A 57671-nucleotide genomic window follows, 5' to 3' on the forward strand; every position below is an offset into this window, starting at 1 on the left:
TCTTTTCCAAAGCATCGTGCCCGCACGGGTAGAGAAAGGGATTCAGCAGAAGGCTGCTGATCTCGCAGTTAAGCTTGCAGATGAGCTTAACCTTGTCGGACCGCTTGCTGTTGAGATGTTCCTGACAGAGGACGGAGAGCTTTTGGTCAATGAACTGGCGCCAAGACCGCACAATTCTGGGCATTATACGCTGGACCTTTGCGAGTCGAACCAGTTTGAGCAGCATATCAGAGCAGTATGCGGGCTTCCGCTTGGGAAGACAGATTTGCTGAAGCCGGGCATGATGGTGAATCTTCTCGGCGATGAAGTGAAGCTTGTTGAGGAAGATCCGGAGCTTTTAAAAGAGGCAAAGCTATATATATACGGAAAACATGAAATCAAAAAAGGCCGCAAAATGGGGCATATTACATTTATGAAGCAGCCTGAAGACGAATGGATTCAGGAGATCACAAATAAATGGATGAATAGAGACGGAGGACAAGCAGAATGATCGAACGTTATTCAAGACCTGAAATGTCCGCGATTTGGACGGATGAAAACAGATTTCAAGCATGGCTGGAGGTAGAGATTCTTGCCTGTGAAGCGTGGGCGGAGCTTGGCGTCATTCCGAAAGAAGATGTAAAAGTTATGCGTGAGAACGCATCATTTGACATCAACCGCATTTTAGAAATCGAACAGGACACGCGCCATGACGTTGTCGCTTTTACGCGCGCTGTATCCGAATCACTGGGCGAAGAAAGAAAATGGGTGCATTACGGCTTAACGTCAACTGACGTTGTTGATACGGCTCTTTCCTACTTATTAAAACAGGCAAACGATATTTTGCTCAAGGATCTTGAGAGATTTGTTGACATTATTAAAGAAAAAGCGAAAGAACATAAATACACAGTCATGATGGGGCGCACGCACGGCGTACACGCTGAGCCTACAACTTTCGGCTTAAAACTTGCGCTTTGGCATGAAGAAATGAAACGTAATCTTGAGCGCTTCAAACAAGCGAAAGCAGGCATCGAGGTTGGAAAGATTTCTGGCGCTGTCGGCACATATGCGAACATTGATCCATTTGTTGAACAATATGTCTGTGAGAAGCTCGGATTGAAAGCAGCACCGATTTCAACTCAAACCCTTCAGCGTGACCGCCATGCTGACTATATGGCAACACTTGCTTTGATTGCGACAAGCATCGAGAAATTCGCTGTGGAAATCCGCGGACTGCAAAAGAGTGAAACACGTGAAGTAGAGGAATTTTTTGCGAAAGGGCAAAAGGGTTCATCTGCAATGCCGCATAAACGAAATCCGATTGGCTCTGAAAACATGACAGGCATGGCGCGCGTGATCCGCGGCTACATGATGACAGCTTACGAAAATGTTCCATTATGGCATGAGCGCGATATTTCTCATTCTTCAGCAGAACGAATTATTCTTCCGGATGCGACAATTGCGCTGAACTACATGCTGAACCGCTTCTCCAACATCGTGAAGAACTTAACGGTCTTCCCGGAAAACATGAAGCGCAACATGGACCGCACTCTCGGTCTTATCTATTCTCAGCGTGTGCTGCTTGCTTTGATTGACACAGGCCTGACTCGTGAAGAAGCCTATGATACAGTTCAGCCGAAAGCAATGGAAGCGTGGGAAAAACAAGTGCCGTTCCGCGAGCTTGTTGAAGCGGAAGAGAAAATCACGTCACGTCTTTCTCCAGAAAAAATTGCTGACTGCTTTGATTACAATTACCATCTGAAAAATGTTGATCTGATCTTTGAACGTTTAGGTTTAGCATAGAAGAAGCTTTTAGCGGCTTCTTCTAAGCCGCCGCAGTTTGAAAATTCCCAACATTCGGGTTAGGAGGCCTTCCGTGAATATTGTGAAGAATGAACTTTTATACGAAGGAAAAGCAAAAAAGATCTACAAAACCGATGACGAAAACACGCTGTATGTCGTGTATAAAGACTCCGCCACTGCCTTTAACGGCGAGAAAAAAGCAGAAATCAGCGGGAAAGGGCGCTTAAATAACGAGATTTCAAGCTTAATTTTCAAACACCTTCATGCAAAGGGCATTAACAATCATTTTATCGAGCGCATTTCGGAAACGGAACAGCTCATTAAAAAGGTAACGATTGTGCCGCTTGAAGTCGTGGTCAGAAATGTTGTGGCAGGAAGCATGTCCAAACGTCTCGGCATTCCAGAAGGCACGGAGCTTGAGCAGCCGATTATCGAGTTTTACTACAAGGATGACGCGCTGGGTGATCCGCTCATCACAGAAGATCATATTTGGCTTTTGAAAGCGGCGACTCCTGAGCAGGTAGAAACCATTAAGTCCATTACAAAAACAGTAAATGAAGAGCTTCAAAGCATTTTCGGCGATTGTCATGTCAGATTAATAGATTTCAAGCTTGAATTCGGTTTAGATGCAGAAGGGCAAGTGCTTTTGGCGGATGAAATTTCTCCTGACACATGCCGCTTGTGGGATAAAGACACGAACGAAAAGCTGGATAAAGATTTATTCAGACGCAATCTGGGAAGCTTAACCGACGCATACGAAGAGATTTTCAAAAGACTGGGAGGCATTCATCATGTATAAAGTAAAAGTTTATGTCAGCTTAAAAGAAAGTGTACTAGATCCACAAGGGAGCGCTGTCCAGCATGCCTTGCACAGTATGACTTACAACGAAGTTCAAGATGTGCGCATCGGGAAATACATGGAGCTTACCATTGAAAAATCTGACCGTGATCTTGACGTGCTAGTGAAAGAAATGTGCGAAAAACTTCTTGCGAACACAGTGATTGAAGATTACAGATATGAGGTTGAGGAGGTAGTCGCACAGTGAAATTTGCGGTGATTGTGTTACCCGGCTCCAACTGTGATATCGATATGTATCATGCTGTAAAGGATGAGCTCGGCCATGAAGTGGAATACGTCTGGCATGAGGAAACAAGTCTTGACGGCTTCGACGGCGTGTTAATTCCGGGAGGGTTTTCTTACGGCGATTACTTAAGATGCGGCGCCATCGCCCGATTTGCGAATATTATGCCAGCTGTCAAACAAGCAGCGGCTGAAGGAAAACCTGTTCTTGGCGTCTGCAACGGATTCCAGATTTTACAGGAGCTTGGGCTGCTGCCAGGCGCAATGAGACGCAACAAAGATCTGAAGTTCATTTGCCGTCCGGTTGAATTAATTGTTCAGAACGACGAAACATTATTCACAGCTTCCTACGAAAAGGGACAATCGATTACAATCCCGGTTGCCCACGGTGAAGGAAATTTCTATTGTGATGACGAGACGCTTGCTTCATTAAAGGAAAACAATCAAATTGCTTTCACATACGGATCTAATATCAATGGAAGTGTCAGCGACATTGCCGGTGTCGTCAATGAGAAAGGCAACGTATTAGGCATGATGCCTCATCCTGAGCGCGCGGTCGATGAACTGCTTGGAAGCGCCGACGGTCTTAAATTGTTCCAGTCTATCGTGAAAAATTGGAGGGAAACTCATGTCACTACTGCTTGAACCAAGTAAAGAACAAATAAAAGAAGAGAAACTATATCAGCAAATGGGTGTCAGTGATGATGAGTTTGCATTGATAGAATCCATTCTTGGAAGATTGCCGAACTACACAGAAATCGGAATTTTTTCTGTCATGTGGTCTGAGCATTGCAGCTACAAAAACTCAAAGCCGATTCTGCGTAAGTTCCCGACAAGCGGCGAGCGTGTGCTGCAGGGGCCTGGGGAAGGCGCCGGAATCGTTGATATCGGTGATAACCAAGCGGTTGTGTTCAAAATTGAATCACATAACCACCCATCAGCTCTCGAGCCTTACCAAGGCGCTGCGACTGGCGTAGGCGGAATTATCCGTGATGTATTCTCAATGGGTGCACGTCCAATCGCTGTATTGAACTCTCTTCGATTTGGTGAACTGACTTCACCCCGCGTGAAGTACTTGTTTGAAGAAGTAGTAGCGGGTATCGCCGGATACGGCAACTGTATCGGCATCCCGACAGTCGGCGGAGAAGTGCAGTTTGACAGCAGCTATGAAGGAAATCCGCTCGTCAACGCAATGTGCGTCGGTTTAATCAACCATGAAGACATCAAAAAAGGCCAGGCAAAGGGTGTCGGCAACACAGTAATGTACGTAGGAGCGAAAACAGGGCGTGACGGAATCCACGGCGCTACGTTTGCTTCTGAAGAAATGTCAGACTCGTCTGAAGAAAAGCGTTCTGCTGTCCAAGTCGGCGATCCGTTTATGGAGAAGCTTTTGCTTGAAGCATGTCTGGAAGTCATCCAATGCGACGCCTTAGTCGGCATTCAGGATATGGGAGCTGCCGGTTTAACAAGCTCAAGTGCAGAAATGGCAAGTAAAGCCGGTTCTGGTATTGAAATGAACCTTGACCTGATTCCTCAGCGCGAAACAGGCATGACCGCGTATGAAATGATGCTTTCTGAATCACAAGAACGGATGCTTTTGGTTATTGAGCGCGGACGTGAGCAGGAAATCATCGATATTTTTGACAAGTATGATCTTGAAGCGGTTTCTGTCGGACATGTGACAGATGATAAAATGCTTCGCCTGACACACAAAGGAGAGGTTGTGTGCGAGCTGCCTGTTGATGCCTTGGCAGAAGAAGCACCGGTTTACCATAAGCCTTCTCAAGAGCCTGCTTACTATCGCGAGTTTTTGGAAACGGACGTTCCGGCTCCGCAAATTGAAGATGCGAATGAAACGCTGAAGGCCCTTCTTCAGCAGCCGACGATTGCGAGTAAAGAGTGGGTTTATGATCAGTATGACTACATGGTGCGCACGAATACAGTTGTCGCTCCTGGGTCTGATGCTGGTGTTCTCAGAATCCGCGGAACGAAAAAGGCGCTGGCGATGACGACAGACTGTAACGCGCGTTATCTCTATCTCGATCCTGAAGTCGGCGGGAAAATTGCTGTCGCTGAAGCAGCGCGCAACATCATTTGCTCAGGCGCAGAACCGCTTGCGGTCACAGATAACCTTAACTTCGGAAACCCGGAGAAGCCGGAAATCTTCTGGCAGATCGAAAAAGCGGCAGACGGCATAAGCGAAGCGTGCAATGTTCTCAGCACACCGGTTATCGGCGGTAACGTATCGCTTTATAACGAATCAAACGGCACGGCGATCTATCCGACACCAGTTATCGGAATGGTCGGCTTAATTGAAGATACAGCACACATTACAACACAGCATTTCAAACAAGCGGGAGATCTCGTATATGTGATCGGTGAAACAAAACCAGAGTTTGCCGGAAGCGAGCTGCAAAAAATGACAGAAGGCCGTATTTACGGCAAAGCCCCGCAAATCGATCTTGATGTAGAGCTGTCTCGTCAAAAAGCACTGCTTGACGCGATTAAAAAAGGCTTCGTTCAATCTGCGCATGATGTGTCTGAAGGCGGCTTAGGCGTAGCGATTGCGGAAAGTGTCATGACGACGGAAAACCTTGGCGCTAATGTGACTGTAGAAGGGGAAGCGGCATTATTATTCTCTGAATCTCAATCCCGCTTCGTCGTTTCAGTGAAAAAAGAACATCAAGAAGCGTTTGAAGCAACTGTCAAAGATGCGGTTCATATTGGTGAGGTAACAGCTGACGGAATTCTGGCGATTCAAAACCAAGATGGACAACAAATGATTCATGCGCAAACGAAAGAGCTTGAACGCGTATGGAAAGGAGCTATCCCATGCTTGCTGAAATCAAAGGCTTAAATGAAGAATGCGGCGTTTTTGGGATTTGGGGACATGAAGAAGCCCCGCAGATCACGTATTACGGTCTCCACAGCCTTCAGCACCGAGGACAGGAGGGTGCGGGCATCGTAGCGACTGACGGTGAAAAGCTGACGGCTCACAAAGGCCAAGGTCTGATCACTGAAGTATTTCAAAATGGCGAACTCAGCAAAGTAAAGGGAAAAGGCGCTATCGGGCACGTTCGGTACGCAACGGCTGGAGGCGGCGGATACGAAAATGTACAGCCGCTCCTCTTCCGTTCCCAAAACAACGGCAGCCTGGCGCTTGCTCATAACGGAAACCTTGTCAACGCCACTCAGCTGAAGCAGCAGCTCGAAAATCAAGGGAGCATTTTTCAAACCTCTTCGGATACAGAGGTTTTGGCCCATCTGATCAAAAGAAGCGGCCACTTCACACTGAAGGATCAAATTAAAAACTCGCTTTCCATGCTGAAAGGCGCCTACGCGTTCCTGATCATGACCGAAACCGAAATGATTGTCGCGCTTGACCCGAACGGGCTTAGACCGCTGTCGATCGGCATGATGGGCGACGCTTATGTGGTCGCATCAGAAACATGCGCATTTGACGTCGTCGGCGCAACGTACCTTCGCGAGGTAGAGCCGGGGGAAATGCTGATCATTAATGATGAAGGCATGAAATCAGAGCGTTTTTCCATGAATATCAATCGTTCCATTTGCAGCATGGAGTACATTTATTTCTCCAGACCAGACAGCAATATTGACGGTATTAATGTGCACAGTGCCCGTAAAAACCTTGGGAAAATGCTGGCTCAGGAATCCGCAGTTGAAGCTGACGTCGTAACTGGGGTTCCGGATTCCAGTATTTCTGCGGCGATCGGCTATGCAGAGGCAACAGGCATTCCGTATGAGCTGGGCTTAATCAAAAACCGCTATGTCGGCAGAACATTTATTCAGCCCTCCCAGGCTCTGCGTGAGCAAGGCGTTAGAATGAAGCTGTCTGCGGTGCGCGGGGTTGTAGAAGGCAAACGCGTCGTGATGGTGGATGACTCTATCGTACGCGGAACAACTAGCCGCCGGATTGTCACGATGCTTAGAGAAGCGGGTGCGACAGAGGTGCATGTGAAAATCAGTTCACCGCCGATCGCTCATCCGTGCTTTTACGGCATTGATACTTCCACACATGAAGAATTAATCGCGTCTTCGCATTCTGTTGAAGAAATCCGTCAGGAAATCGGAGCCGATACCCTCTCATTTTTGAGTGTGGAAGGGCTGCTGAAAGGCATCGGCAGAAAATACGATGACTCGAATTGCGGACAGTGTCTCGCTTGCTTTACAGGAAAATATCCGACTGAAATTTACCAGGATACAGTGCTTCCTCACGTAAAAGAAGCAGTATTAACCAAATAAAACTTGAAAAATGACATAAAGGCAGCGCAGTTAGGCTGCCTTTCTCTTTCTGCCCTCTTTCGGGGAGATATTTTGAAAAGCGCCTTAAAGGAGTGAATAGGATGTCTGAAGCATATAAAAACGCAGGAGTTGACATCGAAGCCGGATATGAAGCTGTAAAACGAATGAAAAAACACGTGGAGCGCACGAAACGGCTTGGCGTTATGGGCAGCCTTGGCGGTTTTGGCGGCATGTTTGACCTGTCTGAGCTTTCTTATCAAAAACCAGTTCTCATTTCGGGAACGGACGGTGTCGGCACAAAATTAAAGCTCGCTTTTTCCATGGATAAGCATGACACGATTGGCGTGGACGCTGTTGCAATGTGTGTCAATGACGTGCTGGCACAAGGTGCAGAGCCGCTGTTTTTCCTCGATTATTTAGCGGTCGGCAAAGCGGACCCAGTGAAAATTGAACAGATTGTACAAGGTGTGGCGGAAGGCTGTGAGCAGTCAGGTTCAGCCTTAGTCGGCGGTGAAACGGCTGAAATGCCGGGACTCTATACAGTTGATGAATACGATATTGCCGGTTTCTCAGTCGGAGTGGCAGAAAAGGACGAAATCGTGACTGGAGAAAACATCGAAGAGGGCCATCTTTTGATCGGCCTCAGCTCCAGCGGCCTTCACAGCAACGGATTTTCCCTTGTCAGAAAAGTGCTTCTGGATGATGCGGAGCTGGACCTTGATACAACATATGAGCCGTTTGAACGCCCGCTTGGCGAGGAATTGCTTGAACCGACAAGGATTTACGTGAAGCCTGTGCTTGCCGCGGTCAAAAGCGGAAAAATCGACGGCATGGCGCACGTGACAGGCGGAGGATTTATAGAAAATATTCCGCGTATGCTTCCGGAAGGCTTAAGTGCGGAAATTGATCATGGCTCATGGCCGATCCCGCCAATTTTTTCTTTCTTGCAAGAGTACGGCAAGCTAAAGGAAGAAGACATGTTCAACGTCTTTAATATGGGTATCGGTTTTGTTTTGGCAGTCAAAGAAGAGCATCTGACAGATGTGATCGGAACGCTTGAAAGCCATGGCGAAAAAGCCTATTTAATTGGGCGTGTGAAAAAAGGTGAAGGCGTCACATTCGGCGGTGCGGCACTTTCATGAAAAAGTTTGCGGTATTTGCATCAGGAAACGGTTCAAACTTCGAAGCCATCGTCACGCGTTTGAAGGAGGAGAACTGGGATGCGTCAGCAGCGCTCCTCGTTTGCGACAAACCGCAGGCGAAAGTCATCGAACGGGCGGAAGCATTCCACATTCCATCCTTCGCATTTGAGCCGAAGTCTTATGAAAACAAGGCTGCATTTGAAAAAGCCATCATTGAACAGCTTCGCCTTCACGAGGTTGAATTGATTGTTCTTGCCGGCTATATGAGGCTGATCGGTGATACGCTCCTTCAAGCATATGGAGGAAAAATCATTAACATTCACCCGTCGCTTCTTCCGGCGTTTCCTGGAATCGACGCAGTCGGACAGGCATACCGGGCGGGTGTGAAGGTGGCCGGAATCACCGTGCATTATGTCGATGAAGGAATGGATACAGGTCCGATCATCGCTCAAAAGGCAATCGAAATTGATGAACATGATACATTGGAAACAATCGAACAGCGAATTCACAAGCTTGAGCATAAATGGTATCCGAGTGTGATTAAACAGCTATTAGGATTAAATAACAGAGGTGAAAAGGCATGACCATTAAACGTGCATTAATCAGTGTTTCAGATAAAACAAATCTCGTTCCTTTCGTAAAAGAACTGACAGAGCTTGGCGTTGAAGTCATCTCCACAGGCGGAACGAAAAAGCTGCTTCAAGAAAACGGTGTAGATGTGATCGGAATTTCTGAAGTGACAGGCTTTCCTGAAATTATGGACGGCCGGTTAAAAACCCTTCACCCGAATATTCACGGCGGTCTTCTGGCGGTTCGCGGCAATGAAGAGCATATGGCGCAGATCAATAAACACGGGATTCAGCCGATTGACCTCGTTGTCGTCAACCTCTATCCATTTAAAGAAACGATTTCTAAAGAAGACGTCACGTATGAAGAAGCGATCGAAAATATCGACATCGGCGGACCTGGCATGCTGCGTGCGGCATCAAAGAACCATCAGGATGTCACGGTTATCGTCGATCCGGCCGATTACAGCCCAGTGCTAAATCAAATCAAAGAAGAAGGCAGCGTATCTCTTCAGAAAAAACGCGAGCTCGCGGCAAAAGTATTCCGTCATACTGCGGCATATGATGCACTGATCGCTGACTACCTGACAAATGTTGTCGGTGAAAAAGAACCAGAGCAATTCACTGTGACATTTGAGAAAAAACAATCGCTTCGCTATGGAGAAAACCCGCATCAGGAAGCAACTTTCTATCAAACAGCTCTTCCTGTCAAAGGCTCTATTGCGCAAGCAGAACAGCTTCACGGAAAAGAGCTTTCTTACAACAATATTAAAGACGCGGATGCGGCAGTTCAAATCGTTCGTGAATTCACTGAGCCGGCTGCTGTTGCTGTAAAGCATATGAATCCGTGCGGTGTAGGAACAGGAAAAACGATCGCCGAAGCGTTTGACAGAGCGTTTGAAGCGGATAAAACATCTATCTTCGGCGGCATTATCGCGCTGAACCGTGAAGTGGACAAGGCAACTGCCGAAGCGCTTCACAACATTTTCTTAGAAATCATCATTGCACCTTCATTCAGCCAAGAAGCGCTCGACGTCCTGACTGCGAAGAAAAATCTCCGTCTGCTGACGCTTGACGTATCCGCCGCTGTTCAAAAGGAAAAACAGCTGACATCTGTTCAAGGCGGGCTGCTGATTCAAGATTTAGATATGCACGGCTTCGTTGATGCTGAGATTAGCATTCCGACAAAAAGAGAACCGAACGAGCAAGAGTGGGAAGACTTGAAGCTTGCTTGGAAAGTCGTGAAACATGTGAAATCAAATGCGATAGTTCTCGCGAAGGACAACATGACAGTCGGCGTGGGAGCAGGCCAAATGAACCGCGTCGGATCGGCAAAAATCGCAATCGAGCAAGCAGGGGAAAAAGCGAAGGGCAGCGCGCTCGGTTCGGATGCATATTTCCCAATGCCAGATACTGTTGAAGAAGCGGCAAAAGCGGGCGTTACAGCCATCATTCAGCCAGGCGGATCGATCCGTGATGAGGATTCTATCAAAAAAGCGGATGAATACGGCATTGCCATGGTATTCACCGGCATCAGACACTTCAAACATTAAGGGGATGAAAACGACGTGAATGTATTAATTATCGGTAAAGGCGGAAGAGAGCATACGCTGGCGTGGAAGGCGGCGCAAAGCAGCCTCGTCGAGAATGTATTTGCCGCTCCCGGAAATGACGGCATGGCAGCTTCTGCACAGCTTGTAAACATTGAGGAGAGCGACCACGCAGGGCTTGTCTCATTTGCAAAAGAAAACCAGGTCGGCCTGACCATTGTCGGCCCTGAGGTTCCTTTAATTGAAGGTCTGGTGGATGAATTCGAAAAAGCGGGCTTACGTGTGTTCGGCCCGTCAAAAGCCGCGGCGATCATCGAAGGAAGCAAACAGTTCGCTAAGGATTTAATGAAGAAATACGACATTCCGACCGCAGAATACGACACGTTTACATCCTTTGAAGAGGCGAAGGCATATGTGCAGGAAAAAGGTGCTCCGATTGTGATAAAAGCAGATGGACTTGCAGCTGGAAAAGGCGTTACTGTGGCTATGACAGAGGAAGAAGCAATTGCGTGTCTGCATGACTTTCTTGAAGATGAAAAGTTCGGTGATGCGAGCGCGTCCGTTGTCATTGAAGAATATCTTTCTGGTGAAGAATTTTCTCTGATGGCCTTTGTCAAAGGGGAAAAGGTGTATCCGATGGTGATTGCCCAGGATCACAAGCGTGCGTTTGACGGAGACAAAGGCCCGAATACGGGCGGAATGGGCGCTTACTCTCCAGTTCCGCAAATTTCGGAAGAAACGGTTCGCCATGCTGTAGAAACGATCGTTAAGCCGGCCGCAAAAGCAATGGTACAAGAAGGCCGTTCCTTCACTGGCGTTTTGTACGCTGGATTGATGCTTACTGAAAACGGCTCGAAGGTCATTGAATTTAATGCCCGTTTCGGCGATCCGGAAACACAGGTCGTGCTTCCGCGCATGGAATCTGATCTGGTACAGGTGCTTCTTGATCTTTTAGATGATAAGGAAGTTGACTTAAGATGGAAGGATACCGCGGCAGTGAGTGTTGTGCTTGCATCAGAAGGGTATCCGGAAAGCTACGCAAAAGGCACGCCGATCGGCAGCCTTGCAGCAGAAACTGAGCAGGTCGTGGTCTTCCATGCCGGAACGAAAGCAGAAGGCGGAGAGTTTGTTACAAACGGGGGGCGCGTCGCCAATGTGACAGCTTTTGATGAATCGTTTGAAGCGGCTAGAGACCGAGTGTACAAAGCGGTTGATGAAATATTCAAACCGGGACTCTTTTTCAGAAAAGATATTGGGGCACGCGCTTTAAAGGCTGCCCAAAAATAAGTGAGGAAAACCCGCAGATTAGCTGCGGGTTTTTTGTTATCAAAAAGCGGGATGGCAGCTAGAAGAAGAAAGCACAACGAGCGTGGTTGGTTTTCCATGGGCCATCGAGGCGTCAATAAAATCCTCAAGCGTATGTACCGATTCAGTCACGACCTTTGTCACATAGCTGTACATCCCCGTGATGCGGTGGTTTTCTGCTACATCAGGATGCGATGTTGCAAAGGCGGCGTAGTGCTTGCAGCTTTTCGGCTCCATGAGAATAAAAGCGGTGACATGCTTGTTTAGTTTTTCGTAACAGATATTCGCGCTGTAGCCGGTAATCACTCCTTTGTCTTCCAGCTTCCTGACACGCTCCGCCGCGCTTGGCGAGCTGAGTCCGACAAGCTTTCCCAGCTCAACCATCGTTAATCTGCCGTTTCGCTGCAAATGCGAGAGAATCTGAAGGTCTGTATCGTCCATTTGTCTGGCTCCTTTACATATTTAGGCGAATGAATGAAAATTCCTTTGATCGTAAGGTAATGCTGTTGATTTAACTTCATTGTAGCATATGGATGTCGTCTTATTTTTTCTATAATAAAGCCATCAATCAGAGAGGGGGCATCATGTTGCCAGAATTACAGCGCTCTATTACTTGGATACAAGGGACGGCGTTAACGATTGGGGCGGTTTTAGGATGCGGGATATTAATCCTGCCGTCTGTCACCGCGGACACGGCCGGTCCGGCTTCTTTATTTGTCTGGGTATTCATGTCTTTTTTATCTTTTCTTCTTGTCGGCACGCTGGCCCGGCTTGTGAAAATAGCGCCCATCGCGGGAGGAATCACGGCTTATGTGCAGCTGGCCTTTCAGAAAAAAGCCGGGGCTATTTTGGGCTGGATCATGTTAGGGTCCGTTCCGATCGGCGTTCCCATCATCGCTTTGACTGGCGCGCATTACGTCAGTTACATCACAGAGGCGGCCGATTGGCAGATTACATTGATTGCTGGTTGCATGCTGGCTATATCTATTTTGCTTCATATGAGAGGGATTCAACTATCAGCAAACATTAGTACACTTGTTATATGTGTCATCGTATTTCTGCTTGTCACTTCTATTGCTGTGTCATTGCCACACGTCACGATAGCAGAATTCAAGCCGTTTCTTCCGCATGGCTGGTCTGCTGCTGGATCTGTTTCTGTTATGATTTTTTTCTCTTTTGTAGGCTGGGAAATGATTACCCCATTGGCTGAGGAATTTCATCGTCCTGAAAAAGATGTCCCGCTCAGCTTGTTTTTGGCAGCGTCTTGTGTGGCGGGACTGTATATCATGCTGTCATTTGTGACCGTGGGTACTCATTCATATGGAGAGAATGGAGAAATTGCATCGCTTGCCATGCTCATCTCAAAAGGAGCAGGGGAAAGCGGTGTATACGTCACGGTATGTTTAGCGCTGTTTATTACATTCGCTACCATCCATGCCAATATTGCTGGTTTTTCAAGAATGGTGTACGCATTGGCGAGAGAGGGGCACATACCCGTATTTTTTGGAAAACTCAGTGCGACAAAACGTACGCCTATTCGCGTTTTGACAGCGATGGCCGCGGTGTTTGGCTTAGTGCTTGCAGCGCATGGCGTCTTTCAAATCGATTTGACGACTCTGTTGAAAGGGCCGAGCGCGGCTTTTATCGCATCTTACATATGTACATTGGCGGCAGCACTGAAACTCCTGAGCTGGAGAGATTCAGGCTGGTGGATGGCGCTCGGGGCGTTTGTGGCGTGCGCGGTGATTTACTCATTCAGCGGCTGGGCGCTTCTTTATCCGGCAGTGCTGGCAGCTGCAGGATATTTCTATATAAAAACAAAGGGTGGGCATAAAAAAAAGCTTGATCACGTTTTGTGATCAAGCTTTTCCATTTATCCGTTTTGAGGCTCGTTATTTCCAGAATCACTGTGTTGAAACATGTAGGTCACAGGACAGAAGCGCAAGATTCCCGAACCCGCTTTCATGGCCCCCATAAAGATGTAAAAGAGATGCATTCTGCACCAAGGTTTTTTCGTAAACTTTGCACTGGCGGCTGACATAATCGTCAATCCGCAGGCGATTCTGAACACGGCATTGATGAGACTGATGTTTGGCTTCAAGGAAATCCGCTCCTTTTACTTAAAAAAGTTTTTTAATCGAACCTTCAAAAATTTGTAACGTTTTTATCGTGCGTGATGAGGAAGGATGTGATACCATGAGTCTAATACATGTAAAGGAGAGTATGTGAATGTCCGAACGCACCTTTAACTGGAAAAACAAAGACATCAGGGCACAGGTTGATGTTGTAGACTCAAAGCTGCTTCCAACGCTCCTTTTACGGAATGCTCTCGTCTTAAATCCATATGTAAAACAATGGCTGAAAAAAAACATTTGGATTTATCAGGACCGCATTGTTTATGTGGGTCATGAACTTCCGGATAGAGCCGAAGAAATTCATACGATTGATTGTGAAGGAAAATACATTGTGCCAGGTTATATTGAACCGCACGCACATCCTTTTCAAATATATAATCCCCAAACACTGGCGGAATATGTGTCTCAATATGGAACAACGACATTCGTGAATGATAACTTATTTTTGCTTTTGCAAAGCGGAAAAAAGAAAGCGCTTACGATTTTGAATGAACTCAAAAAGCAGCCTGTCCAGTATTTTTGGTGGTCACGCTATGACCTCCAGACCGAGGTTCTGAACGAGGACCACGTCCTTCCATTTGACGTCAGAAAACAGTGGATTGAACATCCGGATGTGATTCAAGGCGGAGAAATGACCGGATGGCCTCGCCTGGTAGATGGTGATGATTTAATGCTCCACTGCATGCAAGCTACAAAGAAACAGAGAAAACGCATTGAAGGGCATTTTCCCGGCGCTTCTGATAAAACGCTTACAAAAATGAAGCTGTTCGGTGCGGATTGTGATCATGAAGCGATGACAGGTGATGAAGTGATGAGAAGGCTGGAACTGGGCTATTATGTTTCCCTTCGGAACTCTTCCATTCGCCCTGATGTAAGAAAAATCTTGCAAGAACTGCATGAGAAGGGCTTCCGCTATTATGACCACTTCTTTTACACGACAGATGGCGCAACCCCGAATTTCTATAAAGGCGGCATGACAAACGAGCTGATTCGCATCGCGTTAGAAGAAGGCGTACCTGCAATCGACGCCTACAATATGGCATCATTTAATATCGCAAAGTATTACCAAATGGATGATTATTTAGGAGTTGTCGGACCGGGTAGACTGGCATCGCTCAACATACTGGAAGATCTGTTAAATCCGAATCCCGTGACTGTTCTGTCAAAAGGGACTATTCTGCGTGAAGACGGCTGTGATTTGAAGGCGTTTACAAAGACGGACTGGCACAAAGGCGGTCTTGTCCCGCTTGAGCTTTCATATGATATGACGATGGATGACTTGCAGTTTTCTATGCCGATGGGCGTGAAAATGCGGAATGCGGTTATTATGGAGCCATATATGATTGAGATCGACAATTCGATGGAACAGCTCTCGTTTGACCATGATGAAAGTTATTTGTTGATGCTCGACAGACACGGGAAATGGCGCGTCAATACGATGATAAAAGGGTTTGCCTCAAGCGTGCAGGGATTTGTAAGCTCCTTTACGACGACGGGCGACATTGTCGCGATTGGAAAAAATAAAGCAGATATGCTGCTCGCTTTCGCCCGCATGAAAGAAATCGGAGGAGGAATTGTTTTAGCGGAGAACGGAAACATTCTGCATGAAATCCCGCTTGCGCTGTGCGGCTGCGCCTCTTCGGAAGCGTATGAAGACGTGCTTGAGAAGGAACAAAAGCTGAGAGATCTTTTGACTGAAAGAGGCTATGAGTTTTGCGATCCTATCTATACGCTGCTCTTTTTGCAAAGTACGCACCTTCCGTATATACGTATTACGCCAAGAGGAATCTTCGACGTCATGAAAAAAACTGTACTCTTTCCATCGATAATGCGTTAAAATATAAAAGAGCAGGGAGCCGACATATGAAAAAATGGATGACAGTTTGCGCGCTGTGTTTCGTGTTTTTTCTGCTGGTATCCTGCCAGCAGAAGGATGCTGTCCCGGATACTGCAAAGAAGCTGAAAGCTCCTTTAACGGGGCTAAAGACTGAACAGAAGGTGACTGAACGCCGGCCTGTTGCTGTTGTGGTGAACAATCACCCGAAGGCGAGGCCGCAGTCGGGTCTGTCTAAAGCCGACATTGTCATAGAAGCGCTAGCCGAAGGGCAAATCACAAGATTTCTGGCCATTTTCCAAAGCCAGATGCCTGAAACTGTCGGACCTGTGCGGAGCGCGCGGGAATATTTCGTCACTCTCAGCAATGGCTTTGACAGCATATTTGTCCATCACGGCTGGAGTCCCGGCGCCAAAGAGCAGCTGGAATCCGGAGCTGCCGATTATATGAACGGATTGGATTTTGACGGAAGCTTATTTTGGAGAGCTGATTTCAGCAAACCGCCCCACAATTCCTATACGTCTTATGATTACATAAAAAAGGCGGCGGAACAAAAAGGTTATAAGCTGAAGCAGGAAACAAATCCGCTGCTGTTTCAAACATCAGATGCAAAACCTGCAAATGAATCTTACAATGTTCGGGTAGATTATGGAACAAAAAACGTTACAAATCTTGTCGAATACAACTATGATAAAAAAGCTGAATCTTATACAAGAAGCTCTGATGGTGTCATAACGACAGACCGGGAAACCGGAAAGCCGGTTGCAATGCAAAATATTTTCATTGTTGAAGCCAGCCATCATATTATTGATCAAGATGGAAGGCGGGACATCGACTTGGAATCAGGGGGAAAAGGTCTGTTGTTTCAGCACGGAAACGTCATTGAAACAGACTGGAAACAAGTGAATGGCAGAATTGTGCCGGTAAAAGACGGCAAGTGGCTTCCGTTTGTGCCAGGAAAGACTTGGATCAATATCGTACCTGATCTTGATGCGGCTTCCATTAGTAAAGGAGAAGGTGTGTAACGATGCAAATCGATAAATTACGCGGCAAAGAGCTGGACCAGTTATTTAACTCGATCTTATCGCTGAAAGACCTGGAGGAATGTTACCGATTCTTCGATGATCTATGCACAATTAACGAAATTCAATCGCTGGCTCAGCGCCTTGAAGTGGCGCGCATGCTTCGCGAAGGAAACACGTATCATAAGATTGAAACAGAAACAGGCGCTTCCACGGCTACGATTTCCCGTGTGAAACGCTGCTTAAATTACGGAAATGACGCTTATGAAATGGCGCTTGACCGTGTGAAGGAAACGGAAACTGAGTCTTCTTCAAAATAACATAGAACCGCCCTGCCGTTCGGCAAGGGCGGTTTCTTTATGAAACAAATTGATGGATCAGGTTGTCGATATCGATGAGACTGCCATCCTCTTTCCGATAGACAACATGCTCCTTGGAAAAATGAATCGGCGAATTGATCCCTGCTGCGGCTGCAAGGTTAAACAGCCCCTCGCGCAGGGAAATAACGTAGTTGCAGACACGATGCTGTTTTTCCTCAACGCTCAACGCTTTTTGCAATTTCGGATCTGTCGTCGCCACACCTGCCGGACAGGTGTTGGTGTGGCAGACGAGAGCGCGGATGCAGCCAACGGAAAACATCATGCCGCGTGCGATGTTGACAAAGTCAGCGCCGAGGGCTAAGGCGACCGCGATTTTATCAGGAGTCAGGAGCTTTCCGGAAGCAAAGATTTTCAGCTGGCTGCGCAAGCCGTACTGTTTAAGAAGCGTGTCAACAATAGGCAGCGCTGTCATAATTGGAAGGCCGACTGTATCCGCGAGCTCGTAAAAGGAAGCTCCGGTACCGCCTTCACTTCCGTCGATCGTGATAAAATCCGGATGCTTTCCGCTTTTCTGCATATAAGAGAAAAGCTCATGCAATTCTTCAGGATGCCCTGCGACCAGTTTGATGCCGACTGGCTTTTGTCCGACATCTCTAAGTTTTTCAATAAAGTCGAGCATTTCAGGAGGGTTCGAGAATTCATAAAAGCGGTTCGGGCTGTCAATCGACTTTCCAGGTTCGACATTCCGAATGTCTGCCACTTCCTCTGATACTTTGGCGCCGTCCACATGGCCGCCGCGGGTTTTCGCTCCTTGTGCCAGCTTTAGCTCAAACGCTTTAATCTGGTCAATCCAGCTTTTTCTTTTAAATTCCTCCCACGAAAATTCCCCGTTTCTTTTGCGTACGCCGAATAGGCCCGGTCCGATTTGGCAAATGATATCGGCGCCGCCCTTTAAGTGATACTCAGACAATCCTCCTTCACCTGTATTCATCCAGGTTCCGCCTGCCTGATGAAGCCCTTTTGAGAGCGCCGTAACAGCCCGTTCTCCAAGAGAACCGTAGCTCATGGCTGACTGGCCGACTAAGCCCTTCACATAAAATGGCTTCTCGCATGTATGCTCGCCAATCACCTGCACATCATCAGGATGGAGAAAGTACGGGTCTGCCTTGATATGTTCGGCATGCTCCTTGCGTTTGAACAGATTGTCAGCATCCATTTTATAGATTTGGGTTTCAATTTTTGGCGTTTGATTTACATGCATTTCTTCCCTTTGTTTTGGAAACATAGCGTTACGGATATAATAGCCAGGTTTATCAAAATCTCTTACAGATCCAAAGCCCATCATTCTGCTTTTGTATTTGCCGGAGATGACGGTTTGCTCATATTCCTTTCGAGAAAAAGGCTGCTCCTCATTGTCATTGCTGTATAAATACTGCCTCAGCTCCGGCCCGATTTTTTCAAGGATATACCGAAACCTTCCGATGACGGGATAGTTGCGAAGAATTGAGTGCTCCTGCTGTTTTTCATCCTTTATGTAGATCCAGGCAAACAAGACGATCGGGATAGCGATGATCCCAATGATAAATGCGATGAGTGCTATTATGATGGTTTCCATCTCTCAGCCTCCCTTTTTATGTAACCATTTCCACAGTAGAACACTTTCCAAACAATAGCAGAAGGAATCTGGTGAAAATGTGTGCTTCTGCCGGTACAGGACTCACCATGCAGGTCTGCCTCCTGCTCTCTTTTTTTATGAAAAAAGAATCAAAACACCTTTTTCAGTGAATAACGAGATTAACGGCTTTTTCCGTTTTTCCGCGCTATGTGAATTTGTTATAATGTTTAAATGGTAACAAACGAATGGAGGAACGTATGACGTGTACGATGTAACTGAGTGGAAGCATGTCTTTAAACTCGATCCAAATAAAGATTTGCCTGACGAACAGCTGGAGATTCTTTGCGAATCAGGAACGGATGCGGTCATTATCGGAGGCAGTGATGGTGTGACAGAGGATAATGTCCTGCGGATGATGTCTAAGGTAAGACGGTTTCTGGTGCCGTGTGTCCTTGAGGTATCAGCGATTGAAGCGATCGTTCCCGGCTTTGACTTATATTTTATTCCGAGTGTATTAAACAGCAAAAACGCGGATTGGATTGTCGGAATGCACCAGAAAGCCATGAAGGAATACGGAGAACTGATGTCTATGGAAGAAATCGTGGCGGAGGGCTACTGCATCGCAAATCCAGATTGCAAAGCCGCGGCACTGACTGAAGCGGACGCCGATCTGAATATGGATGATATTGTAGCCTATGCGCGTGTGTCGGAGCTGCTGCAACTGCCGATTTTTTATTTAGAATACAGCGGCGTGCTTGGAGACATAGAAGCTGTCAAGAAAACGAAGGCTGTATTGGAAACGTCAACCTTGTTTTATGGCGGCGGCATCAAGGATGCGGAAACGGCCAAGCAGTACGCAGAGCATGCGGACGTGATCGTTGTAGGCAATGCGGTGTATGAAGATTTTGACAGGGCTTTGAAAACAGTAGCGGCTGTGAAAGGCGAGTAGTAAATTGTACGGATTTGGTTTATGATAGAACATATGTTTTGTATAGGCGGGTGAACAAATTTTGAATTATATTAGCAATCAATTACTAAGCGGTTTAAACCCCGTTCAGCAGGAAGCAGTCAAAACAACGGACGGGCCTCTTTTGCTGATGGCGGGAGCGGGAAGCGGAAAGACGCGTGTCCTGACCCATAGAATTGCTTATTTAATGGCAGAAAAGCATGTGGCGCCGTGGAACATTCTGGCGATCACATTTACAAATAAAGCGGCACGCGAAATGAAAGAACGTGTGGAAAGCATCCTTGGACCCGGCGCGGACGATATCTGGATTTCCACATTCCACAGCATGTGCGTGCGGATCTTGCGCAGAGATATCGACCGGATCGGGATCAACCGAAATTTCTCCATTCTTGATACGGCGGACCAGCTTTCAGTGATCAAGGGGATTTTGAAGGAGCGCAATCTTGATCCGAAGAAGTTTGACCCGAGAAGCATCCTCGGCACGATCAGCAGTGCAAAAAACGAATTGACCGAACCGGAGGAATTCTCTAAAGTTGCTGGCGGCTACTACGATCAGGTGGTCAGCGATGTATATGCTGATTATCAGAAGAAGCTATTGAAAAACCAGTCGCTCGATTTTGACGATTTGATTATGACGACGATTAAACTGTTTGACCGAGTGCCGGAAGTGCTTGAATTTTATCAGCGCAAATTCCAGTACATTCACGTTGATGAGTATCAGGATACGAACAGGGCGCAATACATGCTCGTTAAGCAGCTTGCCGAGCGTTTCCAGAACCTTTGCGTTGTGGGGGATTCTGATCAGTCAATCTACAGATGGCGCGGCGCGGATATCACCAACATCCTTTCATTTGAAAAAGATTATCCGAATGCAAGCGTGATTTTGCTAGAACAAAACTATCGTTCAACGAAACGGATTTTGCGCGCGGCAAACGAGGTCATTAAAAACAACTCTAACCGCAAACCGAAAAATTTGTGGACGGAAAACGATGAAGGCATCAAAATTTCCTATTATCGCGGTGATAATGAGTTCGGTGAAGGACAGTTTGTGGCCGGCAAAATTCATCAGCTTCACAGCTCAGGCAAGCGGAAGCTGTCTGATATCGCCATTTTATACCGGACAAACGCGCAGTCCCGTGTGATTGAGGAAACGCTTCTCAAAGCGGGTTTGAACTATAACATTGTCGGCGGCACAAAGTTCTATGACAGAAAAGAAATTAAAGACATTCTTGCGTACCTGCGCCTCGTATCCAATCCGGATGACGATATCAGTTTCACGCGCATTGTCAATGTGCCGAAGCGCGGAGTCGGCGCGACATCACTTGAAAAAATCGCTTCGTATGCGGCCATAAACGGTTTGTCATTTTTCCAAGCGATTCAGCAGGTTGATTTTATCGGCGTCAGTGCCAAAGCGGCAAACGCGCTTGACAGCTTTAGACAGATGATTGAAAACCTGACCAATATGCAGGATTACTTATCCATTACAGAGCTGACAGAAGAAATTCTTGATAAGACGGAATACAGAGAAATGCTGAAGGCTGAGAAATCGATCGAAGCCCAAAGCCGTTTAGAAAATATCGACGAGTTCCTGTCTGTTACGAAAAACTTTGAACAGAAAAGTGAAGACAAGACACTCGTTGCGTTCCTGACAGACTTGGCGTTAATCGCAGATATTGATCAGCTCGATCAGAAGGAGGAAGAGTCAGGCGGCAAGGATGCGATCACGCTGATGACACTGCACGCCGCGAAAGGACTGGAGTTCCCGGTTGTTTTCTTGATGGGGCTTGAAGAAGGGGTCTTCCCGCACAGCCGTTCACTCATGGAGGAAGCGGAAATGGAAGAAGAACGCCGCCTTGCGTACGTTGGGATTACAAGGGCGGAACAGGAGCTTTATCTGACCAATGCTAAAATGCGCACCTTGTTTGGCCGGACAAATATGAACCCGGAATCTCGCTTCATTGCTGAAATACCGGATGATTTATTGGAAAACCTAAATGAGAAAAAAGAAACAAGAGCGACGTCTGCGAGAAAAATGCAGCCGAGACGCGGCCCTGTTTCACGCCCGGTATCCTACGCCAGCAAAACAGGCGGCGACACCTTGAACTGGGCAGTCGGAGATAAGGCGGGCCATAAAAAATGGGGAACAGGAACTGTCGTCAGCGTAAAAGGCGAAGGAGAAGGGACGGAGCTCGATATTGCCTTCCCGAGCCCTGTCGGCGTGAAACGCCTGTTAGCAGCATTTGCTCCTATTGAAAAGCAGTAATTGAAGAGGAAAGGAAGAAGCAGATGGACAAAGAAACAGCGAAGCAGCGGGCAGAAGAACTGCGCCGCACCATCAACAAGTATAGCTATGAATATTACACCTTAGATGAACCGAGCGTCCCAGATGCCGAATACGACAGATTGATGCAGGAGCTGATTGCGATCGAGGATGAGCACCCAGACCTCAGAACGCCTGACTCTCCTACGCAGCGCGTCGGCGGAGCCGTGCTTGAAGCGTTTCAAAAAGTCACCCACGGCACACCGATGCTCAGTCTGGGCAACGCCTTTAATGCTGATGATCTTCGTGATTTCGACCGCCGTGTGCGCCAAGCCGTCGGTGACGATGTGGCGTATAATGTGGAGCTGAAAATAGACGGTCTTGCTGTTTCTCTCCGTTATGAAGACGGCTATTTTGTCAGAGGAGCCACCCGGGGTGACGGAACGACGGGAGAGGATATCACGGAGAATCTGAAGACGATTCGCAATATCCCCCTCAAAATGAACCGTGAGCTGTCGATCGAAGTGCGCGGCGAGGCGTATATGCCGAAGCGTTCGTTTGAAGCACTCAATGAGGAACGGATTAAAAATGAGGAAGAACCGTTCGCTAATCCGCGAAATGCCGCGGCCGGATCACTCAGGCAGCTCGATCCGAAAATTGCAGCGAAACGAAACCTCGATATCTTCGTCTACAGTATAGCGGAGCTTGACGAGATGGGTGTAGAGACGCAAAGCCAAGGGCTTGATTTTCTCGACGAACTCGGATTTAAAACGAATCAGGAACGAAAAAAATGCGGCAGCATAGAAGAAGTCATAGTGCTGGTCGATGAGTTTCAGGCGAAGCGCGCTGACCTGCCGTATGAAATAGACGGCATTGTCATTAAAGTCGATTCTCTCGATCAACAGGAGGAGCTCGGTTTTACGGCGAAAAGCCCGCGCTGGGCCATCGCGTATAAGTTTCCTGCTGAAGAGGTCGTGACGAAGCTTCTCGATATCGAATTAAATGTCGGCAGAACGGGTGTGATCACGCCGACCGCGATTCTTGAGCCGGTAAAAGTTGCCGGCACAACGGTCTCAAGAGCATCCCTTCATAACGAAGATTTAATTAAAGAGAAGGACATTCGGATTTTGGATAAGGTTGTCGTCAAAAAAGCGGGCGATATCATCCCGGAAGTTGTGAATGTCCTCGTTGAACAGCGCACAGGAGAAGAAAAGGAATTCAGCATGCCGACGGAATGTCCTGAATGCGGCAGTGAGCTCGTCCGGATCGAAGGAGAAGTGGCGCTTCGCTGCATTAATCCTGAATGTCCGGCGCAAATCCGGGAAGGGCTGATCCATTTCGTTTCCCGCAATGCCATGAACATTGACGGGCTCGGCGAACGAGTGATCACACAGCTGTTTGAGGAAAACCTTGTCCGCAATGTAGCAGATTTATATAAGCTGACGAAGGAACGAGTCATCCAGCTCGAGCGCATGGGTGAAAAGTCCACTGAAAACCTGATCAGCTCCATCCAAAAATCAAAAGAAAATTCGTTAGAGCGCCTGCTGTTTGGGCTTGGCATCCGTTTTATCGGATCAAAGGCCGCAAAGACGCTTGCCATGCATTTTGAAAGCTTGGAGAACCTGAAAAAAGCCTCTAAAGAGGAACTTCTCGCGGTAGATGAAATCGGTGAAAAAATGGCTGATGCTGTGATCACCTATTTTCATAAAGAAGAAATGCTTGAACTCTTGAATGAACTTCAGGAGCTGGGCGTAAACACGCTCTATAAAGGCCCGAAAAAAGTAAAAGCAGAGGACAGCGACTCTTACTTTGCCGGTAAAACAATTGTTCTGACAGGAAAGCTGGAAGAGCTGTCAAGAAACGAAGCCAAAGCGCAAATCGAAGCGCTGGGCGGAAAGCTGACTGGAAGCGTCAGCAAAAACACAGACTTAGTCATCGCCGGAGAAGCGGCGGGAAGCAAGCTGACAAAAGCACAAGAGCTGAACATTGAAGTGTGGAATGAAGAACAGTTAATGGGAGAGCTAAAGAAATAAGAGGAGTGTTTTCTATTGAAAAAGACGTTGGCATTGGCGGCAACGGCGGCAGTATTAATGCTGTCTGCCTGCTCGTCAGGTTTCGGGGGGGAGAAGGAGGAAGAGATTACGCAAAAGACGGCGAAATCGTCAGAAAAAGCGATTGTCCCGAAATATAATATCTCTGACTCCTATTACAAAATGGTGCTGCCGTTTAAGGCAGGCAAAGCGCGCGGCTTAACAACGGAACAGCTGAACACTAGGCTGGACATTGACGAGTTTGAAACAGGGCTGATGCGTCTTGCCCAAGATTCTTTCTCGACTGACGATTATCTGTTCCAGGAAGGACAATATTTAGATGAGGATACAGTATTAAGCTGGCTGGCACGGAAAAAAACGGGCTCTGATTTGAAAAAAGCCGAAAAAGAAGATAAAAACTTCAAAAATGAAGGCTTGAATCCAGCGCTCCCGAGCTCTGGTTCAACAGAAGAAAAGAACGAAAGCAGCCCGATTTATTTAGCATCCATGCTTGAGCACGATTATTTAGTCAGAAAAGACAAGAATTCTATCCAGCTTGGCGGCGTCATGATCGGACTGGCGTTAAACTCCGTGTATTACTATCGTGAAAAAACAGGCGATCCGCAAAAAGAAGTGGAGATTAGTGAAAGCACGCTTCGCAAACAGGGAGAAAAAATCGCGCAGGAGGTTATTAACCGCCTCCGTAAAAAAGATAATTTGAAGAATGTGCCGATTACCGTCGCGCTCTACAAGCAGGCGTCAAAAACATCGATTGTGCCGGGGAACTTCATCGCCAAAACAGAGGTCAAAGCAGGCTCTACTGATATCTCAAATTGGGATGACATCAATGAAAAATATGTATTCTATCCGGCGGATACAACCACAGCAGAAAAATACCCGGATGACACCGAGGTCTTTAAGCGGTTTAAAAATTCAATTGAAGAATATTTCCCGAACTATACAGGCGTTGTCGGTACAGCGCTGTATGATAATGATGAAATGAAGAAAATGAAGATTGACATACCAATGCAATTCTACGGAAAAAGTGAAGTTGTCGCGTTTACCCAGTTCTTAACGGGTGAAGTGATGGACTACTACTCTAAGAGCTCAGTTGATGTCGAAGTCAATATCACGTCCTCAGACGGACAGGAAGCGGTCATTATCCGCAATGCTGGAGATAAAGAGCCGACTGTTCACATTTATGACTGATAGAAAACCCTTGTGCCATATTGCACAAGGGTTTTTATGTTACAATTAACAGGAAAAGGGAAATTATTTTCGCTTCTGCCGAAACGCAAATCAAGGGGAGGTATGTTGATGCTGGAAATCGTGTGAAAACAATCATTATCAAACCTATAGCAATGAAAGGATGTTAGACGTGCATAAAGATATCAAAAAAATATTTCATGAAGAGCAGGTTTTGGCAGAAGCTGCAGCGAAATACGGTTTCTCAAAAGATCAGGTGCGTTTTCTGGCTGATGCGGAAAACTATGTATATGAATGTATGAAAGCCAATCAACCTTATATTTTAAAGATTACCCATACGATTCGAAGATCTTCTGATTATATAATGGGAGAGATGGAATGGCTCCGTCACCTTGCAATAGGGGGAATTTCAGTAGCCAAACCGCTCCCGTCGCTGAACGGAAAAGACGTAGAAGCAGTGCCGGACGGAAACGGCGGGTCATTTTTATTGAGAGTGTATGAGAAAGCGCCAGGGCAAAAAGTGGATGAATCGGACTGGAATGAAACGCTATTTTATGAGCTTGGCAGATACACAGGCAGCATGCACAGCCTGACAAAAAGTTACAAATTGAGCAATCCCTCTTTCAAAAGACAGGAATGGGATGAAGAGGAGCAATTAAAGCTGAGAAAATATGTGCCTGAAGATCAGATAAAGGTGTTTCAGCAAGCCGATTCTTTGATGAATGAACTGCGGAGGCTCCCGAAAAGCCAGGACAGCTACGGCTTGGTGCATGCGGATCTGCACCATGGCAATTTTAACTGGGATCATGGCAAAATCACGGCATTTGATTTTGATGATATCGGCTACAACTGGTTTGTTAACGATATTAGCATTCTTCTCTACAATGTCCTGTGGTATCCGGTTGTGCCATATGATGATAAAGCTGCGTTTACAGAAGAATTTATGACGCATTTTATGAAAGGGTACTGGGAGGAAAATGAGCTTGACCCTGCATGGCTGATGATAATACCTGATTTCCTCCGTCTTCGCCATATGCTGATTTACGGATTGCTGCATCAGATGTTTGACCTTAACACAATAGGAGAAGAAGAAAAAGAAATGCTGGCCGGTTTCAGAAGAGATATAGAGAATGGCACGCCGATTACAGCATTTGATTTTTCAGCACTGGTGTAGATAGAAAAAGCCAATGGGATTCCAGTCCCATTGGCTTTTATAATGTATCACACTTCACGCCGACTACGCCTTCAATGGCTTTAATGTCATAGTAGACGTCGGTCGTGTATCTGTTTTTATGGACGCGGACCTTCACTTCCATAATTGGAAAATCCTTTTCGCCTAGGTCGTCGATCCGAACGGAGTGTGCTTTGATATCTCTTCTTTTCATTTCTTTTAAAATCTCTGTCATTTTGTCTTTATCAGAAAGTGACATTCTGATGCGGATGTCTTTTTCCTGCAGGCGGTCGGGGCCGATTTTTCTGACCACCCATGGGAGAAATTCCACGCTGATCAGGATGAACAGAAGACTGGCAAACGCTTCTTTATAAAAACCGGCTCCCGTAGCAAGCCCGAGCCCCGCTGCCCCCCAGATCATGGCCGATGTCGTCAGGCCGGAAATGACATCATTGCTTTTTCGCAGGATGACACCGGCTCCGATAAACCCGACGCCGGAGATGATTTGTGCCGGCAGACGAAGCGGATCCATCATGATGCGGTAGTATTTAGGGAAATGATATGCCGCATTAATACTGACGATCGTCAGCATGCATGAGCTGACTGCGATGACAATACAGGTTTTTAATCCGAGCGGCTTATTTTTTAATTCGCGTTCAAGCCCGATGACCATGCCAATCAATGTGGCAATGCCCAATTTCAATAAAATATCAGGATCAATATACCAGCTCAACAGCAAACTTCCCCCTTCTCTATGGTGTTTTTAAATAAATATGATTTTCTCACAGTATTTATAGCAAAACAAGGGCACAAAAGCCACCAAGCTGCGCTTGATGGCTTATTGCTTACTTTTTGCGTTTTAACAGCTTTTCCATGACACCGAATAATCGGTAAGAGGCTTTTGCAGGACGTTTTGTGATCATGCTGACAATGATGCCGGCAATCATACTGAGAATAAACCCAGGGATGATTTCGTACACACCGGTTGATTTTGCCAGGCCGGTTGTAATCCAGATCAACACGGTCGCAGCCCCGACAATCATGGCAGCAAGCGCGCCCCATTCGTTCATTCGCTTCCAATACAGACTGAGCAGAATCGCAGGCCCGAAAGCTGAACCGAAGCCGGCCCAAGCGTATCCGACCAAATCAAGAATGGTGCTGTTCGGGTTCAATGACAAGAGTACCGCGATAACGGCAATGACTAAGACGGACAATCGCCCGATCATGACCAATTCTTTATCAGAAGCTTTTCGTCTGAAAAATGACCGGTATAAATCCTCTGTTACAGCACTTGCTGTGACCAAGAGCTGTGAGGAAATCGAACTCATGATGGCAGCCAAAATAGCTGACAATAAGAACCCTGTAATTAATGGGTGGAACAAGATTTTAGAGAAGATAATGAAAATCATCTCCGGATCTTTTACAGCAACTCCGAATTTATGGGCGTATGCAACACCGATTAAACCCGTCAGCACGGAACCTAGAACTGTAATGATCATCCAGCTCATGCCGATTCGGCGTGCAGGCTTCAAATCTTTAATGTTTTTAATCGCCATAAATCGGACGATGATATGAGGCTGGCCGTAGTAGCCCAAGCCCCAGGCTAAATAGGAAATAATGCTAATGACGCTCGCGCCTTTAAAAATATCCAATAAGTGTGGGTTAACAGCGCCGATTTCATGGAGAGTCGGAGCAACGCCGCCCACATGGGTAAAAGCAACGATCGGCACAAGCACTAGTGCTGCAAACATGATCGCACCCTGCACGAAGTCAGTCAGACTGACAGCAAGGAAACCGCCAAACAGTGTGTATAATACGACAACTGCGGTGGTCAGAAACAAGCCTAATTTGTAATCCGCACCAAAAGCAGATTCAAACAGCCGTCCGCCAGATACCATACCGGAAGAGGTATACAATGTGAAAAAGATCATGATGATCAATGCAGATACGATTTTCAGCAGTGATGAAGAATGCTGGAATCGTTTATCAAAGAAATCAGGAATCGTAATCGCATCATCCGCCGCTTCTGTATAAGCACGCAGCCTTGGAGCCAGCAGCAAGTAATTTGAGTACGCCCCGATTGTAAGACCTAAAGCAAGCCATAAGGTGGACAGCCCTGTCGCAAACATCGCGCCGGGAACACCCATCAGCATCCATCCACTCATATCGGCCGCGCCGGCAGACAAAGCAGTAACGAATGGTCCGAGGCCTCTTCCTCCAAGCATGTAATCATTGATGTCAGTGGTTTTCTTGAATGCATACCAGCCGATTAACAGCATGGCAATAAAGTAAATTCCTAAAGATATAATAATTTCAATACTCACGTTTTACCCTCTCTTCATTTCTAATAATGTTGCATCACCTCTCAAATTGATGGTGCCAGTTAAGCAGCCTGGCGTAAGTGCAAAACAAAAGAAATTCTTTTGCGGGTGCACTTGGTAACTTAACCTAACAAAGTATTCCCGGCCATTCAAGCGATGAAACATTGATCATAAGCTGGAAATACCGTTGCAAACATAGAAGGGAATAAAGAATAAAACGCTTTCAAAAAATAATTAAAGTAAAAATATTCAGAAAAATATTTCGTTTCTCCTTCGCCTCATTTTAGTATAAAATATATAGGGTATTGTTTCGAAAACACAGGCCTGTCTTAAGGCGTTTTGTTGCTTTAAAGGGCTTGTTTTTGATATGATCAGTATTATATGACTTAACGGAGAAATATGTGGAGGTGGATCATATGTCACGAATTTCAATAGAAGAAGTAAAGCACGTTGCGCACCTTGCAAGACTTGCGATTACTGAAGAAGAAGCAAAAATGTTCACTGAACAGCTCGACAGTATCATTTCATTTGCCGAGGAGCTTAATGAGGTTAACACAGACAATGTGGAGCCTACAACTCACGTGCTGAAAATGAAAAATGTCATGAGAGAAGATGAAGCGGGTAAAGGTCTTCCGGTTGAGGATGTCATGAAAAATGCGCCTGACCATAAAGACGGCTATATTCGTGTGCCATCAATTCTGGACTAAAGGAGGGACACAAGAATGTCATTATTTGATCATAAAATCACAGAATTAAAACAGCTCATACATAAAAAAGAGATTAAGATTTCTGATCTGGTTGATGAATCTTATAAACGCATCCAAGCGGTTGATGATAAGGTACAAGCCTTTTTGGCATTAGATGAAGAAAGAGCGCGCGCATACGCGAAGGAGCTTGATGAGGCGGTTGACGGCCGTTCTGAGCACGGTCTTCTTTTCGGTATGCCGATCGGCGTAAAAGATAATATCGTAACAAAAGGGCTGCGCACAACATGCTCCAGCAAAATTCTCGAAAACTTTGATCCGATTTATGACGCTACTGTCGTTCAGCGCCTTCAAGACGCTGAAGCGGTCACAATCGGTAAACTGAACATGGACGAATTCGCCATGGGGTCATCTACTGAAAACTCTGCTTACAAGCTGACGAAAAACCCTTGGAACCTGGATACAGTTCCCGGCGGATCGAGCGGCGGATCTGCGGCTGCGGTTGCTGCGGGAGAAGTTCCGTTTTCTCTTGGATCTGACACAGGCGGCTCCATCCGTCAGCCGGCATCTTTCTGTGGCGTTGTCGGTTTAAAACCTACATACGGACGTGTATCTCGTTACGGACTGGTCGCATTTGCGTCCTCATTAGACCAAATCGGACCGATTACACGTACGGTTGAGGATAACGCGTTTTTACTTCAAGCGATTTCCGGCGTAGACAAAATGGACTCCACGAGTGCAAATGTGGACGTGCCTGATTTTCTTTCTTCATTAACTGGAGACATCAAAGGACTGAAAATCGCCGTTCCGAAAGAATACCTTGGTGAAGGTGTCGGCAAAGAAGCGAGAGAATCTGTCTTGGCAGCGCTGAAAGTCCTTGAAGGTCTCGGCGCTACATGGGAAGAAGTGTCTCTTCCGCACAGTAAATACGCTCTTGCGACATATTACCTGCTGTCATCTTCTGAAGCGTCAGCGAACCTTGCACGCTTTGACGGCATCCGCTACGGCTACCGCACAGACAATGCGGATAACCTGATCGACCTTTACAAGCAAACGCGCGCTGAAGGTTTTGGAAATGAAGTCAAACGCCGCATCATGCTTGGAACGTTTGCTTTAAGCTCAGGCTACTACGATGCGTACTACAAAAAAGCGCAAAAAGTGCGTACGTTGATTAAGAAGGATTTCGAAGACGTATTTGAAAAATATGATGTTATTGTTGGACCGACTACACCGACACCTGCGTTTAAAATCGGTGAAAACACGAAGGATCCGCTCACAATGTACGCAAACGATATCTTAACGATTCCGGTCAACCTTGCCGGCGTACCGGGAATCAGCGTGCCATGCGGATTAGCAGACGGTCTTCCGCTCGGCCTGCAAATCATCGGAAAACACTTTGATGAAAGCACTGTATACCGCGTTGCTCATGCATTTGAACAAGCGACAGACCATCATAAAGCAAAACCTGAACTGTAAGGGGTGAAAAGAATTGAACTTTGAAACGGTAATCGGACTTGAAGTCCACGTTGAGTTAAAAACAAAATCAAAAATTTTCTCAAGCTCTCCAACGCCATTCGGCGCGGAGGCGAATACGCAGACAAGCGTTATTGACCTCGGATATCCGGGCGTCCTGCCTGTTCTGAACAAAGAAGCCGTTGAATTCGCAATGAAAGCCGCTATGGCGCTCAACTGTGAGATCGCAACGGATACGAAGTTTGACCGCAAAAACTATTTCTATCCTGACAACCCGAAAGCGTATCAGATTTCTCAATTTGATAAGCCAATCGGCGAAAACGGCTGGATCGAAATTGAAGTCGGCGGAAAAACAAAACGCATCGGCATCACGCGCCTTCACCTTGAAGAGGATGCCGGAAAACTGACACACACAGGCGACGGCTATTCTCTTGTTGACTTCAACCGCCAGGGAACGCCGCTTGTTGAGATCGTATCAGAGCCGGATATCCGCACGCCGGAAGAAGCGTACGCGTATCTTGAAAAGCTGAAATCCATCATCCAATATACAGGCGTTTCTGACTGTAAAATGGAAGAAGGCTCACTTCGCTGTGACGCCAATATCTCTCTTCGTCCGATCGGCCAAGAGGAATTCGGCACAAAAACGGAATTGAAAAACTTGAACTCCTTTGCGTTTGTTCAAAAAGGCCTTGAGCATGAAGAAAAACGCCAGGAGCAGGTTCTTCTTTCCGGCGGCGTCATCCAGCAGGAAACTCGCCGTTATGATGAAGCAACGAAGAAAACCATTCTTATGCGTGTCAAAGAGGGATCTGACGACTACCGTTACTTCCCAGAGCCGGATCTAGTCGAGCTCTACATTGATGATGAATGGAAGGAACGCGTAAAAGCAAGCATTCCTGAGCTTCCGGATGAGCGCCGCAAGCGTTATATCGAAGAGCTTGGCTTGCCTGCATATGACGCGATGGTTCTGACGCTGACAAAAGAAATGGCTGATTTCTTCGAAGAAACCGTTCAAAAAGGCGCTGAAGCTAAACAAGCGTCTAACTGGCTGATGGGTGAAGTGTCAGCTTACCTAAACGCAGAACAAAAAGAGCTTGCCGATGTTGCCCTGACTCCTGAAGGCCTTGCCGGCATGATCAAATTGATTGAAAAAGGAACCATTTCTTCTAAGATCGCGAAGAAAGTGTTTAAAGAGTTGATTGAAAAAGGCGGCGACGCTGAGAAGATTGTGAAAGAGAAAGGCCTTGTTCAGATTTCTGACGAAGGCGTGCTTCTGAAGCTTGTCACTGAGGCGCTTGACAACAATCCTCAATCAATCGAAGACTTTAAAAACGGAAAAGACCGCGCGATCGGCTTCCTAGTCGGACAGATTATGAAAGCGTCCAAAGGACAAGCCAACCCGCCGATGGTCAACAAAATTCTGCTTGAAGAAATTAAAAAACGCTAATAAAAAAAGCAGCCCTTAGAGGCTGCTTTTTTTATGGTCAAATTGAGATAAAGACAGAGATGAGGGCCCGAAGCCTTTCAACTTCTTTGTCGTTGGTTCCGGTCAAATTGGACAGCATGCCTTTAATAATCGGCTTGCGCGGTTTATCCTGAGTCAATTCTTCCTCGATAACATCAAGTGACACGGTGATATCCTCGGGCAGCGTGCTGTTTTCTTTCACTTTCTGAATGTCCTCAAGCAGCTGGTCTTTCTCCGCAGGCATCGGGTTGAAAATGTCTTTTGACACAATCGGATTGAGTGCAGAACGGCTCAGTCCCTGTACAAGATCATCCAGTCTCTCAATAATAAAGGCTGAGATTTCTTCTGCATCGATATTAAGCTCACCGTTAAATACCATCACGTTCATATAGGAATGCACAATGCCTCTAGCCATGATGGACAGATCTGCGACATACCGCTCGATTCCTTCGCCATAGGATACCAGCAAGGCGTTCCGGTACAGCTTATCCGTCTCTGTGGTAATTTTGTAAAAATATTGCTTGATTTCTTGGTTTTCCGGAATGATATTTTCGGTAAGCAAAAGAACGATAAAATCTTTATGATCACGAAAATCCTCAAATTGTGCGCCAATTTGTTTTTTCAAAACTTCTTTAGGCGGCTTTCCGGCGAGATCTTCTTCTATATTTTTCATTTTGTTCATAGACATACCGATATAATATTCACAGGCAGATAACAGCAGCGCTTCTTTCGATTTGAAGTGCAAATAAAAAGCGCCCTTCGAAATGCCGCATTCACTGGCGATTTCTTGGATCGTCGTAGCTGCGAATCCTTTTTTCGCAAATAAACGAATGCTGGTTTTTATAATTCTCTCTTTTTTTTCATTCATGACGTGCTTCCCCTTAATCCTTGAAAAATTTAGTAAAATTTTCTGGTATATGAGTTGACGTTGTTGCGTTATAACGTTTAGTATTATATAGAATGACCAGTCAGTCAATAAAAAATGTAATGGAGGATATGATGAATCACGTTATTAATTTCGTTCTGAAAAACAAATTCGCCGTATGGCTGATGACGATTATTGTAACGGCAGCCGGCTTGTATGCGGGTATGAATATGAAGCAAGAGTCTATTCCTGACGTGAACATGCCTTACTTGACGATCAGCACGACATATCCGGGTGCGACACCAAGCCAAGTGGCTGATGAAGTGACCAAACCGGTTGAACAAGCCGTGCAGAACTTGGACGGTGTCAGTGTTGTGACTTCGACGTCCTATGAAAACGCATCGTCGGTCATGATTGAATATGATTATGAGAAAGATATGGACAAAGCGAAAACAGAAGCAGCTGAAGCGTTAGAAAACGTCAACCTGCCTGATGACGCGAAGGATCCGGAGATTTCACGCTACAGCTTGAATTCATTCCCGATTCTGACGCTGAGCGTGTCCAGTGATAAAGATAATCTGCAAGAGCTGACGAAACAAGTGGAGGACAGCCTCGTTTCTAAGCTTGAAGGCATAGAAGGTGTTGCGTCCGTCCAAGTATCAGGCCAGCAGGTGGAAGAGGTTGAATTCTCTTTCAAAGAAGACAAACTGAAGGAATACGGCCTTGATGAAGATACAGTCAAGCAAGTGATTCAAGGTTCAGATGTGACAACTCCGCTTGGATTGTACACATTCGGAAATGAAGAAAAATCTGTCGTCGTCAGCGGCGATATTGAAACAATTAAAGATTTGAAGAATATGAGAATCCCGACGGCATCAGCTTCAAGTGCAGGCAGCAGTGCAGCATCTCAAGCGGCGGCGCAGAGTGCTCAAGCAGCTCAGAGCGCGCAAGCGGCAGCACAGGCGCAGCAAAGCGCAAGCACAGCAGTGCCGACGGTCAAACTTTCTGACATTGCTACAATTAAAGATGTGAAAAAAGCTGAATCCGTTTCACGCACAAATGGCAAAGACAGCATCGGCATCAACATCGTCAAAGCAAACGATGCGAATACGGTAGAGGTTGCCGACGATGTCAAAGCTGAGCTGAAGAAGTTCAAAGAAGACCATAAAGGCTTCAATTACAGCGCAACTCTCGACATGGCGGAGCCGATCACACAGTCAGTTGACACGATGTTAAGCAAAGCCATTTTCGGTGCTATTTTTGCGATTGTGATTATTCTCTTATTCTTAAGGGATATCAAATCAACATTAATTTCGGTAATTTCAATTCCATTATCATTGCTGATCGCACTCCTTGTGCTGCAGCAGCTTGATATCACATTGAATATTATGACGCTCGGCGCAATGACCGTTGCCATCGGACGTGTAGTCGATGACTCCATCGTTGTGATCGAGAACATTTATCGCCGAATGAGACTCAAAGACGAGCCGCTCCGCGGAAAAGCCTTGGTTCGTGAAGCGACGAAGGAAATGTTTAAACCGATCATGTCATCAACGATTGTGACAATTGCGGTATTCCTGCCGCTCGCACTTGTAGGCGGACAAATCGGTGAGTTGTTTATTCCGTTTGCCTTAACGATTGTTTTTGCGCTTGCCGCATCCCTGGTGATTTCAATCACGCTTGTGCCGATGCTCGCACACAGCCTGTTCAAAAAATCATTAACCGGTGCGCCGATTAAAGCGAAAGAACACAAACCTGGCAGACTTGCAAACATCTATAAAAAAGTATTGAACTGGGCGCTGAGCCACAAATGGATCACGTCTATCATCGCTGTTCTGATGCTCCTTGGAAGCTTGTTCCTCGTACCGTTAATCGGTGCCAGCTACCTGCCGTCCGAGGAAGAAAAAACAATGCAGCTCACATACAGCCCAGAACCGGGTGAAACGAAAAAAGAAGCCGAAAATGAAGCTGAAAAAGCAGAAAAAATCCTGCTTGACCGCAAGCATGTCGATACGGTTCAGTATTCATTAGGCTCTGGCAGCCCGCTTGCCGGAGGAGATTCTAACGGTGCGTTATTCTATATCAAATATGAAAGCGACACACCTGACTTTGATAAAGAAAAAGATAACGTTCTGAAGGAAATCCAAAAGCAATCTGACCGCGGAGAATGGAAGTCACAGGACTTCAGCTCTTCAGGCAATAACAACGAATTAACATACTATGTGTATGGCGATTCTGAAAACGATATTAAAGACACGGTCAAAGACATTGAAAAAATCATGAAAGATGAAAAGGATCTGAAAAACGTAAATTCAGGCCTTTCCAGCACATATGATGAGTACACATTTGTCGCTGACCAAGAAAAACTAAGCAAGCTCGGTTTAACCGCGTCTCAAATTTCTCAGGCCTTAATGTCACAAACATCGCAAGAACCGCTCACCACAGTGAAAAAAGACGGCAAAGAGCTTGATGTGAACATTAAGACAGAAAAAGACGAGTATAAGAGTGTGAAAGATTTAGAGAATAAAAAGATCACTTCAGCGACTGGCCAGGAAGTCAAAATCGGCGATGTGGCAAAAGTGAAGGAAGGATCAACATCAGATACCGTGTCAAAACGTGACGGAAAAGTCTATGCGGATGTCACAGGTGAGGTTACATCTGACAACGTCACAGCCGTATCAGCTGCTATCCAGAAGAAAATCGATAAGCTTGACCATCCTGATAACGTATCGATTGACACAGGCGGCGTATCAGCGGATATCGCTGATTCTTTCACGAAGCTCGGTTTAGCTATGCTGGCAGCAATAGCGATCGTTTACCTTGTGCTCGTGATTACCTTCGGCGGAGCACTAGCGCCATTTGCGATTCTGTTCTCATTGCCGTTCACAGTCATCGGTGCCCTGGTCGGACTTTACGTATCAGGTGAAACGATCAGTCTGAACGCAATGATCGGTATGCTCATGCTGATCGGTATCGTTGTCACGAATGCCATTGTCTTAATTGACCGCGTGATTCATAAGGAAGCGGAAGGGCTGTCTACGAGAGAAGCGCTCCTGGAAGCCGGCTCTACACGACTCCGTCCGATCCTGATGACAGCCATTGCGACAATCGGCGCCTTGATTCCATTAGCCCTCGGCTTCGAAGGCGGAAGCCAGGTCATTTCAAAAGGACTCGGCGTAACGGTTATCGGCGGTTTAATCAGTTCAACACTTCTGACACTCTTGATCGTGCCAATCGTATATGAAGTATTGGCGAAGTTCCGCAAGAAAAAACCTGGAACGGAAGAAGAGTAAAAAAACAAAAAGCCTCAGCTCTGCTGAGGCTTTTGTGCGTTTTCACCTGTAAGATTATGTACATTTTGTTGCGATTTTTTTAACTCATAGTATAATTAAAGGTTGTTAGTGTAAAAATGGATCGGATACTCTTAAGTAGGATGATGAGATAATGAAACGTGCACGCATAATATACAATCCGACTTCAGGACGGGAGATCTTTAAAAAGCATCTTGCCCAGGTCCTGCAAAAATTTGAACAAGCCGGCTATGAAACCTCCACCCATGCGACGACATGCGCAGGAGACGCTACACACGCTGCCAAGGAAGCGGCATTGCGTGAGTTTGACCTGATCATTGCGGCAGGCGGAGACGGAACGATCAACGAGGTCGTCAACGGGCTTGCGCCTTTAGACAACCGTCCGACACTCGGTGTCATTCCAGTCGGCACAACAAACGACTTCGCCAGAGCGCTCGGCATTCCGCGAGAGGATATTTTAAAAGCGGCAGATACGGTCATTAACGGCGTTGCCCGCCCGATTGATATCGGACAGGTCAACGGCCAGTATTTTATCAATATCGCCGGAGGAGGCCGTCTGACGGAGCTGACGTACGACGTGCCAAGCAAACTCAAAACAATGCTAGGCCAGCTTGCTTATTATTTAAAAGGAATGGAAATGCTGCCTTCACTTCGTCCGACAGAAGTCGAGATTGAATATGATGGCAAGCTGTTTCAAGGTGAAATCATGCTGTTTTTGGTCACGCTGACAAACTCCGTCGGCGGGTTCGAAAAACTCGCGCCGGATTCCAGCCTGAATGACGGCATGTTTGATTTGATGATACTAAAGAAAGCAAACCTTGCTGAATTTATCAGGGTCGCTACGATGGCGCTTCGCGGCGAACACATCAACGACCAGCACATTATTTATACAAAAGCGAACCGCGTGAAAGTCAATGTATCAGAAAAGATGCAGCTGAACCTGGACGGCGAGTACGGCGGCATGCTGCCGGGCGAATTCGTGAATCTGTATCGACACATTCACGTCGTCATGCCGAAGGAGAAAGCGGAACAGCTGGATGACTAAAACTTGGCTTTGTAAGCCAAGCTCAGAATGTTGACAAAATCCTAAAACAGTTTTCGTTTTAGGATTTTGTCATCTTTTCAGCGTGATTGAAAACCTTTGAAGTCTAGGAAGGACGAGCATTGGAGCGGAGCGAATGTTGAATTCGTGAGCACCGAAGCACAGGACTGACAACGAATGCGAAGGTTTGCCTACACGCTGAAACTTGGCTTGAACAGGCCAAGTTTTTCTTTCGCTTAAAACTAGAGGTGATTATAGATGAAAATGAAACCCCCAGTAGAAAAAAACGAATACTATGACGTGACTTTTGAGGATTTGACCCACGAAGGAGCGGGTGTCGCAAAGGTCCAAGGCTTTCCGATCTTCGTGCCGAACGCCCTGCCGGAGGAAAAAGCCCAAATCAAAGTGACACGCGTCAAAAAAGGGTTCGCCTTCGGCCGCCTGATTGAGCTGAAGGAAGAAAGCCCGCATAGAACGGACGCCCCATGCCCGATTTACAAGCAATGCGGAGGCTGCCAGCTTCAGCACATGACCTACGAAGGCCAGCTCCTGTTTAAACAGAAACAAGTCAAAGACGTCTTAGAACGCATCGGCAAGCTGGACCTTTCAAACGTCACCGTGCATCCGACACTCGGCATGGAAGACCCGTGGAACTACAGAAACAAAGCACAGGTGCCGGTAGGAGAACGGGAAGGCGGACTCGTCGCGGGATTCTATCAGCAAAGAAGCCATGACATCATCGACATGAGCGCCTGCCTGATCCAGCAATCCAAAAACGACGAAGCCGTCCAAGCCGTCAAAGACATTTGCGCAAACTACGGTGTCAAAGCCTACAACGAAGAACGCCACAAAGGCTGGCTCCGCCACATCATGGTCAGATACGGCGTTGTTACGGGCGAAATGATGATCGTTTTCATCACAAGAACAAACGATTTCCCGCATAAAGCGAAGATCATCGAAGACATCACAGCGCAATTCCCGCACGTCAAATCCATCGTGCAAAACATCAACCCAAACAAAACAAACGTCATTTTTGGCAACGAAACAAATGTCATCTGGGGCGAAGAATACATCTACGACCTCATCGGAGACGTAAAATTCGCCATCTCCGCCAGATCGTTCTACCAAGTCAACCCAGAGCAGACAAAGGTGCTCTACGACAAAGCGCTTGAGTACGCTGAGCTTCAAGGGGAAGAAACCGTCATTGACGCTTACTGCGGCATCGGAACGATTTCTCTCTTCCTGGCAAAGCAGGCGAAAAAAGTGTACGGCGTAGAAATTGTACCGGAGGCAATTGAGGATGCCAAACGCAACGCTGAATTAAACGGCATCACAAACGCAGAGTTCGCGGTCGGGGAAGCGGAAACCGTGATTCCAAAGTGGTATGAAGAAGGCATCACGGCCGATACGCTAGTCGTCGACCCGCCAAGAAAAGGCTGCGACGAAGCCCTCCTGCGGACGATTGTGGAGATGAAACCGAAGCGGGTGGTGTATGTGTCCTGTAATCCTGGCACGCTTGCGAGGGATTTGCGGGTGCTTGAGGATGGCGGGTATCAGACGCTCGAAGTGCAGCCTGTGGATATGTTTCCACATACGAATCATGTGGAGTGCTGTGTGTTGCTCGTGAAAAAATAGAAGATATATAAGGGTCCGAGAATCGGTAATGGGTTCTCGGACTCCCATCTTCTATTATTTCAATTCTTTCTATGACTGACAAATTAGATCTTGGATTTTGAATTGAGGGTAATATTCCTCATAGAATTTCTTGAATTCATTATACAGCTCTGTGTTCATTTTGAATCTGGGCTTCATACTTAGCTTCCTTATTGTAAATCCTCTCATCAAGCATCAACATTCTATTGAATTGGTACATTTAGAGAAAACCTTTTAAAGCATCAAAGTGTTCGGGTAATACTGGCTTGTCCGACTGGTGATAAAAATAATCATCCACTTTCATTTCTTTCGTGAAATTTGCTGTATAGAATACCTACCATACCTGCTACTTTCTTCAAATCACTTTTATATAGAAGGTTCACTTCTACACTTTTTGATGGTTTCGTTGTAAAGAATGTGTCTTTATCCACAAGCACAACCCTCTTTCTATTTGTGAGGATATAGTAGAAGTTAGAGCCTATGATTCCATGAGGGATTCGGTTTTGATTCAATATATTGGAAATGTATATTTTGAATAGGTAGAATATAGATGGTAAGTAATATTCGGCAAGTAATTGTCCCTTTTAAAACACACCTATTTGTAACTGCGTCATATGTAGTTTAACGTTAGTAAAGTGAATTTCATTCGAAGTCTAATTAAGGAGAAGGTAATAAATGATGAACCCACTAGACTCATCACTTTTTCTAAATAGTTATAGTGTTCCATACAATGGATTTGAAAATAACAATTTGGTTTTATCGATGTTATATTCCAAAGATACTGTCATTTTGCATTATTTGGTTCTTAAACAAAAAAACAAAGAAAAATTTATGATATGCGGTTTTGATTTCATTAGCGGGTCAATTATTCCTGTAGAGATTACGAATATAGGTAGCGTTCTTAGAAATCTTAGGGATTTCTTAAATAGTGAATATAACACTATGAATATAGTTATTGAGTCTATTGACGAAATTGTAGAACATTTTGAGAATGGGAAAATAAAAAAAGAAATTGATACATATAAGTCTTTATCAATTCTGACATCAACACAGAGAAATATAATAAGTGGGAGCTGTGAGGTATACAGTAACGGTAAATTAATTAGACCTCATAAAACTTTACTTATATCGAGTAGAAGAGGTTTAGTTTACGGGAAATTTGAATTTGAAAGTAATCAAAATGTTATTCAGGGTTTGAAAAATATACACCTTTCTGAGGATTGGGTTATCAGGTATTGGATAAATGATAATTCTATAGAATCTGCAGGGACAATATATGAAGTGAAAAAAGGTATAGATGGAATCACAATTTTTCTAAGCTCATTTATTCATGAATTAAGTAAGAAGAAGATGGATTTCTTTTCTTTTCAAGGTTCAGACCCAAATTCACCATTACAGGCGATATTGAGGAGTTCCGGAATGTTAAAGGAACAAATTAATATAGAGGGTTTTGGAGTAAAATTTGTTCCTTACCTTGTGTTGCTTCCAATAGAAAATCTAATGCTAAATAATTTTGAATTTGGGTTGGGGGGTGTAACCTTTTTAACTAAAGACCAAGCCTTTGATATGTATAAGGGATTTGAGGAGAAATATAATCATAATTTACTTGGTCAGTTTGATACTTTTGCTCAAACAATTGTCGAATCAGATAACGTATATGATGCCTATTTATTAGGTAGACAAAAAGTTCAAGATGCAATCGATATGATAATTTTACTATCCAAAAATGAAAGAGTGTTTAATTTATACAACTTAGGTAATGAGCTAAATGAATGGAATAGATTAAGATTATATCAAAATCCTAAATGCTCTTCACTCTATTATGTGGAAAATCTAGTAGGCGTAGAAAACATTTTGGGTGATTCTAAAAACACCTGGGAAAATAATTCTTTAGGTGTCGATTCTCAATTTGAAAAAGTTTTTAGAGAATTGGATTGGTATGAAGAAAAACTGTACAAAAAACAGACCGGGCAGCAATCAACTTTAGACAAGCAGTTGTTTAATGCTTTAAAGTGGTTGAATAGAAGTTGGAAAGCAGAAGATATAGAAGACAAGGTTATTTATACAAACATAGCTATGGAATTTTTGGTTGATAAAATTGAAACCGACCCTTTTTTGCCTGATGAAATTATTAGGGAATTCAAAAAATTGTTGAAGCAACTATTAAAAGAACAAAGTGATACTTTTACAGAAGAATATTCTAGGAAAATAAAAGAAAAGAGTTTAGGAAAACTTAAAGATCCTCCTTTGAAAATCAAAGTTCAAACCTTGATTCGGCATCTATCTATTCCAATAACTGATGAAGACTTTAGTAAGTTATGGAAGGTTAGAGACTATCGTAATGACCTGGTGCATGGAAGGGATGAATTAAAAATAAACCCAGAAAACGTTTTGAGTGCAAATATACTTTTAGGAGAGTTAATTGTTTATAGATTAAGAAGTATGGAAGAAGGTGATTGATATAAACACTTTATTAGCCGCCTATCATTTTGGAAATAAAATATCAAAATCCCCTTTTGGAAGGACACTTTTCCTAAGATTTAATGACATAAAGATCAAATTATCACCGGAAGCATGGTCACTCTATCACGATGCGATTAAGACATGTTTATTTCAACACTATTATAGTTTTGGACTTGCCTATAAAAAAATTGAGGCTATATGTTCAAAAAAAGAGGGATATCTTCAAAAAAGTTTTACTGAATTACAAGATTGTAGCGAGGTGCATTTATTAATTGAGGAGGGAGATCAACTCGGCAGAGATTTGGAAAATTCACTTTTTCAAATGTTTGCAAGGCTACCTTCAAAGAATATTTCTGGAACCTTTAATTCTTTTGATTTATATAGAGCTTGGATGAATGTTTTTTACCAATTGCAAAGCACCAAATTATTAACTTACCTACATCAACATAAATCAAATATAGAAAATAAACAAGGTAATGTTCAAAAATTTATGGAGTCAAAAGAGGTTTATCCTTTCTCAAGACAGAACAGAATACTTATTCGAAAATTAGATATAAAGGGTACACATAAGGAGATCATGTATTCTTTGGAATTTTTTGATGGGCTTAGAAATTCCATTCTCCAAGTTATTTTTGAAACCCATTTTAATCGCTCTTTTACACTAAATAAAAATGAGATAGTTGAATACAAAGAAAAGAAACGAAATAAAGTTCGTGTTTTTTCGACAAAGGTATTTGGCACGGATGTTTTTAAATATAAAGGAAATTTTGTATTGCTATATGAAAACAATAAACTACAAGAAGTCGGTTTGATAAAGAGAAGAGTAGGAAGAAACCTGGAAATGGGTGATAAATCTATTTCAACAATTGAGGGCCTATTATATCCAAAAAACGATTACAATCTTTTTGTACCAGAGCTCACAAATTAATTTAAGAACCTTTCTGGAACAGTAAGAAAGTATGGGGTGTTAATACTACATCATCCCTTAACTTTTTCTTGATTGATAAAATCCTCTTCACGCTTTAATCGTTTTTACTATATAAATTGTTATGGAAATATAGATGAATTCCCACTGCTCAATATTGTTTTGAATCTACTATTCAGCACTCTGCGCATCAGGAGTGTGTGGCGGTTCTGGGAATTAGAAAAGGCAACTAACCTCTTTGTTAGTGTTGCCTTTTTTAAATTGGAAAAGGCTTATGTTTCCATGTTTTGAATAACTAATTTCGGGTATATTCCTTTCAAGTGAGTTCATCCTTCTGTGGATTTCGATCAGAAGTCTATCAACATCTTGAACACGGTTAGGATCAATATATTTACTCTTCTTTAGAAGCTTGTCCATGTCGGTTAATAACAGAGACAAATCATTTAGATTGTCTTGTTGTTCTTCGAATTCAACAGAAAGTACATTTGTTTGACCGTAGCTATTTATTTTTTCTTAGAGGTTTACAATTTCTCTTAATTGGTTTTACATTACTTCCACCTATCTTGTTTTTTTATGCTTTTGTTTGGTCTGCATATGAAAGTTTGAACATAAACATTCTATCACCTTGTCACCTATCTCTTCAGAAAAAGAGACACAGCCTAAGCTGCGTCTTGTCCTTAATCAAGCGTTCCGTTTTCTGCAATCGTCATTTCCTTGTCAAAGATGGCTTTGTCTGCTAGGGAGTTCGTTGAATCGTTTGCAGCTTTGCTTGTCATGTTTCTGGATGCTACGTTTACTTCATTTCCCAAGGAAGAACTGATAAAGCTTACACCGATCAAAGCAATTACAGCGCACAAAGTCAGTTTAAATTTCATACAAACAATCCCCTCTCTGAATTTGTTTGCGGGCATGAACCATCTTTTTGAAACAGATAACAGAATCATCCATCTGCCCAATTTCAGTATAAAACTTTGCGGCTAATAATGCCAACTCTTCCATATAAGGATATCCTTGGGATGTCTCTAATTTGTTGAAAACATTTAATAAAATGGACGCTTCTCCTTTTTTGATAAACAGCGCCTGCAATCCTTCAAACATAATTTTAAATAGATTATCGTCGAATTTACATGCGAAGCGTACGCCTTTTCTGAAACAATCCATTGCCTGGTCTTGTTTATGTTGAAGAAAATAAATTAAGGCTAAATCGTGGTAAGCTTGTGTCAAGTTGTTGAAATTTGATTTTTTGAATTGGAGAATCGATTTCTCCATGTATTTTGCTGCTTTCGTCAATTCGCCCATTTTAAGATAACAATTTCCGATATTGAATAAAGCTTGGCCGTAAATCCGCTTGTTTTTGCTTTCAAGAAGCCGTGCGCCTTTTAGTGCCTGTTCAAGGTGAGGGAGCGCCTTTTCATGACTTTCTAAATCGTCGTAGTTTCCTGCGATCACAAAATGGCATTGTATGCGGCGGACTGAGTAAAGGTCGTGTGTTTTATAGATGTTATACGCCTGAGAAGAATAGTGCATGGATACGTGGGTTTGTTTCATATGATAAAACACTTCAGCCATTTTAAAATAAAATTCCGCCCGCTCAATTTCATCTGAAATATAGGGAATGGTGTTTTCCGCTTTTTGATAGAATGTAATGGCACTTAAGAAATTGCCCTCTTTGAATTCATACATCCCTTGAAAAAAGTAATAGTAGTATTCAACGAGTTTCTCCATCTTCCTGTTGCTGCCTTCAATTCTCTTTAAATATTCTGATAACTCCATTTGGTTTCCTTCAGATGGAATCACATAGTCAATCATAAGCTGATGGCGAAATGCAATGAGCTGATAGTAAATCAAGAGGTCTTGGTCTTCTTCCATGATGTCAATGTCCCGTTCGATCTCAGCTTTAAGCATTTCAGCATCTGTCACATTAAACTTTTGAATATGCCGGTTCCACTCATTAATTTTCATCCCAACGTGCGGAGACGAAATCGTGCCCAAACTTCTCACCCTTCCTCTTCTCACTAATTATGTAAATTTTATCAATACAGAAATTTAATAGGAAGGGGTTGAGAGACCGCAAAAAAAGTTTTCGGTGCTGTCCGCAAAAGGGAGTTTGGGTGTTTTGGTGTTATATTTGGTTTTGTGTGGGTTAGTGCAATCTCAATTTTTGAATTTTAGATTGCGGTGATTATGACTTACCAGTTTCATCATACTTTTTAAGAGCTTTTCAGTTTTATGTATTTCTCTGAGCATGGGATTCATGTAGTCGCTAGCTGATTCTAGGTATGCTCTTGTCAAAGTGTCTAGTTTATTTCTAACTTTAGAGAGGTCTTCTTCGAATTGTTCCTCTGTTGAATGTTTGATAAATTCTTTTGCCTCTTCATATCTTTTTAATATGTTTTTCACCATTGGAGTTGGATTCTTTTGATTTATTGTTTTTATTACAGTGATTGTTAAATTATTTGTTTTATTAATTCTTTTCTTACTGTCAAGGTGATGCTCCTTTTATAAAGTGAGATGAGATAAAAATAAAGCCCTCAAGTAAGAGGGCTTCATATTTATTTAGAATTTTTTACTTAAACATAGGGTACTGCACCAATAAATTTAAATGAATAGTTTTTATCGTTTATTTCTTTCTCCCTGCCGTCATATTCAAAATTATATAAAAGAACAGCAGCATTGATGTGTTCAGGAATTGCGGTACCTACTATGTTCTCAAATCGAGGTAAGATGACACTATCGTACGAACAGCCGCCAATTAGTTCAGATAAATTATTGCAATTTTTTTCATGTGCAACTTTTTCTATAAAATCTTCATCTAATTCATCGATATCTATATCAAAATCAATTAAAAATTGGGAAGGGAGAAAATCACCTTCATCCTCATTGTAATCTAATTCAACATATTTACTTAATGATTCATCATCATTTATACTTCCAATCCACAATGATACGAAATTTTGACGTTCCATATTAACCTCCCATTATTTAGTCCTTAATCCTTCTGGCAGTGCTGCCGCTCCACCTTTTAGCCTATAGTTCGCCCAATTATTTAATCTTCGGACAAACATATTATAGTTTAAGGATGAATCAATAATTCCTAGCAATTCATTATGAGCAGCGGTTGAACCCAATCCTCCGTGTTTACCAACTGGATTCACAAACTCGACTTTGTTTATGGCAGTTCTTAAATCTCTAATTTGTTCAGCTGTAACTCCCCAATGTTTGAAAGTAGGGGCCCTAGAAACTAAATGCCATTCGTGCATGCCGCCGGGTGCTCTCAATTGTCTTTCAATTGCTCTTCTAACTTTCTTATCTGTCCAAAGCTCATCAAGTTGCTTCGTTGTTAATGAGTTGAACCAATTATTAAATTCACCACTTTTTACTGTAGGAATTATTGTTTTTCTAGGTTTCTTTATGTTCTGTGTTTTTCTTTCAGTTTTTTGCAATGCATTTGATTTCTGTTCTTCAATTTCTTTTTTCAGAAGCGATGTATTCTTTACATTATGCGTATTCTCAATATCCTGAGCAATCCCTGCAAAAGCGACTTGATTTTTACCTTTTAAAGCACTGCTGAAATCTTTTGTTTTCTGGATTCCTGTCTTTACATGTTTAGTAGTAGCTTTTTCTCCAGCTTCAAGCACTTTATCGACTTTGGCAGCACCTGCTTTACCAAGTTTACTTGTTACTTTCACAACAGAGCCAGCACCTTTTAGTCCGACGAGGCTCCCGACCACATAGGTAATATAATGAGATCGTGAGTATGCATCACCGTTAACCATTTTATCATTCCATGAATCTGCTATGTTTGTCCATATGATTTTTGCATAGGAAGGTGTCTTCAATACAGTTGAAATTGTTTTGGCTAATTTTTGTTCTTCGGAGAGCTGGGAAAACTCCCACGCTCCGACAGCTAAATCTTTAACACCAGTCACAGTATCCTTAGCGACATCGTAGAGACCGACTCCAACTCCTTTCAGAACTTCCCATGTGGTTTCACCAACTTCTTCGAGCTGTTTTGCTTGCTCAAGCTGCACCACATACTGTAACTGTGCAGGCTCAAGGTTCTCATACCCAATCTTCTTCGCAATTTCTAAATATTCATCAGGGTCAGATACCCCATCCGCAAGCTTTTTCTTCAGTTTTTCAATCTCGCGTTCCTTCGCTTCCTCTTTTTTAATCTTCAAGTAAGCCTCAGTCCGCTTTTCAATGTCGCCTTTTTTCTTATGTATGTCGCTCTCACGGTAAGCCTTGGCGTTGTAGTGGATGGGTGTGGCGTTTTTGCCTTTGCCCGTTGCTTCTTGGAGCTTTTGGAAGTCGGATTTGATGAATTGTTCGTTTGGTTCAGACAGGGCGTATTCTGTTTTCAGGTCTTCGTCCAAGGCGTCCAATTTTTCCAGTGTTTTTTTGCGTTTGTCGTTGGCATCGGCCAGCTCGTCTTTGAAGGTTTCGGTTGAAAACAGGTCGAGCGGGAGGATGTCGTCGATATCGTTTAAGATGTCTTTCATCGCTTTTTTCTGTTCGGACATGATAGATTTTGATTTTTTATTTGCATTTGCCAGTTCGTGCTCCAGAAAGGATTCTTCGATGTATGCGTCTGAGAGGCCTTTGTCCTCGGCGGCTCCGGCGATGCTGTTGAAAAATGCGATTTTCATATCGATGTAGTCGATCCACTGGTCGGTGACGCCGACGTGGTCGTGATAGAAGGCTTTGATGTTGCTGGCGCCTTTTCCTGAAAATTCGCTGTCACTGAGATCAGCGACGCTTTTTAACGCTTTTCTCAAATTTACCATTTGCGTTCTTAGTTCTTTGTACTCTTTTGCACGGTCTGTCGCTTCCGAAAGCAGTGTTTTCGCTTCAAATACTTTCATGACCATTTCCCTTCTTTTGTTCACTCAATATCAAAATTTTACCACGGGGCGGGATGAGGGTGGGGGTGAGAACGTGTTTTGGTGGAAAAATGAGTCATTTGGCATGTGTCTAAGTGCATGGTTTTGATAAGATGATGATAGATCAATAAAAAGGGGAAGAGCTCATTTGGGTAAAGATTTCTTAATCATAAAGATCAAGGATATTCAAAAAGGCGACACGCTAACGAACCGCGCTTGCGGGAACTGGGATATGAAATTGTCCAGAGCAAAGGAATGTAAACGGGCAATTGTTGTTCGGAGCGGTGTGATTTTAAATGTTTACAAGATCGTTGACGCTTGGGAATCTGAAGAACCCGCCAAGATCACTAAAACGAATAATAGAGTCCGGTTTCAATTGGCAGAGTGCCGTGACTATTCTTATTTAATTGGAAGTACACTGAAAACAAAAACGCAAAATCCGGTTTCGAGTCTATCCTTAGAAACCTTAATGGAACTAGTAAAATAAAAGGAGCCCAGCATGTATCTCTATAAAGTAAACAACCAAAATCAGCTAGAAGATATTCGCGAGAAACCGTTTAAAAAAGAAAAAGAGATTCAGGATTTATTTGAGACCAATCTTCAGCAAATGTTGGGGCTCAGTTTTGTGAAATCTGAATTCAGGATTAGCAATTTCCGCATTGATACGTTAGCGTTTGATGCTGAGACGAAATCTTTTGTGATTATCGAGTATAAAAATACGAAGAACTTCAGTGTTGTTGACCAGGGCTACGCCTATTTAGCGGCAATGCTCAATCATAAAGCTGATTTCATTCTTGAGTACAATGAGAATCATGATCGTCCGTTAAAGCGGGATGATGTGGATTGGTCGCAGTCGAAGGTCATTTTTATTTCACCTGTTTTTACGGTGTATCAAAAGCAATCCATCCATTTTAAAGACCTGCCAATTGAATTATGGGAGATTAAAAGGTACGAAAATGATCTGATCCAGTTGAATCAAATGAAGGCTGATGGCGTCTCCGAGTCGATTAAGACCATTTCGCAGCAAAGTGAGACCATTCAAGAGGTCAGCAAAGAAATTAAAGTGTTTTCTGAAGAGGATCATCTTGCAGATAAACCGTTTGACATCATAGAGCTTTATCAGCAGCTAAAGGAATTCATTTTTAATTTGGACGATCATATTTCAATCAAACCGACAAAGCTTTATATTGCGTTTACATCAAATAAGCGAAATTTCACTGACATTCTTCTTTTAAAAAGCGGACTTAAGCTGTGGGTGAATATGAAAAAGGGAGAATTGCATGATCCCGAGAAGAGAATGCGCGATGTCTCTAAGACCGGCCACTGGGGAAATGGCGACTATGAGATTTTCATAAAAGATGACGAAAACATAGAATATATCATGGGATTGATCAAACAATCCTATGAGAAAAATAAGTGAGAACTTCCATGGAGAAGTTCTTTTTTTTATTGGATTACAAGGGATATGTACAGGGCATGTTGAAAACGATATAGAGTTTTTAACCATTTACTGGGAGTTTCTTGTGTGAAAAAGCGTTTTATACTATTGGGCTTGTTCGCAAGTGTTTTTATGTTGACTGTGTATATTTCCATTCAAAATAAAAATACGCATCCTGTCCAATCTTCCACCATCCACCCCGAAGAAGACCGCATCTTTTTTATCTACTCCAATCCTTTCATAAAAGAAAGCACGCTGCTTTCAACCTCTACAGGCGAACGGTTTAACAGGCGCACGTTTAAGGTGGCGGATGTTCCTTATATTCAAATGAAGTCATACAAATCCACAGACCTTGTATTATTGGCGGAACACGAGCCTTTTTACTACACGCTGGAGAAGGATGTGATCAAAGAGCATCCGCTGTCAGATCCATTTGCGTTTTGGTATGAGGGGAAGGATGTGTCTGTTAAGGCCTATAATGTTGATACGACGGGAAATGAGATCCACATAAACGACAGAAAAACGAAAAAGGAATATACCCTTACCTTGCCTTCGCTTGTCACGATGGGGGCCAGTGATGAGAACTATATTTATATCATTCAAAGCATGTCTATTTACGTGATTGACAGAAAAACAGAGGAAATGATTGAGACCCTGAGCTTAGCCTCATACGCTGATCAATTCGCAGACTCGAAGGAATTTATTGTTGCGAGCTCGGAGCATGAATTGACTGTGATTGAAAAAGGGACATGGAAAACGACATATATTCCGTATCCTGATGATCTTGAATACGCTGATACCGTATACTATGACAAAGAAAGCGGAAGTTTTTACGTTACGTACGAAGACAAAGAGGGTGAGGCGAACTTGCTGGAGTATGGGAAGGAATTTTCTTTTCATACATATAGTTTGAATTTCCCTTATATGGAAGCGAAGTTTAAGGGGAATCTATTGTATATAGTTGCCCAGGAAGAGCATAAAAAGGGCATCGGCGGATACGTGGGTGTGTTTGATATCCATTCTAAGGAGATGCTTTATCAGTTTGATTTGCCTGAGGAACAGGTGAAGGTTCAGGATTTTGTTGTGGTTGATTAAAGTGAAAGCTCTTAGCGTCTTTTTCTTTTTTGTTCAAGAGTTGATCTTTGCTGATAACAGTGTCGAAATTCTATGAAACTTTCATTCAAAGTACGCGTATATGAACCAAAAGGAGGACGATGAAGCAATGGGTGGTTCATATTTGAGTGATTTGTGTTCAATGTATCAAAAAGATAAGTTCTTTACCGGATTTGTCCCTGAGGAGCTTTTGACATATGCGTGTGAGTTATTCCCGTTATCGAAGAAAGAAACGGTGACGGCCTTACTGAATTGTTCCATGGGAAGTAAAGCGAAAAGCTTTGTTATGTTTACGAGTAAGGGATTGTACTGGAAGAGATTTGGAGAACAAGAGGGATGTGTGACTTGGGGAGCATTCACTGATATCCAATCGATTAAATCGATGGATGATTATGAGATTTGGTTTGATGGAGTAGAGGTTTTTGATGTCGGCTTCAGTTCATATCCTGCGGATCTGTTGGCAGAGCTGTTGAGGATAATTCAGCAATTTCTTAGTGAAAATGACTTGGATTTGCTTACGGAACCCCAGATAGATCATGTATCTGTTTCTGCCAGTGAATTGAGGGAAATCAGTATTTTGTTTCAGAACAGCCATGACAAGATGTTCGGTTTGACCAATGGGCTACTGGTCGGTAACGAGATTTCTGAAAAGAGAGAGGTACGATTGAGAAAACGGCTGCATATTCCTAAGGATCAGGAGATGATCTCCTTCTGGAGTACTTTTCCCGTGAAGCAAACAGATGGCATCACATTAACAGACAAAGGGATTTATTTTTCAGATCCTTTTCTCAGGTTATTTTATCCTTGGCATGTGTTTAAGGAAACGCCTGTAATGTTAAAAGATCAGGAGTTAATTGTGGGGAAAAAGAATGTCATTCAATTGCTGGAAAACCTGATGCCTGCTAAGGACGTATTTGCTTTTTTAGAACAAGTAAAACGAAGAATCAGCGCTGTTACGAGCTGGTGAATACGTATTTGAAATAAGATTGACATGGGACCCTTGCATAAAGGGTTCTTTTTTATGAAAAAAACAAATTGACAGGATGAAAAAACAATTTCTTCCTTCTGTATTGTTTTCAAAATTTGGGATTGATAGAATATGACATATCTCATAGAGAAGGAGGGAAGCCGTTGAGTCAAGCCATACCGTCTTCGCGTGTAGGTGTTAAGATTAATGAATGGTATAAAATGATTCGCCAGTTCAGTGTTCCGGATGCTGAGATTCTGAAAGCGGAGGTGGAGCAGGACATTCAGCAAATGGAAGAAGACCAGGATTTGCTGATCTATTATTCTCTGATGTGTTTTCGGCACCAGCTGATGCTTGATTATTTGGAGCCGGGACAAACATACGGGAATCGCCCTACAGTGACAGAGCTTCTTGAAACGATTGAGACCCCTCAGAAAAAACTCACAGGCCTTTTGAAATACTACTCTTTGTTTTTCCGCGGCATGTATGAATTTGACCAAAAAGAATATGTGGAAGCGATCGGATATTATCGCGAGGCGGAGAAAGAACTGCCGTTTGTGTCAGATGATATTGAGAAAGCCGAATTCCATTTTAAAGTGGCAGAAGCGTATTATCACATGAAGCAAACCCATGTGTCGATGCATCATATTCTTCAAGCCTTGGACATTTATCAAAACCATCCTCTATACAGCATTAGAACGATACAAAGCTTGTTTGTGATCGCCGGCAACTATGATGATTTCAAACATTATGATAAAGCGCTCCCGCATTTAGAGGCGGCGCTGGAATTGGCAATGGACATTCAAAATGACAGGTTTATCGCCATTTCTCTATTGAACATTGCAAACAGCTATGACAGATCAGGAGACGATCAGATGGCTGTAGAACATTTCCAAAAAGCGGCGAAAGTAAGCAGAGAGAAAGTGCCTGATCTGCTTCCGAAAGTCTTGTTTGGATTAAGCTGGACATTATGTAAAGCGGGCCAAACACAGAAGGCGTTTCAGTTCATAGAGGAAGGATTAGACCATATCACAGCACGTTCTCACAAATTTTATAAAGAATTGTTTCTGTTCTTGCAGGCCGTGTACAAGGAGACTGTTGATGAACGAAAAATTCATGATCTTTTAAGCTATTTCGAAAAAAAGAACCTGCACGCTTACATTGAAGCATGTGCCCGGAGTGCTGCCGCTGTTTTTGAAAGCAGCTGTCACTTTGAACAAGCCGCTGCGTTTTATCGGAAAGTGCTGAAAGCCCAAGAAGATATTCTAAAAGGAGAGTGTTTATATGCCTATTAAGAAAAAAGTGATGATGTGCCTGGCTGTTACTCTATTATTGGGAAGCATGTCGTTTCCAACCCTGACAAACTCCGGCGGATTTAAGGAATCAACAGATCGAAATACGACGTATATCGATCATTCCCCTTACAAACTCAGTGATCAGAAGAAAGCCCTTAGCTAGGGCTTTTTCTTGCTTTACGGAAGACGTTCCATTTTCCACATCGCGGCATTCCTTCTATTTCTAACGCAAGACACTCGAAACAACCAAACCATTTGAGGTATAATGGATAAAGTGAATAACAGTATTTAGATTGATATATATGAAAGAGAGTGGAACATCATGGGCCGTAAGTGGAACAATATTAAAGAGAAGAAGGCGTCTAAGGACGCAAATACGAGTCGGATTTATGCGAAGTTTGGCCGTGAGATTTATGTGGCGGCGAAACAGGGCGAGCCTGATCCGGAATCCAACCAGGCACTGAAGGTTGTGCTTGAGCGTGCGAAGACTTACAGCGTGCCGAAAAACATCATTGAACGTGCGATCGAGAAGGCGAAGGGCGGAGCGGAAGAGAATTACGATGAGCTTCGTTATGAGGGCTTCGGGCCGAACGGATCAATGATTATCGTTGATGCGCTGACGAATAATGTAAACCGTACGGCGCCGGAAGTGCGTGCGGCGTTCGGGAAAAACGGCGGAAACATGGGTGTGAGCGGATCTGTTGCTTACATGTTTGACGCGACGGCTGTAATCGGTGTGGAAGGCAAAACGGCTGACGAAGCGCTTGAAATCCTGATGGAAGCGGATGTTGATGTACGTGACATTTTAGAAGAGGATGACAGCGCGATCGTGTATGCCGAGCCTGATCAATTCCATGCGGTGCAAGAGGCGTTTAAAAACGCGGGTGTCGAGGAATTTACAGTAGCGGAGCTGACAATGCTTGCGCAAAGTGAAGTAACGCTTCCGGATGATGCAAAGGAACAGTTTGAAAAATTGATTGATGCATTAGAAGATTTGGAAGATGTTCAGCAGGTATATCATAACGTTGATTTAGGTGAGTAAGGAGTGAGCAGGCTGTTATGGCCTGCTTTTTTTGTCCCGGAAATTGTTTTAGCTGTATGTAGGCGGCCGCCTATACGATCTATAAGATATTCTCATACTCTGGACTGTAACCTATGTGAAGGAGAGAGTGAATATGACTGATACAAGACATATGTATGGCGGACCTGGTTTTGGTCATTATCAGGGCTTTGGTATTGGCCACCCGGGCTATGGCATGCAAAGCACAGGCTATCCGGGCTATGGCATGTATGGAGGCCACCCGGGCTATGGCATGCAAGGCTACCCAGATCACGGCATACATGGAGGAGTCGGCGGCTATCCGGGATATGGTGGGTACGGCGGTTACCCAAGCGGCGGCTATGGAGGCTCTCCGGGAGCTGGAAGCTATCCGAACATGCACCATGAAAATGATGGCCATCACCACTATTATCACCATCATCACCATGTTGGAAAGGATAATCATCACCACCATCATGATGGTCATTATGGCCACCATCACCACCATATGGGCCACTGGGGAAAAGACGGTTATAAATAAAGAAGATGATGATAAAAAGAGGACACTCTTGCAGATCAAGAGTGTTTTTTTAGCTTTTTTCTTGACTATTCAGTCTGGAAACTGGTAACATTTGTTTCAGGAGGTGATAGTCTTTTGGGGAGGAATAAAGAATTTGATACGGCGCTTGTTCTTCACAGGGCGATAGAGGTTTTTGGAGAGTATGGCTACGAAGGAACGTCTCTTCAGGATCTGCTCTCTCATTTAGGCATTGCGCGCCAAAGTTTGTATGATACGTATGGCACGAAGCGTGATTTGTTTTTGTCCGCTGTGAAAACGTATCTTGAAGGGAAAAACACTGCCGTTATGGAAAGGCTTGAAGCGCCAGGATCTGTAAAGGAAGCCATTCGTAATATTTTTCAAGAGGGTGTCAATGCTTTGAGGGATCCTGAACGGGCGAAGGCGTGCTATATCATTAACAGCGCGATTGAACAGATTCCGCATGACCCTGAGCTTGCCCGGTATTTTGACAGACAATCCAAGCAGCTTGAGGAAGCTTTTTATCAGGCGCTTTTAAGGGCGAAGGATCAAGGAGAATTGAATGGCGAAGATACTGATATATCTGCGCTTGCCCGGTACCTGAATCAAAGCAGGCTGTCTCTGACATTTGTTGCGAAAGTGACGTCTGATATAGATCGGCTTCAGGACCATGTTGACGTGAGTTTATCAGTGCTTGATTAACATGTGGTAAAGGATTCTTTGCCCATGTATGTACTTTTTGGACTGAATAGTCTAGAAATAAAAATGAGGTGATGATGAATGTTGATGAATGAGTTTGAAAAAGCATGTGAAACATTGAGAAAGTTTATGGCTTATATGCTTGAGAAGGACATGAAGAGCTGGACGGAGCTTTGGGATGAGAATGCTGTATTTGAGTTTCCTTATGCGCCGGAGGGATCACCAAAAAGAATAGAAGGAAAAGCGGCCATTTACGATTATATTAAGGATTATCCTAAGCAGATCCATCTTTCTTCATTTACCGCTCCGACAGTGTACCGTTCAGCAGATACGAATACGGTGATTGCGGAGTTTCAATGTGACGGCCATGTGATTGAGACTGGACTGCCTTATCGCCAAAGCTATATCAGTGTCATCGAAACGAGAGACGGCCGTATTGTGCGATATAGGGATTATTGGAATCCGCTTGTTGTAAAAGAGGCCTTTGGAGGATCATTTTTGCAAACAGAGGAGAGTGGGAAATGATGAAACAGAATCCGATTTTAATCACGGGCGGGACCGGCACAGTCGGCAGCCGAATCGCCAGCCGTTTAATAAAGCTGGGACACAGGGTGCGTATTGCGAGCCGGAAAAAGGGCGCGCTTGCTGATGCTGAGTATGTGTATTTTAATTGGAAGGACGCCTCCAGTTTTACGCCTGCTCTGGAACAGGTAAAACAGATCTATCTTGTTGCTCCGGTCGGTGTATTTGATCCGGCTCCCTATGTGCTCCCCTTTTTAAAGGAGGCAAAGCGTCTCGGTGCAAAGCGTGTAGTGATGCTAAGTGCGTCTGTTGTTCCTGAGAATGGCCCCGTGTTTGGCGCGATTCATCAGGCAGTGCGCGAATTTCCCGAATGGACGGTGCTGCGGCCTTCATACTTTATGCAAAATTTCATCAATGTCCAGCATCGAATGTCGATTCAAACTGAGGGGCGCATCATCACGGCTTCGGGTGAGGGAAAGCTAGGATTCATTGATGCTGATGACATTGCAGAAACAGCCGTGCGTGCTTTGACTGATGCCGTCCCTCATCAGACACATCATATCCTGACAGGACCTGAGGCGCTGAGCTATGCCGAAGCGGCAGAGATTATCGGTACAGCGGCGGGACGCCGGGTGGAGCATGTCATCATTTCTCGTTCCGAGCTGCAGAATCGGATGGAAGCAGCTGGTTTGCCGGCTGATTATGCGGGATTTATGGCGGGGCTTGATGAGGCAATCAGCCATGGTGCGGAACATCGGGTAACGGATACAGTGAAGCGTGTGACGGGAAAAGACCCTCGTTCGCTATCAGAGTTTGCGGCTGCTCATGCTGTGTATTGGAAACACTGATCTCATTTTGGACTAAGTAGTCTAGAAAGACCTTCGGCGCTTCCGAAGGTCTTCTTATTGAAAAAGCTAAGTCGTGTTTCAGTCATAATCATGCCTCCTGCCTCATACCTATTAAGGTCATTGTTTTTGAGAAAGGAGGAGCCGGAATGAAGGATATGCAGCCGTTTACGCCTGTCAAATCATATACGCCCTTTCACAGCCGTTTTGATCCCTGTCCGCCCATAGGGAAGAAATATTACAGAACGCCCCCTAACCTTTATATGACCTTTCAGCCTGAGCATATGGAGCAGTTTTCGCCGATGGAGGCTTTGAGAAAAGGCACCCTTTGGAAGGATCTCTATGATTTTTATGAAAACCCTTATCGAGGGGGAGACGCACATGGCAAAAAAGGTTGATGCCGAATATTATCGTCAGCTAGAGCAAATACAGGCTGCTGATTTTGTGCTTGTTGAGCTGAGTCTTTATTTGAATACACATCCTCATGATGAAGATGCGCTGAAGCAATTCAATCAATATTCCGGCTATTCAAGGCACTTAAAAAGACAGTTCGAATCCTCTTACGGACCGCTTCTGCAGTTCGGCAACAGCCCCGCGGGCAAGGATTGGGATTGGGGAAAAGGGCCATGGCCGTGGCAAGTATAAGGAGGAATGCCTGAATGTGGGTGTATGAAAAGAAGCTGCAATACCCTGTCAAGGTCAGTACGTGCAACCCGACGCTGGCGAAGTATTTGATTGAGCAGTATGGCGGAGCGGACGGCGAGCTGGCCGCAGCTCTCCGGTATTTGAACCAGCGTTATACGATTCCTGATAAGGTCATCGGTCTTTTAACAGATATCGGCACGGAGGAGTTTGCCCATTTGGAAATGATTGCGACCATGGTCTATAAGTTAACGAAAGACGCCACACCGGAGCAACTGCGTGAAGCTGGGCTTGGCGATCATTACGTCAATCACGACAGCGCGCTTTTTTATCATAATGCGGCGGGCGTGCCGTTTACCGCGAGCTATATCCAAGCGAAGGGCGATCCGATTGCCGATTTATACGAAGATATTGCCGCAGAAGAAAAGGCGCGGGCGACGTATCAATGGCTGATTGATATTTCGGATGATCCTGATTTAAACGATTCCCTGCGTTTTTTGCGTGAGCGTGAAATCGTACACTCTATGCGCTTCAGAGAAGCGGTTGAAATTTTAAAAGAAGAACGGGATAAAAAGAAGATTTTCTAATAGGCAGATTGGCCTCTCTTTCATACACCCTTTTACATACAGAGAAAATGGTCTGTTTTTGCAGTTTGGTCTGCATTATAATCAAGGTGTGTGTGCAAGCTTACTTTTTGATTGGGAGGCCTTTATGTCAGCTTTTAAGATTGAGAACGAAACGATTGCAGATGGATTTTACGCGTGTCCGGCCGTCTATGAGGATGCAGAATCGATTACCGGGTTGCTCGTACGAACAGCTGAATGGCTCCGGGATCGGGGTTCTAACCAATGGAGCGGACTTCTGAAAGGGCAAGATATACATGATATCACGGGGTCAATTGAAAAGGGACATGTGTTTGTGTTTAAAAAAGATGAAGAGCTTGCGGCTGTCGTGATGCTGCTGCCTGAACCGAGCGAGTGGGACCGGACGCTTTGGGGAGACGATGGGCATGAGGAGTCCATTTATTTGCATCGCCTCGCAGTAAGCCGCCGGTTTGCGGGACAGGGGCTTGGAGCCCGCGTCCTTCAGTGGGCGGAGACGGGCATACACTTTCCGGAAAAAACGCGGATCCGGCTTGACTGTGTCGCTGATAGTGACGCCCTGCATTCCTTTTATCGGCGTATGGGATATGAATTCATGGGTGCTGATGCGTCCGGAT

Annotated in this window: 52 protein-coding genes and 2 pseudogenes (2 of these 54 only partly in view); 43 read left to right on the top strand and 11 right to left on the bottom strand. The window is 44.5% G+C overall.

Annotated elements, in window-relative coordinates:
• The 11 genes from purK to purD all read left to right on the top strand — a co-directional run.
• Positions 1–490: the final stretch of a 5-(carboxyamino)imidazole ribonucleotide synthase gene (gene purK / locus NX903_RS03010; protein ID WP_086343533.1), read on the top strand. The gene continues 653 nt to the left of window position 1, outside the view; 490 of the gene's 1143 nt are visible here — the last part of the coding sequence; its start codon lies off the left edge, out of view; it ends in the stop codon at positions 488–490.
• Entirely contained in the window at positions 487–1782 is a 1296-nt protein-coding gene (purB, locus tag NX903_RS03015; protein WP_014476028.1) for an adenylosuccinate lyase, read from the top strand. The genes purK and purB overlap by 4 nt, the downstream gene beginning before the upstream one ends.
• A gap of 73 nt (positions 1783–1855) precedes the next feature.
• Complete coding sequence (purC, locus tag NX903_RS03020) at positions 1856–2581, top strand: phosphoribosylaminoimidazolesuccinocarboxamide synthase (RefSeq protein WP_015715439.1); 726 nt, start codon at positions 1856–1858, stop codon at positions 2579–2581.
• Positions 2574–2828 carry a phosphoribosylformylglycinamidine synthase subunit PurS gene (gene purS, locus NX903_RS03025; protein ID WP_003219409.1) on the top strand — a complete coding sequence of 85 codons (255 nt, stop codon included), beginning with the start codon at positions 2574–2576 and terminating at the stop codon, positions 2826–2828. The genes purC and purS overlap by 8 nt, the downstream gene beginning before the upstream one ends.
• Positions 2825–3508 (top strand): phosphoribosylformylglycinamidine synthase subunit PurQ, encoded by a 684-nt coding sequence (gene purQ, locus NX903_RS03030; protein WP_014663062.1) that lies wholly within the window; start codon positions 2825–2827, stop codon positions 3506–3508. The genes purS and purQ overlap by 4 nt, the downstream gene beginning before the upstream one ends.
• The gene (purL, locus tag NX903_RS03035) at positions 3492–5720 is read left to right on the top strand and encodes a phosphoribosylformylglycinamidine synthase subunit PurL (RefSeq protein WP_049140793.1); all 2229 of its coding nucleotides are present in this window, start codon (positions 3492–3494) and stop codon (positions 5718–5720) included. The genes purQ and purL overlap by 17 nt, the downstream gene beginning before the upstream one ends.
• Positions 5696–7126, top strand: a complete 1431-nt coding sequence (gene purF / locus NX903_RS03040) for an amidophosphoribosyltransferase (RefSeq protein ID WP_003233947.1) — start codon at positions 5696–5698, stop codon at positions 7124–7126. The genes purL and purF overlap by 25 nt, the downstream gene beginning before the upstream one ends.
• A 101-nt stretch (positions 7127–7227) precedes the next feature.
• Positions 7228–8268, top strand: a complete 1041-nt coding sequence (gene purM / locus NX903_RS03045; RefSeq protein ID WP_086343534.1) for a phosphoribosylformylglycinamidine cyclo-ligase — start codon at positions 7228–7230, stop codon at positions 8266–8268.
• Positions 8265–8852, top strand: a complete 588-nt coding sequence (purN, locus tag NX903_RS03050; protein WP_021481301.1) for a phosphoribosylglycinamide formyltransferase — start codon at positions 8265–8267, stop codon at positions 8850–8852. The genes purM and purN overlap by 4 nt, the downstream gene beginning before the upstream one ends.
• Positions 8849–10387 carry a bifunctional phosphoribosylaminoimidazolecarboxamide formyltransferase/IMP cyclohydrolase gene (gene purH, locus NX903_RS03055; RefSeq protein WP_024572879.1) on the top strand — a complete coding sequence of 513 codons (1539 nt, stop codon included), beginning with the start codon at positions 8849–8851 and terminating at the stop codon, positions 10385–10387. Before purN ends, purH begins: the two co-directional genes overlap by 4 nt.
• Before the next feature lie 15 nt (positions 10388–10402).
• Positions 10403–11671, top strand: coding sequence for a phosphoribosylamine--glycine ligase (purD, locus tag NX903_RS03060; RefSeq protein WP_086343535.1), 1269 nt, complete (start codon positions 10403–10405; stop codon positions 11669–11671).
• A gap of 39 nt (positions 11672–11710) precedes the next feature.
• Here the strand turns inward: purD and NX903_RS03065 are convergent, their stop codons facing one another.
• Entirely contained in the window at positions 11711–12130 is a 420-nt protein-coding gene (locus tag NX903_RS03065) for an Lrp/AsnC family transcriptional regulator (RefSeq protein ID WP_015252648.1), read from the bottom strand.
• A 143-nt stretch (positions 12131–12273) separates the two neighbouring features.
• On the opposite strand from NX903_RS03065, the gene NX903_RS03070 reads away from it, so the two are divergent.
• Positions 12274–13548, top strand: coding sequence for an APC family permease (locus tag NX903_RS03070; protein ID WP_086343536.1), 1275 nt, complete (start codon positions 12274–12276; stop codon positions 13546–13548).
• Positions 13549–13562: 14 nt separating this feature from the next.
• Here the strand turns inward: NX903_RS03070 and NX903_RS03075 are convergent, their stop codons facing one another.
• Entirely contained in the window at positions 13563–13790 is a 228-nt protein-coding gene (locus NX903_RS03075; protein WP_024572875.1) for a YgaP family membrane protein, read from the bottom strand.
• 128 nt (positions 13791–13918) lie between these two features.
• Between NX903_RS03075 and NX903_RS03080 the strand changes: the two genes are divergently transcribed.
• Genes NX903_RS03080 through NX903_RS03090 form a run of 3 tightly spaced genes read left to right on the top strand, consistent with a single transcriptional unit; the run spans position 13919 to position 17000 of the window.
• Complete coding sequence (locus NX903_RS03080) at positions 13919–15661, top strand: adenine deaminase (protein ID WP_086343537.1); 1743 nt, start codon at positions 13919–13921, stop codon at positions 15659–15661.
• A gap of 26 nt (positions 15662–15687) precedes the next feature.
• Positions 15688–16683 (top strand): DUF3048 domain-containing protein, encoded by a 996-nt coding sequence (locus NX903_RS03085; RefSeq protein ID WP_069837340.1) that lies wholly within the window; start codon positions 15688–15690, stop codon positions 16681–16683.
• A gap of 2 nt (positions 16684–16685) precedes the next feature.
• Positions 16686–17000 carry a YerC/YecD family TrpR-related protein gene (locus tag NX903_RS03090; RefSeq protein ID WP_003219429.1) on the top strand — a complete coding sequence of 105 codons (315 nt, stop codon included), beginning with the start codon at positions 16686–16688 and terminating at the stop codon, positions 16998–17000.
• 37 nt (positions 17001–17037) lie between these two features.
• Here the strand turns inward: NX903_RS03090 and NX903_RS03095 are convergent, their stop codons facing one another.
• Entirely contained in the window at positions 17038–18615 is a 1578-nt protein-coding gene (locus NX903_RS03095) for an FMN-binding glutamate synthase family protein (protein ID WP_086343538.1), read from the bottom strand.
• 262 nt (positions 18616–18877) lie between these two features.
• On the opposite strand from NX903_RS03095, the gene NX903_RS03100 reads away from it, so the two are divergent.
• From NX903_RS03100 to NX903_RS03120, 5 genes are all read left to right on the top strand, one after another.
• Positions 18878–19564, top strand: coding sequence for a heptaprenylglyceryl phosphate synthase (locus NX903_RS03100; protein ID WP_003233922.1), 687 nt, complete (start codon positions 18878–18880; stop codon positions 19562–19564).
• A gap of 61 nt (positions 19565–19625) precedes the next feature.
• Positions 19626–21845, top strand: a complete 2220-nt coding sequence (gene pcrA, locus NX903_RS03105; RefSeq protein ID WP_015383008.1) for a DNA helicase PcrA — start codon at positions 19626–19628, stop codon at positions 21843–21845.
• Between the two features lie 23 nt (positions 21846–21868).
• The gene (gene ligA, locus NX903_RS03110) at positions 21869–23875 is read left to right on the top strand and encodes an NAD-dependent DNA ligase LigA (RefSeq protein WP_024573222.1); all 2007 of its coding nucleotides are present in this window, start codon (positions 21869–21871) and stop codon (positions 23873–23875) included.
• A gap of 15 nt (positions 23876–23890) precedes the next feature.
• Entirely contained in the window at positions 23891–25081 is a 1191-nt protein-coding gene (locus tag NX903_RS03115; RefSeq protein WP_029946292.1) for a CamS family sex pheromone protein, read from the top strand.
• Between the two features lie 160 nt (positions 25082–25241).
• Positions 25242–26252: a phosphotransferase enzyme family protein gene (locus NX903_RS03120; RefSeq protein WP_086343539.1), complete on the top strand. Its 1011-nt coding sequence runs from the start codon at positions 25242–25244 to the stop codon at positions 26250–26252.
• A gap of 37 nt (positions 26253–26289) precedes the next feature.
• On the opposite strand, the gene NX903_RS03125 is transcribed toward NX903_RS03120, so the two are convergent.
• Together NX903_RS03125 and opuE are read right to left on the bottom strand one after the other, a co-directional pair.
• Entirely contained in the window at positions 26290–26988 is a 699-nt protein-coding gene (locus tag NX903_RS03125) for an MgtC/SapB family protein (RefSeq protein WP_010886431.1), read from the bottom strand.
• A gap of 106 nt (positions 26989–27094) precedes the next feature.
• Positions 27095–28573, bottom strand: a complete 1479-nt coding sequence (gene opuE / locus NX903_RS03130; RefSeq protein WP_003233905.1) for a proline transporter OpuE — start codon at positions 28571–28573, stop codon at positions 27095–27097.
• Positions 28574–28986: 413 nt separating this feature from the next.
• Here opuE and gatC point away from each other — a divergent pair, with 413 nt between their 5' ends.
• The 3 genes from gatC to gatB are packed head-to-tail and all read left to right on the top strand — an operon-like array spanning position 28987 to position 32194.
• Positions 28987–29277, top strand: a complete 291-nt coding sequence (gene gatC / locus NX903_RS03135; protein ID WP_003219442.1) for an Asp-tRNA(Asn)/Glu-tRNA(Gln) amidotransferase subunit GatC — start codon at positions 28987–28989, stop codon at positions 29275–29277.
• A 15-nt stretch (positions 29278–29292) separates the two neighbouring features.
• Positions 29293–30750, top strand: coding sequence for an Asp-tRNA(Asn)/Glu-tRNA(Gln) amidotransferase subunit GatA (gene gatA, locus NX903_RS03140; protein WP_003242878.1), 1458 nt, complete (start codon positions 29293–29295; stop codon positions 30748–30750).
• Positions 30751–30763: 13 nt separating this feature from the next.
• Complete coding sequence (gene gatB / locus NX903_RS03145; RefSeq protein ID WP_003219444.1) at positions 30764–32194, top strand: Asp-tRNA(Asn)/Glu-tRNA(Gln) amidotransferase subunit GatB; 1431 nt, start codon at positions 30764–30766, stop codon at positions 32192–32194.
• A gap of 15 nt (positions 32195–32209) precedes the next feature.
• Here gatB and NX903_RS03150 read toward each other — a convergent pair.
• Positions 32210–33080, bottom strand: a pseudogene (locus NX903_RS03150) (TetR/AcrR family transcriptional regulator).
• 131 nt (positions 33081–33211) lie between these two features.
• Between NX903_RS03150 and srfP the strand changes: the two are divergent.
• From srfP to NX903_RS03175, 5 genes are all read left to right on the top strand, one after another.
• A complete protein-coding gene (gene srfP, locus NX903_RS03155; protein WP_042977997.1) occupies positions 33212–36370 on the top strand; it encodes a surfactin resistance protein SrfP in 3159 nt (1052 codons plus the stop codon).
• A 151-nt stretch (positions 36371–36521) separates the two neighbouring features.
• Complete coding sequence (locus NX903_RS03160) at positions 36522–37433, top strand: diacylglycerol kinase (RefSeq protein WP_003233894.1); 912 nt, start codon at positions 36522–36524, stop codon at positions 37431–37433.
• 255 nt (positions 37434–37688) lie between these two features.
• Positions 37689–39065 carry a 23S rRNA (uracil(1939)-C(5))-methyltransferase RlmD gene (gene rlmD, locus NX903_RS03165; protein ID WP_086343540.1) on the top strand — a complete coding sequence of 459 codons (1377 nt, stop codon included), beginning with the start codon at positions 37689–37691 and terminating at the stop codon, positions 39063–39065.
• A 693-nt stretch (positions 39066–39758) separates the two neighbouring features.
• Complete coding sequence (locus NX903_RS03170) at positions 39759–41543, top strand: hypothetical protein (protein WP_072175458.1); 1785 nt, start codon at positions 39759–39761, stop codon at positions 41541–41543.
• On the top strand, positions 41536–42474 hold the full coding sequence (locus NX903_RS03175; protein WP_072175459.1) for a hypothetical protein: 939 nt from the start codon (positions 41536–41538) through the stop codon (positions 42472–42474). Before NX903_RS03170 ends, NX903_RS03175 begins: the two co-directional genes overlap by 8 nt.
• Positions 42475–43148: 674 nt before the next feature.
• Here NX903_RS03175 and NX903_RS03180 read toward each other — a convergent pair.
• The 5 genes and pseudogenes from NX903_RS03180 to NX903_RS03200 all read right to left on the bottom strand — a co-directional run bounded on the left by NX903_RS03180 (position 43149) and on the right by NX903_RS03200 (position 47336).
• The gene (locus NX903_RS03180; protein ID WP_072175460.1) at positions 43149–43346 is read right to left on the bottom strand and encodes a hypothetical protein; all 198 of its coding nucleotides are present in this window, start codon (positions 43344–43346) and stop codon (positions 43149–43151) included.
• Complete coding sequence (locus NX903_RS03185) at positions 43336–44463, bottom strand: Rap family tetratricopeptide repeat protein (protein ID WP_134983395.1); 1128 nt, start codon at positions 44461–44463, stop codon at positions 43336–43338. The genes NX903_RS03180 and NX903_RS03185 overlap by 11 nt, the downstream gene beginning before the upstream one ends.
• 190 nt (positions 44464–44653) lie before the next feature.
• Positions 44654–44957, bottom strand: a pseudogene (locus tag NX903_RS03190) (hypothetical protein).
• Positions 44958–45041: 84 nt separating this feature from the next.
• Positions 45042–45437 (bottom strand): immunity 22 family protein, encoded by a 396-nt coding sequence (locus NX903_RS03195; protein WP_042978001.1) that lies wholly within the window; start codon positions 45435–45437, stop codon positions 45042–45044.
• A gap of 12 nt (positions 45438–45449) precedes the next feature.
• Positions 45450–47336 (bottom strand): ribonuclease YeeF family protein, encoded by a 1887-nt coding sequence (locus NX903_RS03200; protein ID WP_114523761.1) that lies wholly within the window; start codon positions 47334–47336, stop codon positions 45450–45452.
• A gap of 166 nt (positions 47337–47502) precedes the next feature.
• Between NX903_RS03200 and NX903_RS03205 the strand changes: the two genes are divergently transcribed.
• The 15 genes from NX903_RS03205 to NX903_RS03275 all read left to right on the top strand — a co-directional run.
• Entirely contained in the window at positions 47503–47841 is a 339-nt protein-coding gene (locus tag NX903_RS03205; protein ID WP_144486819.1) for a hypothetical protein, read from the top strand.
• 12 nt (positions 47842–47853) lie between these two features.
• A complete protein-coding gene (locus NX903_RS03210) occupies positions 47854–48774 on the top strand; it encodes a DUF5655 domain-containing protein (RefSeq protein ID WP_134983540.1) in 921 nt (306 codons plus the stop codon).
• 150 nt (positions 48775–48924) lie between these two features.
• The gene (locus NX903_RS03215; protein ID WP_250635017.1) at positions 48925–49887 is read left to right on the top strand and encodes a hypothetical protein; all 963 of its coding nucleotides are present in this window, start codon (positions 48925–48927) and stop codon (positions 49885–49887) included.
• Positions 49888–50029: 142 nt separating this feature from the next.
• A complete protein-coding gene (locus NX903_RS03220; protein WP_251107063.1) occupies positions 50030–50872 on the top strand; it encodes a hypothetical protein in 843 nt (280 codons plus the stop codon).
• 164 nt (positions 50873–51036) lie between these two features.
• Positions 51037–52167 (top strand): response regulator aspartate phosphatase RapH, encoded by a 1131-nt coding sequence (rapH, locus tag NX903_RS03225; protein ID WP_015715464.1) that lies wholly within the window; start codon positions 51037–51039, stop codon positions 52165–52167.
• Complete coding sequence (gene phrH / locus NX903_RS03230) at positions 52157–52330, top strand: phosphatase RapH inhibitor PhrH (protein ID WP_024571797.1); 174 nt, start codon at positions 52157–52159, stop codon at positions 52328–52330. The genes rapH and phrH overlap by 11 nt, the downstream gene beginning before the upstream one ends.
• A gap of 159 nt (positions 52331–52489) precedes the next feature.
• On the top strand, positions 52490–53209 hold the full coding sequence (locus tag NX903_RS03235; protein WP_003242611.1) for a YebC/PmpR family DNA-binding transcriptional regulator: 720 nt from the start codon (positions 52490–52492) through the stop codon (positions 53207–53209).
• 133 nt (positions 53210–53342) lie between these two features.
• Positions 53343–53747 (top strand): spore coat protein YeeK, encoded by a 405-nt coding sequence (gene yeeK, locus NX903_RS03240; RefSeq protein WP_144486825.1) that lies wholly within the window; start codon positions 53343–53345, stop codon positions 53745–53747.
• Positions 53748–53861: 114 nt separating this feature from the next.
• Positions 53862–54446, top strand: a complete 585-nt coding sequence (locus tag NX903_RS03245; RefSeq protein WP_086343543.1) for a TetR/AcrR family transcriptional regulator — start codon at positions 53862–53864, stop codon at positions 54444–54446.
• Between the two features lie 78 nt (positions 54447–54524).
• Entirely contained in the window at positions 54525–54968 is a 444-nt protein-coding gene (locus NX903_RS03250; RefSeq protein ID WP_086343544.1) for a nuclear transport factor 2 family protein, read from the top strand.
• Positions 54965–55813, top strand: coding sequence for an NmrA family NAD(P)-binding protein (locus NX903_RS03255; protein WP_144486827.1), 849 nt, complete (start codon positions 54965–54967; stop codon positions 55811–55813). Before NX903_RS03250 ends, NX903_RS03255 begins: the two co-directional genes overlap by 4 nt.
• 146 nt (positions 55814–55959) lie before the next feature.
• On the top strand, positions 55960–56208 hold the full coding sequence (cotJA, locus tag NX903_RS03260; protein ID WP_003219489.1) for a spore coat-associated protein CotJA: 249 nt from the start codon (positions 55960–55962) through the stop codon (positions 56206–56208).
• On the top strand, positions 56192–56455 hold the full coding sequence (gene cotJB, locus NX903_RS03265; RefSeq protein ID WP_003219491.1) for a spore coat protein CotJB: 264 nt from the start codon (positions 56192–56194) through the stop codon (positions 56453–56455). The genes cotJA and cotJB overlap by 17 nt, the downstream gene beginning before the upstream one ends.
• A 14-nt stretch (positions 56456–56469) precedes the next feature.
• A complete protein-coding gene (gene cotJC / locus NX903_RS03270) occupies positions 56470–57039 on the top strand; it encodes a spore coat protein CotJC (protein ID WP_003233850.1) in 570 nt (189 codons plus the stop codon).
• Positions 57040–57163: 124 nt separating this feature from the next.
• Positions 57164–57671, top strand: the 5' portion of a protein-coding gene (locus tag NX903_RS03275) for a GNAT family N-acetyltransferase (protein WP_014479097.1). 35 nt of this gene lie beyond the right edge of the window; only the first 508 of its 543 coding nucleotides appear in the window; it begins with the start codon at positions 57164–57166; its stop codon lies beyond the right edge, outside the window.

Source organism: Bacillus sp. FSL R5-0576 (assembly GCF_038004765.1).
GTDB classification, from domain to species: domain Bacteria; phylum Bacillota; class Bacilli; order Bacillales; family Bacillaceae; genus Bacillus; species Bacillus subtilis.

What these genes read in the sequence shown, in the direction of transcription:
- NX903_RS03215 (WP_250635017.1), top strand. Translation starts at nt 48,925, where the DNA reads ATGTTGACTGTGTATATTTCCATTCAAAATAAAAATACGCATCCTGTC.
- NX903_RS03090 (WP_003219429.1), top strand. Translation starts at nt 16,686, where the DNA reads ATGCAAATCGATAAATTACGCGGCAAAGAGCTGGACCAGTTATTTAAC.
- NX903_RS03210 (WP_134983540.1), top strand. Translation starts at nt 47,854, where the DNA reads ATGTATCTCTATAAAGTAAACAACCAAAATCAGCTAGAAGATATTCGC.
- NX903_RS03080 (WP_086343537.1), top strand. Translation starts at nt 13,919, where the DNA reads ATGTCCGAACGCACCTTTAACTGGAAAAACAAAGACATCAGGGCACAG.
- cotJC (WP_003233850.1), top strand. Translation starts at nt 56,470, where the DNA reads ATGTGGGTGTATGAAAAGAAGCTGCAATACCCTGTCAAGGTCAGTACG.
- NX903_RS03095 (WP_086343538.1), bottom strand. Translation starts at nt 18,615, where the DNA reads ATGGAAACCATCATAATAGCACTCATCGCATTTATCATTGGGATCATC.
- cotJB (WP_003219491.1), top strand. Translation starts at nt 56,192, where the DNA reads ATGGCAAAAAAGGTTGATGCCGAATATTATCGTCAGCTAGAGCAAATA.
- gatA (WP_003242878.1), top strand. Translation starts at nt 29,293, where the DNA reads ATGTCATTATTTGATCATAAAATCACAGAATTAAAACAGCTCATACAT.
- NX903_RS03250 (WP_086343544.1), top strand. Translation starts at nt 54,525, where the DNA reads ATGTTGATGAATGAGTTTGAAAAAGCATGTGAAACATTGAGAAAGTTT.
- purS (WP_003219409.1), top strand. Translation starts at nt 2,574, where the DNA reads ATGTATAAAGTAAAAGTTTATGTCAGCTTAAAAGAAAGTGTACTAGAT.
- ligA (WP_024573222.1), top strand. Translation starts at nt 21,869, where the DNA reads ATGGACAAAGAAACAGCGAAGCAGCGGGCAGAAGAACTGCGCCGCACC.
- purH (WP_024572879.1), top strand. Translation starts at nt 8,849, where the DNA reads ATGACCATTAAACGTGCATTAATCAGTGTTTCAGATAAAACAAATCTC.
- NX903_RS03160 (WP_003233894.1), top strand. Translation starts at nt 36,522, where the DNA reads ATGAAACGTGCACGCATAATATACAATCCGACTTCAGGACGGGAGATC.
- NX903_RS03180 (WP_072175460.1), bottom strand. Translation starts at nt 43,346, where the DNA reads ATGAAATTTAAACTGACTTTGTGCGCTGTAATTGCTTTGATCGGTGTA.
- gatC (WP_003219442.1), top strand. Translation starts at nt 28,987, where the DNA reads ATGTCACGAATTTCAATAGAAGAAGTAAAGCACGTTGCGCACCTTGCA.
- srfP (WP_042977997.1), top strand. Translation starts at nt 33,212, where the DNA reads ATGAATCACGTTATTAATTTCGTTCTGAAAAACAAATTCGCCGTATGG.
- NX903_RS03170 (WP_072175458.1), top strand. Translation starts at nt 39,759, where the DNA reads ATGATGAACCCACTAGACTCATCACTTTTTCTAAATAGTTATAGTGTT.
- NX903_RS03065 (WP_015252648.1), bottom strand. Translation starts at nt 12,130, where the DNA reads ATGGACGATACAGACCTTCAGATTCTCTCGCATTTGCAGCGAAACGGC.
- NX903_RS03085 (WP_069837340.1), top strand. Translation starts at nt 15,688, where the DNA reads ATGAAAAAATGGATGACAGTTTGCGCGCTGTGTTTCGTGTTTTTTCTG.
- purB (WP_014476028.1), top strand. Translation starts at nt 487, where the DNA reads ATGATCGAACGTTATTCAAGACCTGAAATGTCCGCGATTTGGACGGAT.
- NX903_RS03235 (WP_003242611.1), top strand. Translation starts at nt 52,490, where the DNA reads ATGGGCCGTAAGTGGAACAATATTAAAGAGAAGAAGGCGTCTAAGGAC.
- NX903_RS03120 (WP_086343539.1), top strand. Translation starts at nt 25,242, where the DNA reads ATGTTAGACGTGCATAAAGATATCAAAAAAATATTTCATGAAGAGCAG.
- cotJA (WP_003219489.1), top strand. Translation starts at nt 55,960, where the DNA reads ATGAAGGATATGCAGCCGTTTACGCCTGTCAAATCATATACGCCCTTT.
- yeeK (WP_144486825.1), top strand. Translation starts at nt 53,343, where the DNA reads ATGACTGATACAAGACATATGTATGGCGGACCTGGTTTTGGTCATTAT.
- NX903_RS03255 (WP_144486827.1), top strand. Translation starts at nt 54,965, where the DNA reads ATGATGAAACAGAATCCGATTTTAATCACGGGCGGGACCGGCACAGTC.
- purM (WP_086343534.1), top strand. Translation starts at nt 7,228, where the DNA reads ATGTCTGAAGCATATAAAAACGCAGGAGTTGACATCGAAGCCGGATAT.
- purL (WP_049140793.1), top strand. Translation starts at nt 3,492, where the DNA reads ATGTCACTACTGCTTGAACCAAGTAAAGAACAAATAAAAGAAGAGAAA.
- purF (WP_003233947.1), top strand. Translation starts at nt 5,696, where the DNA reads ATGCTTGCTGAAATCAAAGGCTTAAATGAAGAATGCGGCGTTTTTGGG.
- phrH (WP_024571797.1), top strand. Translation starts at nt 52,157, where the DNA reads ATGCCTATTAAGAAAAAAGTGATGATGTGCCTGGCTGTTACTCTATTA.
- NX903_RS03070 (WP_086343536.1), top strand. Translation starts at nt 12,274, where the DNA reads ATGTTGCCAGAATTACAGCGCTCTATTACTTGGATACAAGGGACGGCG.
- purN (WP_021481301.1), top strand. Translation starts at nt 8,265, where the DNA reads ATGAAAAAGTTTGCGGTATTTGCATCAGGAAACGGTTCAAACTTCGAA.
- rlmD (WP_086343540.1), top strand. Translation starts at nt 37,689, where the DNA reads ATGAAAATGAAACCCCCAGTAGAAAAAAACGAATACTATGACGTGACT.
- NX903_RS03200 (WP_114523761.1), bottom strand. Translation starts at nt 47,336, where the DNA reads ATGAAAGTATTTGAAGCGAAAACACTGCTTTCGGAAGCGACAGACCGT.
- NX903_RS03195 (WP_042978001.1), bottom strand. Translation starts at nt 45,437, where the DNA reads ATGGAACGTCAAAATTTCGTATCATTGTGGATTGGAAGTATAAATGAT.